We start from the raw sequence: 57015 nt of genomic DNA, 5'->3' as shown, positions 1-57015 counted from the left end.
CCCGCAGCAGGACGTGCTGGCCGCGCTGGCCCGGCTCGGCCCGGTCCGGGTGGAGCTGGACGGGCTCTCCCCCGAGGACACGGCCGCGCTGGTCCGCGCCACCTGCGTGCGGGACGTGGAGGACGAGGTGGTCGCCGCGATCGTGGAGCGGACCGGCGGCAACCCGTTCTTCGTGATCGAGACCGTCCGGCTGCTGGAGACCGAGCAGGACATCTCCGAGGTGCCGTCCGGGGTGCGCGACGTGCTGCGGCGGCGGATCGCCCGGCTGCCGGAGAAGGCCCAGCAGATCCTGCTCCAGGCCGCCGTCATCGGCCGGGACGTGGACGTGGACGTGCTGGTGGACATCTCCGGCGACGAGGACCTGGTGGTGGACGCGGTCGAGGCCGCGCTGCTGGCCGGCCTGGTCACCGAGCCTGGCCCGAGCCGGCTCAGGTTCGACCACGGCCTGGTCCGGGACACCCTCTACTCCGACGCCTCCCGGCTGCGCCGCTCCCGGCTGCACGCCGCGGTCGCCTCGGTGATCGAGAAGCGCAACCCGGGCGACGTGGCCGCGCTGGCCCACCACTACGACCTGGCCGGCACGGCGGAGACCGCCGCCAAGGCGGTCCGCTACGCGGGCCTCGCCGCCGAGCAGGCCGAACGCCGTTTCGCGCACCGCGAGGCGGCCTCCCAGTGGGAGCGCTCGATCGCCGCCTTCGACCGGGCCGGCGGCAGCCAGGGCAAGGACCGGCTGGAGCTACAGCTGCGGATGATCCGGGCGCTCGCGCTCTGCGGCGACATGGCCGCGGCCCGCTCGCACCGGCGGGACGCGATGGACGTGGCCCTGCCGCTGGGCGACCTGGAGCTGACCGCCCGGGTGGCCGCCGCGCTCGCGGTGCCGCACAAGGGCATCGCCCGCGACTTCACCAGGACCGCCTGGGAGATCGTCGACGTCACCGAGAAGGCGCTGCTGGAGCTCCCGCAGGGGGAGCAGTCGCTGCGGGCCAGCCTGCTGGCGACCCTGGCGCTGGAGCTGGAGGGCTCGGCCACGCCCCGGGGCGAGCAGGCTTCGCTGGAGGCCGAGGAACTGGCCAGGGCGAGCGGCGATCCCGGCCTGCTGGCGATGGCGTTGAGCGGGCGGCTGCGGCAGTCGTACACGATGGCGCAGGTCGACGAGCGTGAGGACATCGGCAGGGAGCTGCTCCGGGTGGGCGCGGAGTCCGGGCAGATCGCGGTGCAGACGCTGGCCCATCTGGTGCTGCTGGAGTGCGCGGCGGCCCGCGGCGACTTCGCCGAGGCGGACCGGCAGCTGGCCAGGGCGGAGCGGCTCGGCCAGCAGTACGACCTGTCCGCGCCGGCCGCCGTCGGGGCCTGGTACGCGGGGCAGCGGCTGATGATCTCCGGGGACTATCCGGGGGCCGAGCGCGCCTACCGGAACGCGGCCAGGCTGACCGCGCGGGCCGGCATGCTGGAGGGCCGCCAGGACCTGCCGCTGATCGCCACCTTCTGCCTGCACCTGGTGCGCGGCCAGGCCGCCGACATGGTGGACGCGCTGGAGGAGGCCCACCAGCGCGGCGCCAAGTGGACGCTGGACGCGTACGCGGTGACCCTGGCGTCCGCCGGGCACCTCAGGGACGCCAAGGTGATCGCGGCCACCAGGGAGCCCGTCCGCGGCGACTTCCTGTACGAGCTGGCGATGACCTGGCGGGCGCTGGCCGGGCTGCTGCTGGACGACGCCGACCGGATGCGCGAGGCGTACGCGGCGTTGAAGCCGTTCAACGACAGGATCGCGGGCGCGGGCACCGGCGTGGTGGCGCTCTGGCCGGTGGCCAAGACGCTCGGCGACCTGGCCGTGAAGCTGGGCTTACCTGAGGCGACCGGGCACTACGAGAAGGCGCTCGCGGTGGCCAGGCGGGTGGGCGTGCCCCGGTGGGTGACCGAGGCCGAGCAGTCTCTCAGCAGCTGACCTGGAACTTCTGGCTGCGGTAGGTCTCGCCGTCGACGGCGAGCACGGCCCGGTAGGTGCCGGGGTTGGCGACCACGCGCGGGTTCCAGCGCACGGTCCTGGCGTCGCCGTCGGCGAAGCCGCCGGAGGTGACCAGGTAGTTCTGCCAGGCGCGCTGGTTGTCGCTCCAGCGCTGCAGGGTCCAGTCGTACATGACGCCGTCGGGGGCGGCCGGCACCAGGGTCTGCACCTGGTAGGAGTTGTCGCAGCCCGGGTCGCCGGCCAGCGCGGCCACCGAGACGAGGCCGGCCGCCGGTGCGGGCAGGGCCTCCTCGACCGGCAGCGAGCGGGCCGACAGGGTGATGGTGCGGACCGGCTCGGCGGGCGCGACGTGGGCGATTCCCACGCCCACGTACGCGCCGATGGCCGCGAGCGTGGCCAGGAACAGCTTGGCGGCCGTGCCGGTGCCCCCGGCCAGGACCGGCATGATGTCGCCTCTTGAACTCATGATCTTTCCTCCCGCTACGCTCGTACTAAGAAGTACGCGCGAGCGGTTGATCAGAGCTTGCCGTTGGCTTGCAGTTGCGGAAAGGGCATGGATTAGGTAAGCCTGTCCTTAGGTATTGATGCGTTCCCGGGGAGGTCGCACCTTGGAGTCCCTCTTCGAGATCATCGACAGCGTGCCGTACTGGCTGCTGGTGCTGGTGGGCGGAATCGCCCTGTTCGGCGCGTTCCAGTTCTACTACTGGGGCGGCAAGAAGCTCGGCGGCAAGCTGTACGAGACGCGGATCGGGCGCCGGATCGGGAAAGAGCGCATCGCGAAGGTGGAGAACGTGGTCCGCCGGTGGGGCGCGCTCTCGGTCTTCGGGTGCTTCTGGGTGCCCGGCGGCCTGCGCCATACGCTGCCGTGGGTGGCGGGCGCGCTGCGGGTCGACTACCGCTGGTATCTGGTGGCCAGCGCGCTCGGCTGCCTGACCTGGGTCCCGCTCACCGCGTTCGGCCTGTACGCGGGCATCTGGGCGTGGCTGAAGCTGGCCGCGACCTCGCCCCTCTACGCGGGTCTCACCCTGGCCGTCCTGATCGCCGCCGTGGTGCTGTGGCGACGCCGCCGGCGCGCGAACGCCCCGGCGGCGGAAGACATCGAGAAGGTGGAGGTCTAGAGCCGCAGCGGCTCCAGCGCCGAATCGTCGATCTTCGCGTCCACGGCGTGCCGCCGGGTCGCCTCGACCCCGTTCACGCACGCCGCCTTGCTGGCGTACCCCTCGCTGACCGCGAGCGTCTGCCCGTTGCCCGCGACGAGCTTGAACCGGAAAACGCCGGTCTTGTCCTTACTGATGATGAAACGTCCTGCCATCTGATCCCCCCGAGACGAACCGGCTGTCGCAGCCATACCCCGACCGGCGGACATGCGATCATGACCACATGCGCCTCGGGGCCCTCATCGCACTGATTCTGATCTTCGCCTTTCCCGGTACGGCTGTCGCGGCACCCGCGCCTCCCGTCACGGCGCGTGTCGCCTTCCTGATGGACACCACCTCGGGAACGGTCCACTACGCCAAACACGCCACCCGCCGCGTCCCGGTGGCCAGCCTCACCAAGGTGATGACCGCCTACGTGATCCGCCGCGAGGCCCGCCTGGACGACGTGGTCAAGATCACCGCCGCCGACGTCAGGTACGCCGCCGCGAACGGCGCGACCGTGGGCGGCCTGCGCGCGGGCGAACGCCTCACCGTCCGCGCCCTGCTCTACGCCCTGCTGCTCAACTCCGGCGCCGACGCCTCACACGCGCTGGCCGAACGGTACGGCCCCGGCACCCACCGCTTCGTCGCCAAGATGAACGCCGCCGCCCGCGGCCTGGGCCTGGACGACACCAACTACGTCAACCCGGACGGCCTGCCGGCCCGCGGCGCGTACTCGACCGGCCGCGACCAGACCACGCTGGCCCGCGCCGCGATGCGGGACCCGGTGATCGCCACCATCGCCAGGACCAAGTCCCGCACGATCGCCCACCACACCTTCCGCAACACCAACGAACTGCTGGGCAAGGGCGTGATCGGCCTGAAGACCGGCTACACCAACGCGGCCGGCTACTGCCTCAGCTTCGTCGCCGTCAAATACGACCACACCTACATGGGCGTCGTCCTGGGCGAGACGACCGAGGCCCGCCGGTACGCCAGCGCCCGCACCCTGCTGGACTACGCGATCGACCAAAATCGCTAGCGGAGCAGGGCGTGGCAGGCGATCGCGGCGGCGGCGACCACGTTGAGCGAGTCGACGCCCAGGGCCATCGCGGCCGGGCTCATCGGGATGCTGACGCCCTGGTCGGCCTCGGCCAGCCAGTGCGAGGACAGGCCGTCGCCCTCGGAGCCGAGCAGCAGCGCGACCCGGTCGGCGAACTGGACCTTGTCGAGGGCGGGGGCGTGCTGGTCGGGGGTGAGCGCGAGGGTCTGGAAGCCGGCCAGGCGCAGGTCGGCGAGGCCGCCGTACCAGTCGGGCATTCGCGCGTACGGAATGGCGAAGACCGCGCCCATCGAGACTTTGACCGCGCGGCGGTAGAGCGGGTCGGCGCAGCGGGGGGCGAGCACGACCGCGTCCACGCCGAGCGCGGCGGCGCACCGGAAGATCGCGCCGACGTTGCCGTGGTCGACCAGGTCCTCCAGGACCAGGACCCGCCGGGCCCGGCCGAGGAGTTCGGGGACGGCAGGCAGCGGCAGCCGGTGCAGCGAGGCGAGCGCCCCCCGGTGCACCTGGAAGCCGGTGATGTTCTCCATCACCTCGTCGGAGGCCAGGTAGACGGGCGCGTCGGCGGGCAGGTCGGCGAAGGACGGCAGCCACTTGCGGGTGGTCAGCACCGAGCGGAGCGGGTGGCCGGTGGCCAGGGCGCGGCGGATGACCTTCTCGCCCTCGGCCAGGAACAGGCCCTGCTCGGGTTCCAGCGCCTTGCGCAGGTCGGTGTCGCGCAGGCGGGTGAAGTCCGCGATCCGCGGGTCGGCGGCGGAGTCCACCTCGATGACCATCAGGCCAGCGTACCGTTGCCGCCCCTTTGCGCTGCCATTCGCCGGTCACGCACAGTGCCCGATACAGTACTCACCGCTGCATGTGGCCGGGTGGGCGACGATCGGGGGTCAAGGTGCCTGACCAGCGAACGCTTGTGCGTCCGGCCGCGCAGGAAGCCGGCTGGCTGAGGGACGCGCGCCGGGCTCGCTTGCTGTCGGTGGCGACCCTCGGCTGGCTCGGCGTGGAGAGCGCCCTCGGGCTGTGGACCGGCTATCAGGCGCATTCGGTGGCCCTGCTCAGCTGGGGCCTGGCCGCACTGGTGGAGGCCCTGGCCAGCCTGATCGTGATCTGGCGGTTCACCGGCGCGCGGCTCTACTCCGCGCGGGCCGAGCGGACCGCGACCCGGGCGGTGGCGGTGAGCTTCTGGCTGCTGGCGCCCTATCTGGTCGCGCACGTGGCGCACGATCTCAGCCAGGGTTACCGGGCCGCGCCGAGCGCGCTGGGCATCGCGGTCACCACGATCAGCTTGGTGAGCATGCCCTTGCTGGGGGTCGCCAAGCGCAGGGTCGGGGCCCGGCTCAGGTCGGCGGCGACGGCGGGCGAGGGCACCCAGAACCTGCTCTGCGCGGTGACCGCGGCCGGGGTGCTGCTGGGCCTGGCGCTCAACACGATCGGCTGGTGGTGGGTGGATCCGGCGGTGGCACTGATGCTGGCGGCGGTGGCCGGGCACGAGGGCGTCAAGGCGTGGCGCGGCCAGTCCTGCTGCCACTGAAGGACCACCACGGCCAGGTCGACTCCGGCCGCGCGGAGTTCGCGGATGACGCAGCGGGCGCCGCCGGGGTCCGTCCAGGCGCGGCAGAGGCGTTCCTTCATCACGATTTCGCGTAGATTCGCCAGGCCGCGCAGGCCGCGCCGTACGGCCGGGGTGAGGCCCGGCGGCGCGAACTGGATCAGCAAGAGGTCTCCCGGACGGCGCCTGACCCCCACGCTTCCTGGCTCCCCCGGTGTCCCCTGCACAGCAACCCCTGCACCAAAACACGAAATATCGCCACTTTGGACATCACGATACATCGCGTCTTGCCGATGTCAAGATGTATCTCGACCTCCACCACAGACCAAATCCCGATATATACGGAAAGTAATCACTGCACTAGAAGTGTGGTTTTGCCGTTCTTGGGCTTGCCGCTATCGTTCCGTAAGCATTACGGAGAATCTCCCTATATGGCGTAGCGCAGGCGCGTACCGTCGGGAGTTCCATCGACACCAAAGAGGCCACCGTGGGCGGACGTCATCGCACCGATGAACTCGAAGGCGGCTATAACCCCGAGCCCCCGCCGCGCAGGCGCGGTGGCGCGGGCAAGGTGCTGGTGCCGCTGGCCGGCGCGGTCGCACTCGCGGTGCTGCTCGGCGTGGCCGCGTACGTGGTGGTCAACAAGGAGGGCCCCGGCTGCGGCCCGGACAAGGTGGCGCTCCGGGTCGTGACGGCCAAGGACGTCGAACCGGCCATCGCCAAGATCGCCGAGAAGTTCGGCAAGTCCGGCAAGACGGTGGACGGCAAGTGCATGGCGGTCACCGTCTCCGGCTCCGACTCCGCGGGCGTCGCGGCGGCGCTGTCCGGCACCGGCGACGCGCCGGAACCCGACATCTGGATCCCCGACTCCAGCCTCTGGCTGGCCGGGCTGCCGAAGGAGCGGGCGCCCAAGGTCAGCGGCAACGTGGCCCAGTCGCCGGTGGTGCTGACCGCGCCGAAGGCCGCCGCCCAGCAGCTGTCCTCCGCCTTCACCCCCAGCTGGACCGCCATGCTGGACGCCGCCAACGCCGCCAAGCCGGACGGCCTGGCCAAGAAGGTCCGGGTGCTGGTGCTGGACCCGGGCCTGAACGCGGCCGGGCTCGGCGCGCTGGCCGCCGCGGCCGGGGTGCTCAAGGCGAGCGGCGCGGCCAACACCGACGAGCTGCTGGTGGGCGTGCTCCGGCAGCTCTCCGAGTCGAAGGTGACCTCCCCGGACAGCCTGTTCGCCACCCTGGCCAAGACCGCCACCCGGGTGCCGATCGGCGTCACCTCCGAGCAGTCGGTCTGGGCGTTCAACGCCAAGAACGACGCGGCGGCGGTGGCGCTCTATCCGGCCGAGGGCACGGTCAACCTGGACTACCCGATCGTCACCGTGGTCAAGGACGGCCCCGAGGCCAAGGCCGCCAAGGAGTTCACCGCCGAACTCGTCAACGCCGCGTCCAAGAAGACCGTCCAGGAGTTCGGCTTCCGCACCCCCGACGGCGTCGGCAGCGCGCTCACCGCCGAGCAGGGCCTCAACCCGAAGGCGCCCACCGCCCTGCCGCTGCCGGACGCCAAGACCGTCGTCACGCTGGCCCAGTCCTGGAAGCGGGTCAGCCTCGGCACCCGGCTGCTCTCCCTCACCGACATCTCCGGCACGATGGCGCTCCCGGCCGACAGCAGCGGGGTGAGCCGGATGAAGGCGATCGCCGACGTCGGCATCGAGGGCCTCAAGCTGTTCCCGGACAAGACCGAGATCGGCACCTGGATCTTCTCCGACAACCTGAACGGCGACCGGGTGGACTGGAAGGAGACCATCCCGATCGGGCCGCTGGCCCAGCAGCTGAACGGGGTCACCCGGCGCGAACTGGTCGCCAAGAACCTGGCCGAGCTGAAGGCGATCCCGACCGGCAACACCGGCCTGAACGACAGCCTGTGGGCGGCCTACCAGAAGATGACCGACGAGTACGAGGCCGACAAGATCAACACGATCCTGCTGTTCACCGACGGCGTCGGCAATGACGACCCGTCCGGCGGGATCACCAACGCCGGCATCCTGAAGCGGCTGAAGGCGGCCTACGACCCGCAGCAGCCGGTCAGCATCCTGATCATCTCGTTCAACACGGCGGCCGACGAGAACCGCACCCAGATGACGCAGATCGCCCGGTCCACCGGCGGCACGGCCTACTTCCCGCAGACCGTGCTGGAGATCCGCAACATCTTCCTCAAGGGCATCGCCCGCCGCCTCTGCACGCCGAACTGCCCGTCCGCGCAGCAGTAGCCGCGTCCCACCCGCACCACCGGCACGCCGGGCCCCTCCAGGGGCCCGGCGTCGCTGTTTTCCCAGGTCATGCCACTTTGGCATGGATCAGTGTGTGGATCAGCGCGCCCGTAAACGCCAGTCTGGAAAGGAGCGTCTTCCTCGTGTGGGGCCTGGAGAGCACTCGAATTCCGTTACTGGTCCCGTTCTCGGGGAGGACACCGTTGCCCGGATGGCCGAACGTCGGCCGCGCCGACGACCACCGTTTGCTGGAGGCGCTGCGCCAGGCCGACGCGCACGCACCCGCGAGTCTCTACGACGCGTACGCCGATCGGCTGACCGACTACGCCTACACCGGCCTGCGTGACCTGGACGCGGCGGCGGACGCCGTACACGACGCCATGGTCACCGCGCAGAGCTCGGTGCACCGGCTGAAGGAGCCGGTCCGGCTGCGCGCCTGGCTGTACGCGCTGACCCGGTTCCAGTGCGCCGCCCGCGCGGCCGGGCGCACCCCCACCGGCCCGGCCCCGATGCTGGAGGACGCCGAGGATCCCGAGCTGGCGCTGGCCGTGCACGAGGCGCTGGGCGAGCTGAGCCGCCAGGAGCGCGAGGTGCTGGAGCTGACCATCCGGCACGGCCTGGCCCCGGCCGAGGTGGGCGCGGTGCTCGGGCTGACCGCGCGGCAGACGGCCGGGCGGCTGGCCAGGTCCCGCGACCATCTGGAGAACGTGGCCGCCGCCGTGGTGCTGGCCAGGATCGGCCGGGCGCACTGCCCGGAGCTGTCGGCGATGCTCGACTCCTGGGACGGGCCGCTCAGCGCGCTGCTGCGGCAGAAGCTGACCCGGCACATCCCGGGCTGCGAGCTGTGCCTGGAGGGCCGCCAGAAGCACATCGCGGCGGGGCGGCTGCTGGACCTGGTCCCGATCATGTACGCGCCGCTGTCGCTGCGCCGCCGGGTGGTGGACACCTGCGTGAACCCGGACCGGGACCAGACCCGGGTGCTGATCACCGAGCGGGCCGACCGGTTCGACCCGGAGGGCTTCCCTGTCACCACCGAGTTCAAGGCGAAGCGGGGCCGCCGGGGCAAGCCGGAGCGGCGGCGGGCGCGGGGGCGGCGGCGGGCCCTGCCGATCGTGCTGGCGCTGGCCTGCGCGGTGGCGGCGGCCGGTTCGCTGGCCTGGGTCAGCGGCCAGGAGGCGGCGGGCAGCATCCGGATCGAGGCGATGCCCCCGCCGAGCGCGGAGCCGCAGCTGGCGATCCCTTCCGATGGACCGATCCAGGAGCCCGAGCCGACTCCTGAGCCGACTCCGGTGGAGGAGGACCAGGAGCCGGCGGCGACGGCCGTGCCGGAATCGACGCCCGCCGCTCCCGCGACGGTGGCCCCCCGGCCGACTCCCAAGCCGACGCCGAAGCCGACCAGGACCCGGGGTTCCCGGCCCACGACTCCGGCGCTGAGCCTGAGCTGTCCCGGCGACATGGGCGACACCAACGCCGACGTGATCTGGGTGACCGCCCGCAACGCGCCGATCACCTGGACGGCGACGGTCTCCGGCGGGGCCACCATCTCGGCCAGGAGGGGCGCGCTGAAGGCGGGCGCGACCGGCCGGGTGACGCTGTCGGTGAACGACCCCGACGAGGCGGGCAGCGCCACGATCGCGTTCCGGTCCGCGGGCGGCAACCCGACCTGCAAGGTGTGGTGGCGCGGCGAGGACGCGCAGACCCCGCCGGACGGGGTTCCTGACCCCACCACGACCCCACGCGCCCCTAGCCCGTCACCCAGTCCCACCCCGACCGTGCCGGCCGCCGGTGAGCCCACTTGAGCCAGGTAAACCCCCCGAACCAGTCCAGAGATCATAAGTTTCGCGCCGAGATCACAAGGGGAGAAACAGGGCGACCTTAGGACATGAGGGGGCACAGTGGCCCAGGCATGGCTACCCGTTGCCAGTCGAATTCCCGCTCCCCAGGACGCCGGCCCCATGAACGGCGGGGCGCCCCGGGTGGTCTGGTTCATCTGGCCGACCGACCCACAAGGGATCTCGGCCAAATCCGTCGCCCAGCGGCTCGTCCAGCTGAACTGCCCCGCGCACCTGGTGTGGAACCCGGTGCTCGGGCAGATCGTCCAGCAGCTCCCGCCCAGCCGGGCGGCGTGCGGCCTGGGCGGCGACCTGAACCGGCATGGCCGGGCCAACATCCAGATCAGGGTGCTCGGCTCGGTACAGGAACCCTTCACCGACAGCAAGCTGGACGGGCTGGACGAGATCCTGGCCTGGCTCGACTCCTGGGAGGTGCCCCGCCGCTGGCCGGCCGGCCCACCGCTGCCCTTCCCGCACTCCCTCGCAGGCGGAGGCGATGGCCGCCTGTGGGCCCGGGGCGGGCACTTCGGACATTCCCAGGTGCCGGGCGTCCGCGACGGCGATCCGGGGGCGATCGACGTCCAGCGCATCCTGGGCACCCCCGCGCTGGAGGTGCCCCGGCCGCGCGAGGAGCTCCGGCTACTGGAACGGGTGATCTAGGCCCTCGATCAGTTCGGCGAGTACGGCGCAGCCGCGTTTCACCTCGTGCAGCGCGGCCGAGCCGTACCCGAGGACCAGGCCGTGCACCCGGTGCGGCCCGTGATGGTGGCGGGCCGTGGTGTCCAGCAGCACGCCGCGCTCGCGCGCCTTCCTGGCGATCTCGGGTACGGCGTCCGCCGGCAGTTCCACCAGCACGTGCAGCCCCGCCGTGTCCCCTTTGACGCGGTCGCCGAGCAGGGCCACCACGGCCGCCCGGCGGCGGGCGTACTCCAGGCGCTGCCGCCGCAGGTGCCGGTCCAGGTCGCCGTTGCGGAGCAGGGCGGCGACGGCGCGCTGGACCGGTCCCGAGGTGCGGTCGCCGAGCGTGGTGCGGCGCAGCGCGATCGCGTCCAGCAGCCGGGGCGGCGCGACCAGCCAGCCGAGGCCGAGGTCGGGGCTGAGTGACTTGGACAGGGTGCCGAGCAGGATCACCCGGTCGGGGTCCAGGCCGTACAGGGCGGGCAGCGGGGCCACGTCGTAGCGGAACTCGGCGTCGTAGTCGTCCTCGACGATGATCGCGCCGGTTCTGCGGGCCCAGGCCAGCAGGCGTTCCCGGCGCGGGATCGGCAGCCGCCCGCCGACCGGGTACTGGTGCGCGGGCGTGGTGTAGAGCACGCTCAGGTCGTCGGGCAGCGCCTCGACGACCACGCCGTGCTCGTCCACCGGGATCGGGACGACCTCCGCGCCGCGCGCCGCGAACACGGTTCTGGCCACCCGGTAGCCGGGCTCCTCGGTGCCGGCCCGGTCGCCCGGCGTCAGCAGCGTCGCGGCGATCAGGTCCAGGCCGTGCCCGGTGCCCCTGGTGACCAGGACGTTCTCCGCGCCGGCCGGGACGCCTCTGGCCCGGCGCAGGTGCTCGGCGAGCTGGGCGCGCAGGTCCGGCAGGCCGTAGGGGTCGGAGCGGTCCTGCGGCGGGAACTCGCCCACGCCGCGCCAGGCCCGCCGCCAGGCCGCCGCGTCGTAGCCGTGCACCCATGGGCGGCCCGGCCGCAGGTCGATCCGGCCAGGACCGGGTTCCGGCTCGTCGGCCAGGACGAACGCCGCCCGCTCGGGGGCGGGCGCGGCGCTGCCGGCCGGCAGGTCGGCCACGTAGGTGCCCGAGCCGTGCTTTCCGTCCAGCCAGCCCTCCGCGTACAGCTGCTGGTACGCCTCGGTGACCACGGTCCTGCTGACCGCCAGCGCGGCCGCCAGCCGCCGGCTCGACGGCAGCCGCTCCCCCGCCTTCAGCGCGCCGCCCCGGACCGCCGCCCGCAGCTGGTCCCCGACCTGTACGGCCAGCGGCACCCCCGCCTCCCGGTCCACCGACAGCGGCACGTCGACCTGAACCCGGGCCCGAGAAGTGGCCCTGTCCATAGTGGTCCCCCATTCCCACAAAAGCGGACATATCCCAAGAGTCCACCCGCCCTTCACCGTAACGTTGATCCGCTCACACGACGTCACATGCCATTTCCCACCAATCCGGTCAACCTGGCCGTGGGACGGCGCGTCTACTTCATGCACCACCCCACAGGAGGCCTCCATGGTTCCCCCCGGCGACTGGCGCGTACCCGGATATGCCGAGGTGCGCACGCTCGGCGTCGGCGGCGGAGGCCGAGTCGTGCTCGCGGTGCACGAGGCGTCCGGCGCCCACGTGGCCATCAAGTACCTCTCCGAGGACTTGCGTGGGCAGCCGGGCTTCCTCGACGGTTTCCGCGCCGAGGCCCGCCTGCTCGTCGAGGTCGACGACCCGCACGTGGTGAAACTGTACGAATACGTGCAGACACCCGAGGGCGCGGCCATCGTGATGGAGCTGATCAACGGCGCACCGCTGCGTGCGCTGTTGCGGGCCGAGGGCGGCACCGGGGCCGAGGCGGCGCTGGCCGTGCTCAAGGGCTCGCTCCTCGGCCTGGCCGCCGCGCACGAGCGTGGCGTGGTGCACCGCGACTACAAGCCCGAGAACGTGGTCGTGCGGGCCGACGGCGCCAGCAAGCTGGTCGACTTCGGCATCGCGCTGAAGGCGGGGGCCAGCGGCGTCCCGGCCGGCACGCCGGCGTACATGGCGCCGGAGCAGTGGGCCGGGCATCCGGCTTCGACCGCCACCGACGTGTACGCCGCCACGGCGGTGTTCTACGAGTGCCTGACCGGGCGGCGGCCGTACCAGGCGACCGAGCACGTGGTGCTCATGCACCTGCACCAGACCGCCGACATCCCGGCCGGGGACGTGCCGGTGCCGGTGCGCGGCCTGGTCGAGCGGGGCATGGCGAAGGACCCGCGGCGGCGGCCCGCCAGCGCGTCCATGTTCGTGGCGGAGCTGGAGGCGGTGGCCGTCGCCGCGTACGGGGCCGACTGGGAGGCGACCGGCCGCCGCAAGCTGGCCGCGCTGGCCGGGCTGGCCGCGGGGCTGTTCCCGATGGGCGGCGGCGGCCCGGTGCCGCAGGTCGGCACCACGCTGTTCAAGTCGACGCTCGGCGGATTCGGCCGCAGCCTGGTCGGCAAGATCGTCATCGGCGGCGCGGCCCTGGTGGTGGCGGGCAGCGCGATCACCGCGTACGTCCTGATCAACGAGGAACCGGTCAAGAACGTGACCCCGGTGGTCGCGGAGGAACTCCCGACCCCGGTCGAGGAGTTCACCGAGCCGCCCACGGAGGAGCCGACCGAGGAACCCACCGAGACGCCGAGCGAAACGCCCACGGAAGAACCCTCGGAGACGCCGACCGAGGAACCGACGGCGACCCCTGACCCCACGCCGAGCGCGACCCCCACCAAGACGCCCACCAAGGTGCTCGGCGTCTCCGTGGCCGGGCTCTCGCTCGCCGCGTCCACGCCGATGGCCAAGGGCACCGTCTCGGTGGTCACCGACGGCGTGGCCAAGACCACGCTCACCGTCAGGTTCACCGTCAACGGCAAGGTCGTCGGCACCCAGTCGATGCCGCTGAGCGGAGCCAAGAAGTACACCAAGGCGGTCAGCCGCGACCTGGGCACCAGGCCCTGCGCCGGCACCTGGGGCATCATCGCCAGCACCAGCCCGGCCGCCGCCGCCGGCGCGGTGACCGCCACCAGCAAGGTCGCCGCCTGCCCGACCCAGATCACCGACCTGGACGTGCAGTCGGTCACCCTCGACAAGACCGGCAAGACCGCCACCGCGACGGTGAAGGTGACAACCGACGGCACCGGCCGGATCGAGCTGAACGGCGACTTCGCCGGCGGCGGCCAGTCCTCCAACCTGCCCGCCCTGCGCCTGGCCGGCCAGCGCGCCTACACCAGGACCTTCACCCACACCTTCCCGAAGGCGGTCTGCACCGGCGCGGTGACCTTCACCGCGAGCAGCGATCCTGCCGGGCCGAACGGCGCCGTGAAGCGCGAGGTCAAGGCGAACTGCGGGGTGCCCACCGTGACCGCGATCGCGGTGAGCCTGGGCGGGCAGAGCGACGGCAACGGCCTGATCACCAGCACGGTACGGGTGACCACCGACGGCCCCGGCCCCCTCACCCTGACCACCACCTACGCCCGCGGCGAGGGCGGCACGAACCCGGTGAACACGCGGACCTTCCAGCTGTCCGGCCAGACCAGCTACTCGGTCACGGTGACCTTCGACTTCGGCATGCTGTGCGACACCTACTACAGCCTCGCGGCCGTGACCGACCCGGCCGGATCGCGCGGGCCGATCAGAGACCAGAAAGTCGCCCGCTGCGCCGTGATCGAGTGATATTTCGCCACGTAAGCCACGACAGTCTCTTTCTGACACGATCCACGACTATGTGGTGACTATTCGCTTCACGCCCTTGTGGATCACTAAGATACGTGTTCGTCGTGGCGGGGGGCCCGGGGATTGTAAGGAGACCGTTATGTACGGCAGACCGGCCGCCTGGCGCGTTCCCGGCTACACCGAGATACGCGAACTCGGCACCGGCGGCGCCGGACAGGTGATTCTCGCCAGACACGATGCCGACGGCACGTTGGTGGCGATCAAATACCTGTCCGAGGAGCTCCGCTCCGACCTCAACTTCGTGGCCAGATTCCGGCACGAGGCCCGCCTGCTCGCCCTGATGGAGCGCAACCCGCACGCCGCCCGCTTCTACGAGTACGTGGAGCATCCGGCGGGCGCCGCCATCGTGATGGAACTGGTGGACGGCGTCTCGCTGCGCGCGATGCTCCGCTCCGAGGGCCCGACCGGACCCGAGGCGGCGCTGGCCGTGCTGAAGGGTTCCCTGATCGGCCTGGGGATCGCCCACGAGATGGGCATCGTGCACCGGGACTTCAAACCCGAGAACGTCATGGTGGAGGCGGCCGGCCAGAGCAAACTGGTCGACTTCGGCATCGCCGCCCGAGCCGGCGAGGGCACCAACGTGTCCGGCACCCCGGCGTACATGGCGCCGGAGCAGTGGTCCGGCGCCGCCGCCGGGCCGACCACCGACGTCTACGCGGCCACCGTGGTGTTCTTCGAGTGCCTCACCGGCACCCGCCCGTTCCGGGCCACCAACCTGGCCGCGCTGGCCCGCCAGCACCAGGCCGCCGCGCCCCCGATCGAGGAGGTCCCGCACCAGCTGCAGGGCCTGATCGAGCGCGGCATGGCCAAGCACCCGGCCGACCGCCCGCCCTCGGCCGAGGCGTTCCTGCGCGAACTGCAGGCCGTCGCCGCCGACGCGTACGGCGACGCCTGGGAGGAGCGCGGCCGGCGCCGCCTGGCCGCCCTGGCCGGGCTGCTGCTGCCGTTCTTCCCGCTGACCGAGGAGGCCCCCGAGGTCTCCACCGCGCTCGGCGAGACCAAATTGGGCGGCGGCCTGTTCAGCCGGACCGTGATGAAGATCGGCCTCACCGTGGTCGGCATGGCCGTCATCGCCGGCGGCACCGCGGTCCTGGTCGGGTCGCTCAGCGGCACCCAGCTCCAGGCCGGGGAGACCACCCTGTCGCCGACCGCGTCCGCGGTGGGCGGGGAGATCCCGGTCGAGGAGATCGAGGACACCGAGGAGCCGGTGGTCCCGGCGGAGACGGCGGAGCCGGAGCCCACCGACACGGCCGCCCCGCCGCCGACCACACAGCCGCCCGCCACCCTGCCGCCGGCGCCGCTGCCGACCCCCACCGCGAAGCCGACGACCAAGAAGCCGACCCCCAAGCCCACCAAGAAGCCGACTCCCAAGCCGAGCGGCGACCCGGCCGACCCGACCACCTCGATCCCGGGCGAGCCCACCCCGACCACGCGGCCGACGACCCGCACCCCCACCCCGACGGCACGGCCGACGACCCCCACCCCGACCACGCCGACGCCGAGCGACCCGCCGAGCTCGGAGCCGCCGCCCAGCAGCGAGCCGCCGACCATCACGGTGGACGAGTCGCCCAGGGAGACACCCGCGGAGACCCCGCTGGCCGAGACCGCGGCCGGGGTTCTCGCGATCGGCCTGATGACGACCGGCCTGATTCCCGCCACACTTGCCGTGAGGCGATTCACGGGAAGGCATCGGAGGCGGCGGTAGATGCACGACGGGGGGAGCGTCGCCGGGCATCGACTGACCGGACGGGTCCGGATCAGCGAGCTCGGCACCTGGCATGACGCGGTGGCGCCGGACGGCACGCCGTCCGGTCTGCTGCGGTTCGAACAGCGTCTGCTGGCCGATCCTGCCGCCCGCGACCGGCTGGTGGCGGCGGTCGGCGCGGACCGGCGGCTACAACAGGGCGGGCACTCCGGCCTGCTCCCTGTCGCCGACCTGGTGACCGCGCGCGGGGACGTCTGGCTGATCAGCGGCCGCCGGGCGATGCCCACGGTGGCCGAACTGCTGACCGACGGCGGGCGCACGCCCGACTCGGGCAGCGCCGCGACCATCCTGGTGGAGACCGCGCAGGCCCTGCTCACCGTGCACGCCGCCGGGCTCACCCACGGCGCGCTGCACCCGGGCACGATCGTGATCGGCGAGGACGGCACGGCCATGCTCGCCGAGCGCGGGCTGCTGGAGGCGCTGCGCAGCGAGCCGACCTCGGTGGAGCGGGACGTGGCCGCCTGGTCGGGGCTGGCCCGCGGGCTGGCCGCGAGCTGGGCCGCCGGGCAGTCCGCGCAGCTGCTGGACCGGGCGGCGGCGATGGCGGCCACCCGGGGCCTGAGCGCGGCCAGGGACACCCTGCTGGGCGGTCGCGACCTGCTGCCGGCCGGGTTCACCACCCGGGAGCGGCTGGTCCAGACGCTGCACGTGTGGTCGGCCGCCGACGTGCCGACCGCGCCGCCCCCGCCGGCCGTGCCGGAGACGGGCGAGATGCGCACCCTGCTCGATCCCGGGGTGATCCGCGCCCAGGATCCGGCCGGGCCGGGCGCGCCCGCCGACGGGTCCGGGATGCGGTTCGGGCCCGGCGTGCCGGTGGACACCACCGCGGCGCAGATCTGGCGGCAGGGGCGCAACCAGTCCACCCAGCACACCCCCGACCTGCGCGGGCACGTGAGCGGCCCGGCCGCGGCCGGACGGCCGTCGAAGCGGCGGACCGCCTGGGCGGGCAGCATCCTGCTGGCCATCCTGATCGCCGCGGTGATCCTCTGGCTCCGGCAGGCGCCGGGGCTCGCGCTGGAGGTCGCCAAGGTGGACGTGCAGGCCCCGAAGAAGGTGCAGGGCTGCGACTCCACGGCCAAGATCGTCGCGGTGGTCAGCACCAACGGCGGCGCGGGCACCTTCTCCTATGTCTGGGAGCAGAGCGACGGCCGCAAGATCCACGAAACCCAGCGCGTGGAGTCTGATACGAAATCTCTGGATTTGCCATTGCTCTGGAAGGTGACCGGCACGGGTAGCCTCAAGGGCACCGCAACCCTGCGGATCCTGGACCATACCGCTACCGGGAAACCCATTCAGGACAAAGCGAGCTTCTCGTACAAATGTTGATTTCACTAGGCTTCCGGGCATGACGACGACCCCGGCCGGTTGGTACCCCGACCCATACGGCTCCCCCCAGCTTCGTTGGTGGGACGGTTCGCAGTGGACCGACGCCACCCATCCGCTTGAGCAGCAGGCCGCCCAGGCCGCTCAGCCGCCGGCTCCGGCGGCCCCCGACTCCACGACCGCGGCGGCGGCGCCGACGGCCGTGCAGTCGGCCCTGGGCCAGCCAGCGCCGGGTCCGTCGCCCAGCCCGTCGGCGCAGTGGACCCACCCCAGTGGCCAGCCGGGACCGCAGGGTCCGGCGCCCCAGTGGGGCCCGGGACCTGGGTCTGGACCTGGACCTGGGCCTGGGCCTGGGCCTGGCGCGCAGCCGCAGTGGGGTCAGCCGAACCCGACCGCGATGATGCCGCAGCCCCAGTTCGGCGGGCCCCCGCCGTACGGCCCGCCGCCGAAGGCGTCCTCGCCGGCCCCGTGGATCCTGGGCGGCATCGCGGCCGTGGTGGCCGTCGCCCTGGTCGTCGGCGCGGCCTTCGTGTTCATGAACCGTTCAAATCCGACGCCCGTCGCCGAGCCCTCGGTAAGCGTGCCGTCGCTGCCGCCCGAGACCCAGGACCCGGGCGAGGTGCCGACCCCGCCGCCCAGTCAGCAGCCGCTCACCGAGCTGCCGCAGCCGGCCGGGGACCGGATCGAGGACCCGCTGGCCGGGCTGTCGTACCTGTTCCCCGGTGACCCGTGGACGGTGCCGAAGGCGGAGTCGGTCAACGCGCCGAACAATCCGATGATGCCGGTGTTCACCAGCGGCTTCCAGGCGGTCTCGCAGGAGAACTTCGACGGCCAGGAGGGCAGCGTCTGGGTCGGCTCGGTCTACGCGGCCCGGTTGCCGGAGGTGTTCCCGTACAGCGGCCCGCAGGATCTGCGGAATGTCACCAGTGCGTTGCTTGTCGCTTACGAACCGATTTTTTACACTCCGGAGCACACCCGGAAGATCGTGAAGAACGAAGCGATCAAGGTCAGCGGGAAGGACGCCTGGGTCGTCTCGTACGTGATGGATTTCAGCGAGCAATCCGCGGCGAACAACTGGAAATGGAAGACCGAACCGGGCGCGTTCGTGCTGGTGGATCAGGGTCCCGGGGAGCGACCTTCGCTGTTCTACGCCTCGATTCCCGACAATCTCGACGTGTCCGTCCTTGACCAGGTGCTGGACTCGCTCCAAGCGGGCTGACCACGCGCACTACTCTTAGGTCATGAACGACCTGCTGGTCTGGATCGACTGTGAGATGACCGGGCTCGACCTCGGCCGCGACGCGCTTGTCGAGGTGGCCTGCGTGGTCACCGACGGCGAGCTGAACCAGGTGGACGCCGGGGTGGACGTCGTGATCAAACCGCCGCCGGAGGCGCTGGAGCAGATGTCGGAGGTCGTGCGCGCCATGCACACCGCCTCCGGTCTGCTGGAGGCGCTGGCCGGCGGGGTCACGCTGGCCGAGGCCGAGGCGATCGTGCTGGAGTACATCCGCGGCCACGTGGCCGAGCCGAAGAAGGTGCCGCTGTGCGGCAACTCGATCGCGACCGACCGCTCGTTCCTGGCCCGGGACATGCCGATCGTGGACGCCTTCCTGCACTACCGGATGATCGACGTCTCCTCGATCAAGGAGCTGGCCCGGCGCTGGTATCCCCGGGTCTACTTCGCCTCGCCCGAGAAGCAGGGCGGCCATCGGGCCCTGGCCGACATCACCGAGAGCATCCGGGAATTGCGCTACTACCGGGCCGCCGTGTTCGTGCCGCAACCCGGTCCCGACTCGGCCACGGCGCGCGACGTGGCCGAAGCGATTACAAGTTCGTAGTTGGCACCTGTAACCGCTACACTCATCCTTGTACGCAACGATCAAGCGGCGGACATGGTGGGTGTAGCTCAGCTGGCAGAGCGCCAGGTTGTGGTCCTGGATGTCGTGGGTTCAAGTCCCATCACTCACCCCAGCGAGAGAGGCCGGTCCCCAGGGACCGGCCTTCCGCTTTTCCCGGGTACGGCACCCGCCCGAGCGACCCGATTGCCACGCAATTGCGCGGAATGGGCGAGTAGTCCACCGACATCCGCCCCAAAGGTCCATATCGCAGGTTATGCTCGCCTTCAACCGCTACGCCGGAAGCGCGGGGGGCCTCGGCGCCTTGACTCTGCCCACGGAGGCCGGATGAGAGTCGATGACCGCACCGGAACGAGCCTCAGCAAGCGCGAAACCGAGGTCATGGACCTCATCGCCATCGGACACTCCAACGGCGAGATCGCCCAGCGGCTGTTCCTCAGCGAGAAGACCGTGAAGAACCACGTCAACCGGATCTACTCCAAACTCGGCGTGGACTCCCGGGGCACCGCGATCGACCTCTGGCGCGCCGCGAACACCGACTAGGCACCGATCAGCCCCCGGCCAGCGCGGCGCGCAGGCGGCCGATGCCGTAGTCCAGGTCCTCCGGAGCGACGTTGAGGGCGGGACGCAGCCGGACCGAGCGTTCGCCGCACGGCAGCATCAGGACGCCGCCTTCCTCGCGTAGCCGCCGGACCAGCTCGTCCCGATCACCGGGAACATCGAACGCGCACATCAGCCCGCGCCCGCGGGCGTGCCCGACCAGGCCGTCCGACTCCAGGCCGCGCAGCGCGCCGAGCAGTTTCTCGCCCAGGATCGCGGCGCCCGGGATCAGCCCGTCCCGCTCGATGATCTCCAGCAGCCGCCGGGCCCTGACCATGTCGGTGAGGTTGCCGCCCCAGGTGGAGTTGATCCGCCCGCTCACCCGGAACACGTTGTCCGGCACCAGGTCCACCCGCCGCCCGGCCATGATCCCGCCGACCTGCGTCTTCTTGGCGAACGCCACGATGTCCGGCGCCAGCCCCAGCTGCTGGTACGCCCAGGCCGTCCCGGTCAGCCCGGCCCCCGTCTGCACCTCGTCCAGCACGAACAGCGCCTCGTACCGGTGGCACAGCTCCTGCATGGCCAGCAGGAACTCGGGCCGCATGTGGTTGTCGCCGCCCTCGCCCTGGATCGGCTCGGCCAAAAAGCAGGCGATGTCGTGCGGGTGCCGCCGGAACGCCTCCTCGGCCTGCCCCAGCGCGTGCACCTCGGCCCGCTCGACGTCGCCGAAGTGGATGGCGGGGACGTCGACGCGCGGCCACCCGAATTTGGGGAACCGGTCGGTCTTGACGGGTTCTGTGTTGGTCAGCGAGAGGGTGTAGCCGCTGCGGCCGTGGAAGGCGCGGGTCAGGTGCAGGACCTGGGTGCCGAGCCCCGGATGACGGCCGTTCGCCTCGTTCCAGCGGCTCTTCCAGTCGAAGGCGCACTTCACGGCGTTCTCCACGGCGAGCGCGCCGCCTTCCACGAAGAACAGGTGCGGCAGTTCCTGATCGCCCAGCACCCGGCTGAAGGTCGCCACGAACCCGGCCAGTTCCTCGGTGTAGAGGTCGGAGTTGGCGGGCTTGTTGCCGGCCACCCGGCCCAGCCGGGCCAGGAACTCCGGTTCGCCGTCGAACGGGTTCAGCCCCAGCGGCGCGGAGGCGAACGACGTGTAGAAGTCCAGATATTTCCTGCCGTCGCGGGCATCGACCAGCCAGGAGCCCTTGCTCCGCTCCAGATCGAGGACCAGCCGATACCCGTCGACCAGCAGATGCCGGCCGAGCCGCGTGCGCAGATCGTCCATGTCGCCTCCACGTTGAGTCGAATGACAACATGATTGCCTCACACGCGGCCCGAATTGTGAATACCTTCCTCCTACACAGGAGGACTACCGGATGTTCTTCAGGCCGCCATCGGGTGCGCGTGGTGCCGGCTGGTGTGCGTCACGTTCCGCTCCCGGAAGGAGAGCACCACCATCGCGACGCCGAGCACGATCGCGAAGACGCCGATCAGCCAGACCAGCGAGAGCGCGCCCGCCCCCGGCCAGATCATCAGGACCAGGCCGAAGAGCGCGGAGAGCACGCCGGTGACGATCATCTTCCCCTCGCCCTCGATCTCCTTGCGCCGCATCACGGCGCCGACGATCTCGACCACGCCGGTGATCAGGAACCAGGCTCCGATCAGCAGCATCAGGGCCAGCGCGGTGATGGCCGGCCAGACCAGGACCGCGATCCCCGCCGCCAGGCTGATGATGCCGGAGAAGGCCAGCCAGCCACGTTCCTTCGTGGCTCCCTCCCGGAACGCGCCGTAGAGCGTGAAGATCCCGTTGACCAGCGCGTACACGCCGAAGACGACGACCAGGGCGACCAGCGTGATCGCGGGCCAGATCAGGGCGATGAGCCCGAAGATGATCGCCAGGGCACCCCGTACCGCCAGCGTCCACCATCGCCCGGGTTCCGTCCCCGTCTTCGAGGCCCCGGAGTACACGCCTGAATTCATGTTGGACATGACGCCACCTCCATCCCTAGTACGTGTCCACCAGAATGCCGTGGCCAAGCCCCCATATCCCCCAAATTGCCGTCAATCCTGACAAAACAAACGCCACGCGACTACAGGGCGTTGAGGAATCTCGCCGCGACCGGGACCGCGGCGCCCGCGCCGGTGCCGCCGTTCTCCACGAAGACGGCGAAGGCCAGGTCGTCCTGGTAGCCGACGAACCAGGCGTGGTCCGGGCGGCCCTGGCCGACCTCAGCGGTGCCGGTCTTGCCGGCCACGCCGGCGGGCAGGCCGCCGTTCATCGCGGTGCCCTCGGTCACCACGGCCGCCATCATGGTGCGCAGGCCGGCCGTGATGTCGGCGGGCAGTTCGCGCGGCATCGGCTGCGGCAGTTCGGCCGCGGGGAGCAGGTGCGGGGAGCGCCAGGTGCCGTTCTGGACGGCCGCCGCCATCGCCGCCATGCACAGCGGGCTCGCCTCGACCGTGCCCTGCCCGAACGAGTCCTCGGCCATCGCGTCGTCGTTCTGCGGCGGCGTGAGCGAGCCGCAGGTGCCGCCCGCGCCGGTGGCCAGGTCGGTGCCGAAGCCGAACCTGCCCGCCTCGGCGGTGAGCGTGTCGGCGGTCAGGCGTTCCACCGCGAGCTGGGCGAACGTGGTGTTGCAGGACTGGGCGAACGCCTGCCGGAGTGAGAGCGTGCCGTGGTCCCTGCTCTGGTAGTTGAGAATCGGGCGGCCGTTCGGGATCTGGTATCTGGCGGGGCAGGGCACCGTGGCGTCGGGCGACAGGCCCGAGCCGAGCACCGCCGCCGCGGTGACGATCTTGAAGGTCGAGCCGGGCGGGAACTTCTGCTGGAACGCGCCCTTGCCGCCGAGCCGGTCCGCGACCGCGAGCACCTCGCCGGTGGACGGCCGGACCGCCACCAGCGCGGCCGGGTTGGCCACGCCGTCCAGCGCCCGCGCGGCCGACATCTGGATGTATCTGTCGATCGTGGTGGTGACCCGGGGCGCGGGCCCGTCGCCGTCCTCGCGCAGCAGCTCCAGGGCCGTCTCGCCGGGGTTCTTGATCTCCGCGATCCAGCCCGCCTCCCCCGGATGCGCCCCCGCCACCAGATCCGCCACGTACGGCTCCGCCCCGCTGTCCAGCGGCAGCGGCTCGCCCTCCCTGGTGGCCAGCCGGGGGGCCTGGCCGGGGACCGTTCTGCGGGTCACGTGGCCGCCGAACTGGAGGTCGGGGTAGATGGCGTCGGGCAGCCAGTCCACCCGCCACTTCGGGCCGTTCTTCAGCAGCCGGAGCACCGAGACGTAGGTGAGCTTCTTGCCGCCGGCCAGCTGCCAGGTCCCGGTGAAGGGGAGTTCGACGGTGTTCTCGCCGGTCGGGTAGATGCGGCTGGGCGCGAGCCGTACCGACTCGGAGCCGACGGCGGTCTGGAATTCGCGGTGCAGGCTGGCGAAGTCGCGCGGGACCTCGATCAGCAGGTCGGCCATGGCGTCCAGGTCGCCGCGCGCCCAGGCGGTCAGGTAGGCGTCGCCGACCTCCGCGGGGGTCTCCTCGTCCTCGACCAGGGCGTCGTCGACGCTGGGGCTCGGCGGAGCGCTGGGCGTGGCGGTGGTCTCGACGGCGCCCGGCTCACCGCGGGCGCTCATGATCAGACCGGTGACGCCGAAGATGAATATCGCGAGCGACACCGAGATCAGGACGAGCAGCGGCCGCCTGCGCATACGGTTTCTCCTGGACGTTGGAGAGTGCACTCCTGGATATATCACGCATAGGAGACAAAATGGCGAAGGTTAAGGAGCCCCGGCAGGGACGGTACCCGGTGACCTTCGGCGAGGTCGAGCTCCTGCGTGACCTCGACCGGCCGTACGGGTGGGTGCTCACCTCCGGCGGGGTGCCGCAGTCGTACGTGGATCTGGCCGACCCCACCCACCTGGACTTCGAGTACGTCCAGCTCATGGGCACGGTCATCGACGTGCTGCCGCAGGGGCCGCTGGACGTCGTGCACGTCGGCGGCGGCGCGTGCACGCTGCCCCGGTATGTGGCGGCGACCCGGCCGGGGTCGCGGCAGATCGTTATCGAACCGGACGAAGGGCTGGTCCAGCTGGTCCGCGACCAGCTCAGCCTCAAGTCCGTACCGCGCCTGAAAGTGAAGATCACCGACGGGCGGCGGGGGGTGGCCGAGATCGAGGACGGCTACGCCGACCTGGTCGTGCTGGACGCGTTCAGCGGCGCGACCATGCCGGTGGAGCTGGCCACCGCCGAATACCTGGCCGATCTCGCGCGCGTCCTGCGCCCGGGCGGGACGCTGCTGATCAACGTCGCCGACGGCCGGGGCCTGCGGTTCGTCCGGCGGCTGGCGGCCACCGTGCGCCGCGCGTTCCGGCACGTGCTGCTGCTGGCCGAGCCAGGCGTGCTGCGCGGGCGCAGGTTCGGCAACCTGATCCTGGTCGGCTCGGCCCGCGAACTGCCGGAGGACCGGCTGGTCCGGGGCGCGGCCGGCGGCCTCACCCAGGCCCGCTGCGTGTACGGCGAGGACCTGGTCAACTTCGTGGCCGGCGCGGCGCCCATCCGGGACGGCGAACCGGTGCTGGCCCCGGTGCCCCCGCCGGAGGTGTTCGGCTAGGAGCCTTTAGGAGCCGCCGTGCTCGGCCACGATCCGGTCGATGTGCCCGGCCAGCTCGTAGTCCAGGTCGGTCAGCCCCCCGGTGGAGTGCGTGGTGAGCGCGAAGAAGACGGTTCGCCACCGGATGTCGATGTCCGGATGGTGGTTCATCCGTTCCGCCTCGTCCGCGACGGCGGTGACGATGCTGATCGCGGCCGGGAAGTCGGGCGCGTTGACCGTGCGGCGGAGCGTGTTGCCGTCTCTGGTCCAAGAGGCCGGCTCGGGCGCGTTGTCCATGGCCCGAGCCTAACCATCTCGGCTCAGAACATCGGAGCGCCACTCCCCGGCGCGGGCGAGGTCTTCGCCCGGGACCTGCGGGCCATCGACATCACCCCGCGCACCATGTGGGTGGCGTGCGTCTGCTGGCGGGTCGCGATCGACTCGGCCAGGATCGGCTCCAGCTCCGGCATCAGCCGGGGCAGCTGGGTGACGCTCCACTCGTGCCAGCGGGAGAACTCGGTGCCGCCGCTGTCGCTGTCCTCGCCCCGGTAGGCCATCATGACCGGACAGTGATCGTTGGCGTAGCCGAGCCAGGACTCGATGGCCGAATTGAATCGTTCCACCCGCGAGATCGCCGCGTAGAACCAGCCGTCCTCCCCCAGGTAGTCCTCGTCGCCGGCCTTGGCCGGGTAGGCCCTGGCCAGCGCACCGTGCAGAAACAGCCCACTGGCCACCACCAGCTGGCGGCCCTCGGACCAGTCGATCGTGTCCTGGAGCGGTCCAGGACAGCTCGACTCGATGGCCGTGCGCTGGTAACTCGTGGGTTCCCGCTCGAAACGCACGTGGACCTCGGCCCACATGTAGTACTTGGCTTCGCCTGCCCCGAAGAAGGGGAAGGGGAATTCATTCATCTGTTCTCCCGGGGAGCCTTGCCATCCCGATCTACCTGAGATCGGTGAAATCAAGGTGTCAGCTGCCCTGAACTCCTAGCATCCGTAGTATTACGGGACTTTACTGGGACCCGTGTTCGTCGGACGTGTGTCGGAGTTGTCAGCGCTGGCTGAGGCGGCTGAGCGTGGCGGGCTCGCCGAGGTGGTCGGGGAGCCAGGGATCGGCAAGACCAGGCTGCTCACCGAGTTCGCCGGCCGGGCGGAGAAGAACGGCCTGACCGTGCTCCGCGGCCGGGCGACCGAGTACGAGCGGGAGATGCCGTACCGGGCCTTCGAGGAGGCGTTCGATCCGTTCCCGACCGGGGACCGGCTGGTGCTCGCCCGGGAGGTGCGGGCCCGGCTGGCCGCGGTCTCCCCGGCCGTGCTGATCCTGGACGACCTGCACTGGGCCGACCCCGGCTCGATCGAGCTGCTCGCCTACCTGCTGCGCCGCCCGCTCCCCGCCGAGCGGGTGCTGCTGGTCTGCGCGTACCGGGACAGGCAGGCCGGGGTACGGCTGCCCGCCGCGCTGGCCGAGGCCGGACCGGCCGCCGTGCCGCACACCCGGCTCGCGGTCCCGCCGCTGGCCCTGGCCGACGCGGAGTCGCTCATCGGCCACCGGCCCGGCCTGCGCGCCCTGCACGCCGAGAGCGGCGGCAACCCGCTCTACCTGGAGGCGCTGGCCGCCCAAGCGGACCGGGGCGCCGGCGGCCGGCACGACCTGACCGGCCTGCTGCTCGGCGAGATCGCCCAGCTGCCGGCCCCCGAACTGCTGGCCGCCCAGTCGGCGGCCGTGCTCGGCGACGAGTTCACCCCCGACGACGTGGCCATGGTGCTGGACTCCCCGCACACCGAGGCCCTCGGCCGGCTGGCCGGGCGGGACCTGATCCGCCCGGCGGGCAGCGGCCGGTTCCGGTTCCGGCACCCGCTGCTGCGCCGCCTGGTCTACGAGCGGGCCGACCCGGCCTGGCGGATGAGCGCGCACCGGCTGGCCGCCCGCGAGCTGACCCTGCTGAACGCGCCGGTCCGCGAGGTCGCCCACCACGTCTCCAGGACCGCCAGCAGGCACGACCCGAACGATCTGAAGACGCTGATGACCGCCGCCAGGGAGGCCGTCATGACGGCCCCTGCCGCCGCCATCGAGTGGCTGACCGCGGCGCTGCCCCTGGTCGGCGACCTGGCCGACCCGGCCTCGGTGGAGCTGCGGGTGCTGCTGGCGCGGGCGTACACCTTCGACGGGCAGTTGGAGGCGGCCCGCGCGGCCATGCACGAGCTGCTGCCGCACCTGCCGATCGGCTCCCGGGGCGAGGTGGTGGCCGCCTGCGCCGTGGTGGAGCGGCTGCTGGGCCGCTACCAGGAGTCCGCGTCGCTGCTCAGCGCCGAGGTCGGCAAGGGCGGCCAGGGCGCCTGGCTGCACCGCGAGCTGGCCACCCTGCGGCTCCAGATGGGCGACGTGGGCGGCGCGCTGTCCCAAATCTCCGAGGCGATCGCGGCGGCGACCACCCCGGAGGACGAGGCGGCCGCGCACTCCCTGCTGGCCTTCACCGCCGCCTACGAGGGCAACCCGCAGCCGGCCGAGGAGGCGATCAGCCACGCCCGCGGGCTCGCCGACGGCCTCAGCGACGCCGCGGCCATGCGCGAGCTCACCTGCCTGTCCCGGCTGTCCTGGGCCGAGCTCTTCCTGGAGCAGCACGCCGACGCGGAGCGGCACGTGCGCCGCGCGCTCGCGCTGGCCCGCCCGCTCGGCCGCAGCGGCATCCTGGCCGACGTGCTGACCGCCGCCGCCCAGATCTGCGGCCGGACCGGCCGGCTGGCCGAGGCGATCGCGTTCGGCCAGGAGGCCGAGGACGTCGCGCACCAGTCCGGCAGCCCCACCCTGCTCGCCCTGGTCCAGGCCATCCACGCCGAGTCGCTCGCCTACGTGGACCTGCCCAGGGCCGTGCACCTGGCCACCCGGGCCGGCGAGTCGGTGGCCGGGGTGGAGGGCTGGTGGTCGGCCACCACGGTCTGCCTGTCCGCCCAGGTCATGCTGGTGGCGGGCGAACCGGACCGGGCCCGCTGGATGCTGCTGGGCATCGGCGGCGGCGTCGGCATGCCGCAGTGCCAGCCCGGCTACCGCCCGATGTGGCTGGAGTCCCTCGCCCAGGCCGCGCTGGGCTGCGACGAGGTCGCCTGGGCCAGCGCCGCCGCGAACGCCGCGCTGGCCGCCGCCGACGCGCTCACCCTGCCCGCCCAGCGGGCGTTCGCGCTGCGCGCCCAGGCCTGCGTACGCGCCGCGGAGGGCGACCAGCACACCGCGGCGGCGCTGGCCGAGCAGGCCGTCGGCCTGTTCACCGACGTCGCGATGCGCCCGCAGATGGCGCGCACCCTGCTGATGACGGCGGGCTGCCGTACCGACCCGCACCACGCCCTGGCCAGCGCCAAGAGCATCGCCGTGGACATCGGCGCGACCGTGATGGCCGAGGACGCCGAGCGGGAGCAGCGCCGGCTGGCCGCCCGCGCGCCGCGCCGGGGCGAGCTGCTGACCCGGCGCGAACGCCAGATCGCGGAGCTGGCCAAGACCGGCATGACCAGCAAGGAGATCGCCACCAAGCTGATGCTCAGCAGCCGCACGGTGGACGACCACCTGGCTCACGCCTACCGCAAGCTGGGGGTGTCCTCCCGCGCGGCGCTGGCCGGTGTGCTGACCTGAGCTACTTGCCGACTCCCGCGGTCAGGCCGGACTGGATCTGCCGCTGGAAGATGACGTAGACGATCAGGATCGGGATGATCGCCATGCTCAGCGCGGCGAACAGCGCCGCCCAGTCGGCCTCGTAGCCGGCGCTGGTGGAGATGTTGGCGATGCCCTGGGTGATCAGCCAGAGGTCCTGCTTGTCGCCGGGGAGCAGCACGATCGGCAGCAGGTACTGGTTCCACTGGCCGATCACGTTGAAGATCGTGATGCTGATCAGGCCCGGCCTGGCCATCGGCATCATGATCTGGAAGAACGTCCTGGTGTGCGACGCGCCGTCCATCATCGCGGCCTCGGCGACCGTGTCCGGCAGCGACCGGAAGAAGGACGCCAGGAAGAAGACCGTGAACGGCATCGAGAAGGCCACGTACACCAGCACCACGCCGGCGTGGGTGCCGAGCAGGCCCAGGTTGTCGACGACCTTGTAGAGCGAGGAGAGGGCCAGGAACGGCGGGATGGACAGGCCGGAGACGAACAGGATGTAGATCAGGCGGTTGCCGAAGAACCGGTACCGGGCCAGCACGTAGGCGGCCATCGAGCCGAACAGCATGGTGAAGAAGGTGGAGATGGCCACCACGATCACCGTGTTGACCATGTACTGGCCGATGTGGGAGGTCTCCCAGGCCCGCCCCCAGGCGTCCCAGTGGAAGTTCTCCGGCAGCGCCAGCGACCGGCCGCCGAACAGCTCGGTGTTGGTCTTGAACGAGCTCAGGAAGGTGTAGATGATCGGGGCGACGGTCAGGATCGTCCAGATGAACAGCGCGAGATGGGACAGGCCGCCGAAGACGCCCGGCCCGGAGCGCTTGGTCGCGGAGGAATTGGCCATGATCTAGAACTCGATCCTCTCGCGCCGGGTCACCCTGAGGGTCAGCGCCGCGAAGGTCAGCACCAGGAAGACCAGGGCGACGCCCATCGCGGACGAGTAGCCGAAGCGGTAGTAGCTGAACGCCTGCCGCCAGATCTCCAGCGGGAGCACGGTGGTGGCGTTGTCGGGGCCGCCGCGGTCCACCGAGAGCACCTGGACCAGGGCGAAGCAGTCGAACGCGGCGATGCCCAGGTAGACCCAGCCGACCTGGACGGTGTTCCAGATCAGCGGGATGGTGATCCGGAAGAACAGGGTGAACCGGTTCGCGCCGTCCAGCGCCGCGGCCTCGAAGATCTCCTTCGGCACCGAGGCCATGCCGGCCGAGAACAGCACCACGTAGAAGCCGACGGCCTGCCAGACCGCCACCCCGATGATGGTCCACAGCGCCAGGTCGGGGTCGATCAGCCAGCCGACCGGGTCGACGCCGATCAGGGCGAGCGCGCTGTTGAGGATGCCGTCCTTGTCCGGGCGCAGGATCGCCTGGAACAGCACGCCGACGATGGCGACCGCCAGCACCTGCGGGAAGAAGAAGACGACCTTGTAGAAACCGGAGCCCCAGACCCCCGCCATCCGCCCGTTCCGCTGCCCGCCGCCCAGATTCAGGAGGAAGGAGAAGAACAGCGCGATCAGCAGGGAGAGGAGCGGCATGGCAAGCAGGATGACGCCGTGGTGCCGGACCGCCGCCCAGAACACATCGTCGTCGAACAGCCGGGTGAAGTTATCGAACCCGACGTACGCGAACGTCGGCGAGATGCCCCGCGAGTTCGTGAACGCCAGCTGGATGGCCTGCAGGTTCGGGCTGACGAAGAAGACGATGTAGAGCGCCAGGGGCAGCAGCAGGAACGAGACGATGAAGCCGTACCTGCGGAGCGCCGAAGGCGTCAGCTTGCCATGCCGCATCGGATCACACGTTCCGGGTCTGCTTGGTGATCGAGGAGTCGTTCTTGGTCTTGTCCGCGGCCTCCTGCATCTTGGTCGCGAACTCCTCGGCCGAGATGCGGCCGAACATCAGCGCGTTGGTCTGCTTGCGCAGCTCGGTCTCCAGCTCCTTGTACCAGCCCTCGAACGTGGAGAAGGTGACCACGTTCTGGCCGGCCGCGGTCTGCATGTCGGCGACGCTCTGCAGGCCCGGCGAGAGGGTCAGGCCCTCGGTCGCGCCGATGACCACGGTGAGGCTCTTGGTGCGCTCGGTGAAGTCCTTGGCGCCCTGCTTGGACAGCATCTGGCGGAGGTACTCCAGGCCGCCCTGCGCGTTCTTGCCCTTGGCCGGGACGACGAAGCCCTCGGCCGCGGCGGCGCGGACCGCCTCGTACGGCATCTTGTCGGCCGCGCTGACGCTGGGGGTCGGCGCGACCGCGTACTTGAACTCGGCCGGGGTGTCCTTGGCCTGCTCGGCCTCCAGCCACGAACCCGACGGGTACATGGCGATCTTGCCCTGGTTCTGCTGGGTCTGCACCTCGGTGTGGATCAAGCCCTCGTAGGACTTGTCCATGAACTTGCCGATCTCGGCCCAGGCCGCCGCGGACTGCTTGATCGCATCGTTGTTCCACGCGTTGTCCGCGAGGTTGTCGATGTTCAGCAGGATCTCGTTGCCGCCGATCTTGGCGGCCGAGATGAGGATCATCCAGTACGCGTAGTACGAGGCGTTCTTGCCCGCGTACGCGAACGGGACGACGTCCTTGGCCTTGGCCGCCTCGGCGAAGGTCTTGAACTCGTCGAAGGTCTTCGGCGGGGTCCAGCCCTCCTTGGCGAACAGGGCCGAGTCGTACCAGAGGCCGTAGGCGGTGTAGACGTAGTTCAGCGTGTACGGCTTGGCGGGGTCGCCGCCCAGACCGGACTCGATGGTGCCGGGGACGATGATGTCCTTGACCTTCTTGGCCGGGTCGTCGACCGAGGGGGCCTCGAACAGCGGCGTCAGGTCCAGCAGCTGGCCGGCGCCGATCAGGGCGCCGCCGTCCAGGGCGTCGGTGCCGGAGTTGTTGACCACGTCGGGCACGTCGCCGGAGGCGAAGCGCGGGGTCAGGGTCTGACCGATGGTCTGGATGCCCTGGTGTTTGATGGTGGCGCCGGGGAACGCCTTCTTGTACAGCGGTTCGTGCGACTGGGTGGCGTACTCGTCGCTGTACCCACCCTTGAAGATCACGACCTCAAGCGGAGCGTCGGCCTTGACCCCGAACGGGTTGCTGGCGGACGTGGCGGCGGCGGTGGACGCGGCGGCTGTGGGGGCCGCCTCCGAGCCACCGGAGGTGGCGCACGAGCTCAGGAAGCCGGCGGCGGGGCCGGCCACGAGGGCGGTGAGGCCGACGCGGCGCAGCATCTGGCGACGCGTGATCTCGCGGGGCGTGTTGGTCATGCAACTCTCCTGGCGGGGATCAATTAGGAAAGTTTCCTAAACGTTTGAGGAACGTACGGCTAGCTCACGAAGGCGTCAAGAGCTCGAGATCGGTCTAGACCAACCCGTGACCCGACTGCGATGAATCCGCGCGATCGTCGCACTCTATCCCGCCGTTTTGCCTGGTTATGTCCACTTATAAACGTAGGATGACCGGCTGATGGTTTGCCGTCTTGAAGGTGTGTTGTGTACACCATAACGGTAACTGGTATAGACCGGCTGGAGTTATTTTGGACGATTGCCTAGATTGGCGGTCATGCTGGAATTGCGCCGCGAACTGTGCGCGTACGGCCGCCGCGCCGCCGAACTGGGTCTGGTCATCGGGACCTCGGGAAACCTGAGCGCCCGGGACGGCGGCCTGGTCGCGGTGACCCCCAGCGGAGTCGCCCTGGACGTGCTCGAACCTGCGGACTGCCCGATCGTCTCTCTTGACGGCCACTTGGTCGAGGGCGATCGCCAGCCTTCTTCGGAGACCCCGATGCACCTGGCGGTCTATGCCGCCACCGGCGCCGGCGCGATCGTGCACACCCATTCGATGTTCGGCACCGTCGTAGCCAGCACGATGACCGAACTCCCCCCGATCCACTACAACGCCATGCTCCTCGGCGGCACGATCCGCGTAGCCGACTACGCCACCTACGGCACCCCCGAACTCGCCGCGAACGTCCGCATCGCCCTGGAAGGCCGCACAGCCGCCCTGATGGCCAACCACGGCGGCGTGACCGTCGGCGCGACCCTGGGGGACGCTTTCGAGGCGACCCGCCTTCTGGAATGGCTCTGCGAGCTCTACGTCCGCTCCCTCACCATCGGCGAACCCACCATCCTCACCGACGCCCAACTCGCCGACGTGGTCGACCGCGCCCTCAACCCACCGACTTTCCCCAGAAAAGAATGAGGCTCATTTCCCGAGCGCCGCCATCCGCGCCAGGCCGAGCGGCAATCCCCCGCTCCCCGCGATCACATCGTGAAATGTCCGTAGGTCGCCGTCGAATTCGGCGCGGATGTTCTCGATCTCGATCGCGCCCGTCAGGTAGGACGGCGCCTGGGTCGGCCAGGCGCAGTACCGGCTGACCTCGCCCTTGGCCGTCCCCGGCGACAGCGACGCCTTCGTCGACATGAACGTCTCGGCTTCTTCGATGGTCATGTCGCCGCAGTGCAGCGCGGTGTCCACCACGATCCTGGCGGCCCTGAAGATCCGGCAGTCCAGATGAGCGAGCTCGGTCTGCGGGGTCGCGAAGTAGCCCTGCTCGTGCATCATCCGCTCCACGTACAGCGCCCAGCCCTCCGCGAAGTACGGCGTCCGGAAGATCTTCCGTACCCGCCGGGGGTTGCCCGCCATCCAGGCCAGATGCCAGTGATGCCCCGGATAGGTCTCGTGCACCGCGATCGACGGCATCTGCGCCCGCGAGTTCGTGCGCAGGCGCTGCCGTACCTGCTCCTCGGTGAAGCCGTCCGGGGTGTAGGGGACGAAGAACACCCCCGTGCGGGAGGGGGTGAGCGGTGGCGGGGCCAGGTAGTTGGCGACGGCCAGGATCGGGCGCTGGAACTCCGGTGAGGGCAGCACGAAGCACTCCTCGCCGTCCGGGAAGGTGACCAGCTGGTGGTCGCGGACGAAGTCGCGGGCCCGGAAGGTCTCGGCCTCGTACTCCTCGCGCATGGCCGCCAGCGTCGGCGGGTGGTCGTCCATCAGCGACTCCATCGCGGACCGCCAGTCGTCCGCGCCCAGCCGCCCGGCGACCTCGCCCATCCGCAGGTCCAGCGCGGCCCACTCGGCCTGGCCCTTCTCGTGCAGCTCGGCGGCGCCGTAGCCGAGCAGTTCGCGCTCGCGCAGCAGGGCCGAGTAGAGCTCCTCGCCCATCCGCCAGGTGCCGCCCGCCCTGAACTCCGCCAGGAAGCCGGCCAGCTCGTCGAAGGCGTCCGCCGCCGGTTCCGCCGCCGCGGCGAGCCTGGCCCGCAGCGCCGGATCCTCGACCACGCCGGGGATCGTCTCGGTGAGGAACCGCCGGGCCGTGAGCGCCTGGTCCAGACCCCGGCGGACGAGCAGGTCGGCGGCGAGATCGGGATCGAGGTTGTCCCGGCACGCGGCGAGCACGCCTGGCACCTCGGCCAGCCGGGCCAGCGCCGCCTCCACCAGCTCGGCCTCCGGCCGCAGCCGCTGCTGGAACGGCGTGAACAGCGACCCGAACACCGCCCCCAGGTACGGCGCGGGATCGCGCCGCCAGTCCGGCCAGCGCGCGCTCGCGACCGCCCCGCGCAGGTACGACAGCGCCAGCTCGTGATCGATCCGATCGTCCAGATCGGCCGGCACCACCAGGGCCAGGCGCTCCAGCCAGAGCTCGGCGGCGCGTTCCCTGCGCGCGAACCCGGCTTCGGTGAAGTCTCCCAGCGTCCGGTCGTACCCGTCCGCGCCGAGCAGGTCGGCCCGGACCGGATACTGGTCGAGATACCAGTCCACGAACTCATCCAGCAGCGTCATGTCGCGACCCTACATTTCCCCAACCGCACCGACATCGGTCACACTGTTCCCGTTAGTCCCCTAAATAGGAGCAATTCGGTGCCCCTGCAGATGACTGGCGCCCCCAGCGATCCCGACCTGATCCGGCTGCCCTGGGACATCCCGCTGGAAGAGTGGCCGGAGCACTATCTGGTCGCGCTCCCCCGCGGCATCTCCCGGCACGTGGTCCGGTTCGCCCGCCTGGGCGGCCGGGTCTACGCGATCAAGGAGATCTGCGAGCGTTACGCCAAACGCGAATACAAGCTGCTCTGGGATCTGACCCGGCTCGACACCCCCGCCGTCGAACCCGTCGCGGTCGTCACCGGCCGCACCGGCCTGGACGGCGAGCCGCTCGACTCGGCCCTGGTCACCAGGCACCTCCAGTTCTCCCTCCCCTACCGCGCGGTCCTGTGCGGCAAACTCCGCCCGGAGACGCTGACCCGCCTGCTCGACGCCCTGGCCGTCCTGCTGGTCCGGCTGCATCTGACCGGCCTCTACTGGGGCGACTGCTCGCTGTCCAACACCCTGTTCCGCCGCGACGCGGGCGCCTTCGCCGCCTACCTGGTCGACGCGGAGACCGGCGAACTCCACCCGATGATCAGCGAGGGCCAGCGCCACCACGACATCGAGGTCGCGCACATCAACATCTACGGCGAACTCCTCGACCTGGAGGCCGGCGGCCTGCTGCACTCCTCCATCGACCCGATGGTCTTCGCCGAGCAGATCGTCGAGCGCTACCACCGGCTGTGGAACGAGCTCAACTCCGACGAGATCATCGAAGAGGTCGACTGGCACATCGTCGACCAGCGCATCCGCCGCCTGAACACGCTCGGCTTCGACGTCGCCGAGATGATGGTCCGCCGCAAGGCCGGCACCGGCCGCCTCATCGTCCGCCCCAAGGTCGTCGACGCCGGCCACCACCAGCGCCGCCTGCTCCGCCTGACCGGCCTGGACGCCGAGGAGAACCAGGCCCGCCGCCTCCTCAACGACCTGGACTCCTTCCGCATCTCCAACGACCTCACCCACGAGGACGAGGCGATAGTCGCCCACCGCTGGCTGGCCGAGGTCTTCCGCCCGGTCGTCACGGCCATCCCGGCGGCCCTGCGCGGCAAGCTCGAACAGGCCGAGCTCTTCCACGAGGTCCTCGACCACCGCTGGTACATGTCCGAGTCGGCCAAGAAGGACGTCGGCCTGACCACCGCCGTCGCCTCCTACATCAAGAACGTCCTGGTCCACAAACCCGACGAGAAGGCCCTCATCAGCGACCTGGAGGAGACGCTCTACTGAATCGGCTCTTCCTCGAAGGGCAGGTAGACGCGGAACCGGGTGTCGCCGGGGCTGGACTCGACGCGGATGTCGCCGTGGTGTTTTTTCACGACGATGCGGTAGGAGATGTCCAGGCCGAGGCCGGTGCCCTCGCCGACGGCCTTGGTGGTGAAGAAGGGTTCGAAGATCCGGGGGCGGATGTCCGCGGGGATGCCGGGGCCGGTGTCGGCGATCTCGACGATGAAGTTCCCGGGGTCGCGGCTGGTGCGGACGCTGAGCGTGCCGGACTCGCCCATCGCGCTGATGGCGTTGTCGATCAGGTTGGTCCAGACCTGGTTGAGCTCGGCGGCGTAGGCGGGGACCCGCGGCAGGCCGCGGTCGTACTCCTTGACGATGCGGATGCCGGGCGGGATCTTCGCCTGGAGCATGGTGCAGGTCGCGTCCAGCAGCTCGTGCACGTCCACGATCTGGTGCGGGGCCCGGTCCAGCTGGGAGTACTGCTTGGCGGCGGCGACCAGGCCGGAGATCCGGGTGACCGCGTCGTCGATCTCCCCCATCAGAAGTTCGGTGTCGATCGTGTACGTCAGCCAGCGCACCGCGGGCTCCAGGTTCTCCGGGCCGATCGCGGTGGCGACCTGGTCCAGCCAGCCAGGCGAGACGCCCCCGGCGACCAGGGTGGGCGCGATGTCCCAGCCGGCGGTCACGCCGTGGTCGTCCAGCCAGTCGGCGACCTCCTCCTCGGCGTCGTTGGTGGCCAGCGCGGACAGCTGCGGGGCGTTGGCGGCGCACTTCACCGCCGACTCCTGAAGTTCCACCAGGTCGTGCAGGCGGCTGCCGTCCAGGCGGCCGTCAGCGATCATCGCGAGCTTGTGCCGCATCCCGGTGACCCGCTCGCGCAGCACCGCGGTGGCCCGGACGGCCGCCGCCGCCGGGTTGTTCAGCTCGTGGGTGAGCCCGGCCGACAGCGAGCCGAGCGCGATCAGGCGTTCCCGCTCTCCCACGATGGTCTGGCTGGCGCGCATGCCGAAGAACAGGCCCTCCAGCAGGTGCATGGCCATCGGGAACCACTCGCGGGTCCAGCGGCCGAACAGGTCGGCGGGCACCTCGAAGACCGTGACGTCGCTGACCGCGTGCATGGTGTTCATGTAGACCTGGTCGACCTGGTCGCCGAGGTAGGTCTGGGTGGCGCCGCCGTACACGCCGCGCTGCTCGGTTCTGGCGACCTCCACCTCGTCGCCGTGGATCCGCCGGGTGAGCGTGATCACCCCGCCGAGCAGGACGACGAAGCAGGTGGCGGGTTCGCCCTCGCCGTAGACCGGATCGCCGGCCGGATACCGCACCACCCGGCCGTGCTCGGCCAGCACGGCCAGCTTGCCGTCGTCGAGCGACTCGAACAGGAACAGCGTCCGCAGTTCCGCCGGGGTCAGCAACTCGCTCATTGGGTCTCCAGATAGCGGTGGATCAACGACACGGCCATCGCCCCCTCGCCGACCGCGGAGGCGACCCGCTTGACCGAGTCCGCCCGCACGTCCCCGGCCGCGAACACGCCCGGCATGCTGCACTCCAGATGGTACGGATCGCGCGGCAGCGTCCACCCCGGCGGCCGCTTGCCCTCGCTCAGCAGGTCGGGCCCGGTCAGCACGAACCCGAGCCGGTCCCGCACCACCGCGTCGTCCAGCCAGGCCGTCCGCGGCTCCGCCCCGATGAAGATGAACAGCCACGAGGTCTCCACCACCCGGCTCTGCCGGGACCGGGGATCACACAGGGTCAGCCGCTCCAGATGATCGCCCCCGTCCGCCGCGATCACCTCGGTGTACGGCGAGACCACGATGTTCTCGATCGCCTCGATCTGCTGGATCAGGTAGCTGGACATGGAGTTGCGGAGGTCAGCTCCCCTGATCAGCAGGTGCACCCGGGACGCGTACCTGGCGAAGTGCACCGCCGCCTGCCCCGCCGAGTTGGCCCCGCCGACGATGTAGACGTCCTGCTCGAAGCAGCTCGGCGCCTCGGTCGAGGCCGAGCCGTAGAAGACGCCGCGCCCGGTCAGCTCCGCCAGGCCCGGCGCGTCCAGCATGCGGTAGGAGACGCCGGTGGCCAGCACCACCGCGTGCGCGGCGATCGAGGTGCCGTCGCCGAAGTGCAGCAGCCGGGTGTTGCCGCCGGACTCCAGGCCGACGGCCTCCCGGGTGGTCAGCAGCTCGGCCCCGAACCTGAGCGCCTGCCGGCGGGCCCGTTCGGTCAGCTGCGCGCCGGAGACGCCGTCGGGGAAGCCGAGATAGTTCTCGATCCTGCTGCTCTGCCCGGCCTGCCCGCCGGTGGCGCGCTGCTCGACCAGGACGGTGCGCAGGCCCTCGGACGCGCCGTACACGGCCGCGCCCAGACCGGCCGGGCCGGCGCCGACCACGACCAGGTCGTAGAAGTCCAGCATCGGGTTGGTGGTCAGCCCGACGTGCACCGCCAGGTCGGCCTCGGTGGGCGTGGCCAGCGACTTGCCGTCCGCGGTCAGCACCAGCGGCACGTCCTCGGCGGTGAGCCCGGCCGCGGCCAGCAGCCGCCCGCCCTCCGGCTCGTCGGCCAGCAGCCACCGGTACGGCACCAGGTTCCTGGCCAGGAAGTCCCGCACCGCGAACGACGGCGCCGACCAGCGATGCCCGACCACCCGGACCTCCGAGGCGCGCGGCTCGGGGCTGGCCCGCCAGGCGTCCAGCAGCGAGTCCACCACCGGGTAGAGCTTCTCCTCCGGCGGGTTCCACGGTTTCAGCAGGTAGTGGTCGACGTCCACCACGTTGATCGCATCGATGGCGGCGTCGGTGTCGGCGTACGCGGTCAGCAGCACCCGGCGGGCCAGCGGGAACAGGTCCATCGCCGATTCCAGGAACTGGATACCGTTCATGTGCGGCATGCGGTAGTCGGCGAGCAGGATCGCCACCTGCTCGCCGCGGAGCTTGAGTTCCCTGAGGGCCTCCAGCGCCGTGTCGCCCGAGTCGGCCCGGACCACGCGGTAGCGCTCGCCGTAGCGGCGGCGCAGGTCACGGGAGACCGCGCGGGAGACCGCCGGATCATCGTCGACCGTGAGAATCGCGGGATTCGCCATGCGATCCATACAACCACGGTATGGCTAACCGCCGGAAAGTGGACCTTCAAGGGACATCAGCCGCTCCAGCGAGTCCCTGGTGCTCCGGCAGGCGTCGGCCGCGCCCGGCTTGTCCACCTCGATGCGGAAGGCCAGCTCGGTCAGCGTGTGCACCAGGGTCTCCAGGTCGGACCTGACGGCCTCGGCTCCGCTCGGCGGCAGCGCCGCGAGCAGTCTGCCGATGTGGGCGTCCAGCGATTCGACTGGCAGGGGGCCCGGGAATGCGGGCACGACCTCGTCGCTTGTCAACGCGATCCTCCTCGATGGCGAACTTCCGTGAGGGTAGCCAGCGGGCCGGGGCCCAGACTCCATCAACCGATGGATTCCGGGGCCTCCTGGGCGGCGTCGGTGAGCCCGGCGCTGTCCACGATCATGATGTGCCGGTAGCCGGTGACCACGATGCCGCGCTGCCGCAGCTCGCTCAGGGCCCGGTGCACGCTCGGCTCGGCCGCGCCCACCAGGGCGGCCAGCTCGACCTGGCTGAGCGGCACCTCGATCCGGATCCCGCCCTCGGTCCTGCGGCCGTGCGAGGCGGCCAGCCGGTCCAGCACCCGGGCCAGCCGGACCAGCACGGACGCGCCGCCCACGTCGATCCGGTGCCGGGTGGCCAGCCGGAGCTTGCGGGTGACGTAGCGCTGGACGGCCTGGGCGGTGGTCTGGTGGGCGTCCAGGAAGGCGCGGAAGGTGTCGCTGGCGAACATCCGCGTCTCGGTCTTGGTGGCGGCGGTGACGGTGGCAGAACGCGGCTCGCCGTCCAGCGCGGCCAGTTCGCCGATGAGGTCGCCGGTGGTCCGGATGGAGAGCAGCACCTGGCGGCCGTCGTAGGTGTTGCCGAAGATCTTCACGAAGCCGCTGACCAGGAGATAGACCTCATCTCGCCGGTCGCCTTCGTGAATGAGGGTCTCCCCGGCGGGAAACCTGCGTATGACGCCCTTGGACAGCAGCGCGTTCTGGTCGGCGCCGCCGAGCATGCCCATCAGGCTCGTGGCAGGCCACCGATCGTGCTCGGATAAGTGGCTCATAACGGTCGAATCGAACCACACGCGTACCGTACAACGCACGGGCTGTTATCGGACTGCTACCGGGAACGTTCCCATAAATCATCTTGCCCGACGTTTGTCCAGGTCACCGGCCTGGGCATCGAACCGATCATGGGGGAACTTAGAAGCGTTGGAACGAATCGAACTGTCCGCTTTCCGGATGACTGCCTGCCCGGAGTCATCCGGTATCTGGTCCTCGACGACCTGCCCGCCGACCAGCTCACGGGTGAGTTCCACCCGGTCGGCACGGTGGAGGTGCCGGGGCACATCGAGATCACCTACGTGGCCGACGGCCCGTCCCGGCTGGCCGAGCTGCCGCCGGTCGACGGCCTGGACCTGGACAACGTCCGCGATGAGGACCTGCCGGTCGTGGCCCGGCAGAGCGGCCTGCGCGACCTCAGCCTGAGCGGGGATTTCACCGACCACGGACTGGCCGTGCTGCGCTCGATGCGCGCCCTGGAGACGCTCAACCTGCGCTCGGACCGGATGCTCGGCGATTTCGCCTTCCCCGACTCGCCACTACTCACCGTACGGCTGCGCGGCCAGGCCCTCACCGACCAGGTGTTCGCCCGGGTCGCCGAACTGCCGCTGGCGGTGCTGGCCGTCTCAGGGGACACCATCACCGGCTCCGGCCTGGGCGCCCTGACCACGCCGCCCGACCTGGGCTACCTGCGGCTCGGCGGGCTCAGGTTCGAGCCGGGCCAGCTCAGGCGGCTGGGCCGGACCCGCAGCCTGCGGGTGCTGTCGCTGGCCGGCGCCGTGGACGCGGACGCGGTGCTGAGCCTGGCGCCGCCGCTGCGCGAGATCGACCTGGACCGGGTGCCGAGGGCGGCCTGCGCCCGGTTCCTGTTCGCGGGGCTCGCCGTCAACGGCCTGTCCGCCCCGCCGGAGCACGCCGACGCCTACGCCCGGATGCTGGCCGACCACGACCTCGGCCCGGCGCCCCGGCCGCAGCGCCCGCGGATCACCCGCCCGCAGGAGCTGCACGAGCTGCTGCGCGGCCCGGTGCCGGTGCTGCTCGACTTCAGCGAGCCGGAATCGCCGGTCTGCGAGCGCCTGGGCCCGATGTTCGACCGGATTCTCGCCGAGTATCACGGCGAGCTGGCCGGGGCCGCCATCGACGTCACGGTCGCGGCGGGCGCGGCCGAGCACTTCGGGATCAAGGCCGTGCCCAGCGTGCTGCTGCTGCACGGGGGGCGCGAGCTGCTGCGGGTGGGCGGGTCGCGGGCGCCGGCCGATCTGATCCGCGAGATCACCGGCGTGCTGCAGAAGGAATCCGTTTCGGTATGACTTGCCCGGCGGGCAAACAGAATGGAATTCTGTTCGCATGCGAACCACCGTGCACGGGATCGACATCGAGTACGAGGTCTTCGGGACCGGCCGCCCGCTCCTGCTGATCATGGGGCTGGGCATGCAGATGGTGGCCTGGGATGAGGAGTTCATCGGCCTGCTGGTGGCCGAGGGACACCAGGTCGTGCGCTTCGACAACCGGGACATGGGGCTGTCCACGCACGTCGACGAGCCGGCCGATCTGCTGGCGGCGCTGGGCGGGGACGCGGCGGCGGTGCCGTACACGCTGGAGGACATGGCCGCGGACACGGCCGGGCTGATGGACACGCTGGGGTGGGCGAGCGCGCACGTGGTCGGCGCCTCGATGGGCGGGATGGTCGCGCAGACGCTCGCCCTCGCGGCTCCGGCGCGGGTGCGCAGCCTCACCTCGATCATGTCCACCCCCAGCCTGGCCGTCTCGCCCGCCACCGAGGCGGCGATGGGCGCGCTGATGAGCCCGCCCGCCCGGAACCGGGACGAGGCCGTGCAGCGCGCGTTCGAGGTGTTCCGGGTGATCGGCTCGCCCGGCTACCCGATCGAGCCCGACCGGGTCGCGGCCGTGGCGGGCACCAGCTACGACCGCTGCTACGACCCGGCGGGCGCGACCAGGCAGCTCATCGCGATCATGTCCGCGCCCGACCGGACCGAACGGCTGCGTGAACTGAGCGTGCCGGCGCTGGTCATCCACGGCGACGACGATCCGCTGATCACGCCGCCGGGGGGCGTGGCCACCGCCGACGCCATCCCCGGCGCCAAACTGCTCACCTTCCCCGGCATGGGACACGACCTGCCCCGGCTGCTCTGGCCGGAGTTCGTGGCCGCGATCACCGAGCTGACCTCGCGGGCCGGCTAGATGTCGAGCTTGTCCTCGATGGCCCGGAGGTTGTGCCGGGCCATCGCCAGGTTGGCCCTGGTCCGGTCGAGGGCCAGATAGAGGAACAGGCCCTTGCCGCCGCGGCCGGCGATGGGGCGGATGACGTGGTACTGCGAGCCCAGCGAGATGAGAATGTCCTCGATGGTGTCCTTGAGGCCGAGCGAGTCCATGGTGCGCAGCTTGGCCTTGACCACCTCGGTGTTCCCGGCCGCCGCGACCTGGAGGTCCAGGTCCTTGGAGCCGCCGAGGACGCCGAGCGCCATCCCGCTGCTGTAGTCGACCACGGCCGCGCCGACGGCACCGTCGATGCCCATCATTTCCTTGAGTGATATGTCCATGTTCGGCATGGCATTGCTCCTTGTCGGTTCTATTCGTGCTCGACGATGGCGGCGATCTTCGCCGCCGTCTTTCTGCCCTCGATCCGCAGCAGCCCGAGATTGGCTCCCTGGGCCGCCAGCACGGTGAGGACGAGCTTGGGGCCCGCGGCGTAGCAGGCCGTGTAGCCGCGGGTGCCGGAGATCAGCGTCTCCACCAGCTCCCCGACCTGGGTCAGGTCGGTCATCCGGCGGCTCATCGAGAGCACCGCCGAGGTCAGCGCCGCCGTCTGGTCCACGCCGCCGGCGATGTCGGCCGACACGAGCATCCCGTCGGCCGTGCAGACCAGCAGGCCGGTGATCTCCGGCGTACGGCCGCGCAGGAGCATCATCTCCTCGTGTATTTCCCGCCGCAGATCCATGGAGAAGCCCTTTCCGGCCCGCTTGAGCCACGGGCGCGTGATCACTGGAGGGCCTCCAGCGCGTCGCGCAGCCTGATGAGCAGATTCACGTCCGTCGGGTCTCCACTGGTCTCCGGCATGATCGTGTTCGCTTTCCGGCCGTCCGGTCCCAGCCCCGGCCGCAAACCCGACCGGTCGGTACGGCGCGGCAACACCTGCTCCGGCTCGGGCTCGGGTTCCGCTTCGGATGGCGGCGGTTCCGGCTTGATCAGAAGATCCGCCGCGGCCAGCTCGCGGACGGCCACCAGCGTCGCGTACGCGGACAGGCCGATCTTCTTGGCCAGTTCGGCGGGGGCGCTCTCCCCATCCGCGGCCAGCAGGATCTCCCACTGCGGCCCGGACAGCGCCACGTGCCGCGACCCGATCCGCCGGACCGGCCGTACCGGCCGGGTGTCCAGCTCGGCCGACGGCCAGGCCCGATCCAGCCGGGCCCGCCGCCGGCGGCACTCCTGGAACAGCGCCGGCACGTCGAAGTACCAGTGCGTGCCCAGCCAGTGCCGGTCCCCGTCCTTGAATCTGAGCTTCGGCCCCGCCACCCCGAACAGGAAGAACGACGCGTCCAGGGTCGCGCCCAGCACGCACAGCTGCAGCTCCCCCCGGGTCAGCACGCCGCGCCTGACCAGCACGTCGCCGCCGTCCCCGACCGCCGCCTGCCGGGTGGTCCTGACCCCGTTGGCGCTGATCCGCCCCGAAGCGGTCAGCAGCTCCTCCACGCTCGGCGTCCCGGCGCACTCGACATGAGACACCCGGCCCTCGTGCAGATAGATCGTGCCCGCCCGCCCCGCCCGCAGCGCGCCCGTCGCGCCGTCGTCGGCCAGGCCGGTCAGGGTCGTCTCGATGCTCGGTTCCGCCATGGTTCACGAGGCGATCAGCTGGCGCGAGATGGTCTGCAGGCGGTGCCGGGCCAGACCCAGGTTGGCGCGGCTCAGATCGAGCCGCACGCAGATCAGCAGCGGCCCGTCGAAGGGCGTCTCCATCGGTTTGATCAGCTGGTAGCCCTGGTCGGTGGTGATGATCATGTCATCGATCCGGACCGTTCCATCCGGGGAGGACAGCGCCAGGCCGATCTGGGTGGCGCGGAAGGCCTCGCTCAGCCCGCCCGCCGAGCGCTCCGGGTCGGGGAGCCCGCGGGTCGCGACCGCCGTCCCGGTGGCGTGGTCCACGAGGATCGCGCCGAGCGCCCCAGGGATGGACATCGCCTCGAAGAGGCAGTCCTCGATTCCGATCACTCGTTACTCCCTAGCCGGTCGCCCACCAGAACAACCTGGCCAAGAGTAGAGAAAGCACGGAATATCAACTACGGGAATCTATGAGGCGGTTGGGGCCGGACGGAAGGATTAATCATCATGAGTAAGGATTGCCCTCCTGGTTGGTACTAATCGCATATTCAACGGAATTTTGTGAGGGTTGCTCATCTCGTTGGGGAGGCTGCGAGAATGGGACGATGGATCGGATACTGGTCAGCGCGTGCCTGCTGGGGAGGCGGGTGCGCTACGACGGCAGGGCCAAGACCAGCGACGACGCCCTGCTGACGGCGTGGCGGTCGGAGGGAAGGCTGGTTTCGTTCTGTCCGGAAGTCGCGGGCGGACTTCCGGTGCCACGCCCACCCGCCGAGATCGAAGCCGGCGCGGGCGGCGAAGCTGTCCTCAACGGAACAGCCCGGGTACTCCGCCCCGACGGCGGCGACGTGACCGACATGTTCCTCATAGGAGCAAATGCCGCACTTACCACAGCTCGTTCTTTTGGGGTACGGATGGCAATCCTCAAAGAAGGAAGTCCGTCTTGCGGCATATTTCGCATTTACGACGGAAGCTTCGAGGGGCGCAGCGTGGCCGGAGAGGGCGTGACGGCGGCATTGCTCACCGCCAACGGCATCCAGGTCTTCGGAGAAGACGATCTCGGCGCGGCGGCGGCGCATCTGGCCCATCTGGAGGGCACGGGTGAGCATCGAGCAGACACTCACCCGTGAGAGTCAGCGCTTCGTTTCGTTGATGGCCTCGCCGGGAGGTCAGTCCCTGGTTCCGCCGATGGTGAGGACGTCGCGGGCTTCCGTGGGAGCTTGATCTTGTTCTGATGGGTCTTCGTGGTCTGATGCTTCGGGGCGGCGGCGGATTCGCTGGAGCAGGAGGGTTCCGGCGATGGAGGCCACGGCGACCACGGCCAGGAGGTAGGCGGGGATTGTCGTGGTGGATTCCGGATTCGGTTGGGTGGCCGCCGCGGGGGCCGGTTGCGTGGTCGGCTGGGTGGACGGCTGGGTCGGTGCTGGGATTGCCGCCTGGGTTGTCGGCGGGACTTGGCCGGATATATCGCCCTTCCAGGGGAAGCCGGGGGGTTTGATCTCGCCCCAGTAGTCCTTGACCTCCATGCCGCCGGTCAGGTCAAACTGCGGTGGGGCGAGAGTCAAGGTCCCGGGGACGGTGAGCGTGCCGATCTCGTGGTCCATGAAGACGCCCTGGATGCCCTGGACTCGCCAGGTGCCTTTGGGGATCTTGACGGCTACCGCGTAGTGGGCGGGTTCAGGAAGGCGGGAGCCGATGAACTTGAGGACGGCGCCCTTTCCGTCGGTCAGGCGCAGGCCGGTCTCGCCCAGTTCCTTCTCCGTGCCGCCGAACGGGTGGGTGCCGTGCTGGAGCATCCAGTAGCCGACCGTGTACGCCTGGTCTGCCTCGATGCGATCGGGTAACGGATCCAGTTCGGTGACCGCCCAGTTGCCCGCGTACGCGGGGGCCGCCATCGCGGCCACGATCACCAAGGACCCAAGAATCACGAAAAGTCGTCTCATCTGCGCACCTCCGAGTGTTGTACACCGCCCGCACCCGCAGAGTTCCCGCCGCTTCGCCACTCCCGGCGGGTTATATAAATCAACCGTGATATGACGAAGTCGAACATCTGTTTGTACAGTCGAGGGATGGAGACACTGTTCCAAGGCTCCCTGCTCGACTGGGGCGACGACATCCGCCCAGGTCCGCTGGGTGCCACCGTTCACAGAACCCCGCTCGCCCACGGCGCCTGGATCGACATCCGCCCGGCCTGGATGGGCGGTGCCGACGCCCTGTTCCACCGGCTGGCCGACAGCGTGCCCTGGCACGCAGAACGCCGCCAGATGTACGACCACATGGTCGACGTCCCCCGCCTCCTGAGCTTCTACGCCGAAGAGGACACCCTGCCCGACCCGGCGCTCGACGCCGCGAAATCCCTGCTCAACACCCACTACGCCGCCGAACTCGGCGAACCCTTCCGGACCGCGGGCCTGTGCCTCTACCGCGACGGCCGCGACAGCGTCGCCTGGCACGGCGACCGCATCGGCCGGGGCCGTACCGAGGACACCATGGTCGCGATCATCTCCATCGGCGCTCCCCGGAGCCTGCTCCTGCGCCCGCGCGGCGGAGGCGGCCCCACACTCCGCCACGACCTCGGCCACGGCGACCTGCTGGTGATGGGCGGCAGCTGCCAGCGCACCTGGGAACACGCCGTCCCCAAAACCACCCGCGCGATGGGCCCGCGCATCAGCATCCAGTTCCGCCCACGAGGCGTACGCTGACCTCCGGCCCATGCCCGCGAAGCGTGCAACGCCAAACGGCGATCGACCCCCGGGCGTGATCGACTCTTTCTACGCGTTACCCATTCATCACATTGCGTGATCTCGTGGGATGTCCGATGATGACCGCCATGAGCAATCGCCTACCGGCATGGGGCGGCGACGCCCTCACCCTGGCCGCCCTCACGGGTCTGGGCCGCTATCCCAGGATCGTCTTCACCAGGGACGGCGCGATCAGCATTCCGCCTCGATGAAGCACCCATGGTGGCACCGCTGGTGGGACAGACATCCCCCATCGGCCGCACCCCCAGCTGTCGCCGATCAGGGGAGGCAGACTGGCGCAGCACACACGGTGATCGTGGGCCGCGATAATTCTGGCATCATCTCCACCGGCGACCACGCCATCAACACCCAGACCAACGTGCAGCTGCCCGTTCAGGCTCTGCGGCCGGTGAGCGACGTCGAGGCCCCGCCCGGTGTAGTGAACCCGCCCGCCCACGGCCACCCGTTCATCGGCCGCCAGGGGGAACTGAGCGACCTGCACGCCGCGCTGGCCTCCGGCGGTCAGGTGGTGGTCGCCGCAGTACACGGGCTGGGCGGGGTGGGCAAATCCACTCTGGCCGCCCGCTACGCCGCTACCCACGCCCAGGTCTGGAACCCGACCTGGTGGATCACCGCCGACACCGAGGCCGCGGTCGAGAGCGGGCTGGCCGCTCTGATGACGCAGCTGCAACCCGAACTGGCCATGCTTCCCCCCGAGGTGCTGGCGACGCGGGCGCTGGCCTGGCTGGCCGCCCACCGACAATGGCTCCTGATCCTCGACAACGTCACCGACCCCGCTCACGTGGCGCCGCTGCTGGGACGAACCCTGACCACCCGGCCCCAGGCAGGACGCGTCCTGGTGACCAGCAGGCTGAGCCAGGGCTGGCACCGGCTCGGTGCGCAAGTTCTGCGGCTGGACGTCCTGACCGAACAGGAAGCCCTCCAACTCCTGGCCCAGATCGCCGGCCATCACCACCCACCCAACCCCGCCGACAGGCAGGACGACAACAGCACCGGCAACGCCACGGCCGAGGCGGGGACCGAGGCGGGGACCGAGGAGCTGCGGGTGTGGGCCGGGGCCGCCGACCTGGTACGCGAGTTGGGCTACCTGCCGCTGGCGGTGGAGCAGGCCGCCGCCTACCTGCACCAGACCCGGCTCACCCCGCGCGCCTACCTGGCCTTGCTGGCCGAGCATCCAGCGGTCATGTACGACCAGGCCGCCGAAGGCGGCGACGCGGAACGCACCATCGCCCGCATCTGGCGCATCACCCTGGATCGGCTCACCGACACCCCGCTGGCCGGGCACCTGCTGCGAGTGCTGGCCTGGCATGCCCCTCAGCAGATCCCCCGCACTCTGCTCGACGACCTGGCGGACGGCCCTGTCCTGCAGCAGGCGCTGGGACGCCTGGCCGCCTACAACATGATCACTCTGGACCCGGACGGCATCACCGTGCACCGCCTGGTCCAAGCTGTCGCCCGCACCCCCGATCCCGGCGACCCCCACCGCCGGCCCGACGACATCACCAGCGCCCGCCACGAGGCCACCGACCTGCTCATCGACGCCTTACCCGAGACGGGCGACCCGACGGGATGGCCGGCTTGGCGGGTCCTGCTGGACCACATCGCCGCCCTGACCGACCACGCCCCCGCGAGCCTGGACACCACCGCCACCAGTTATCTCCTCGATCAGGCGGGGCAGTTCCTCCGTGAGCAAGGTTCCCTGACCCGGGCGATCGGCTACGTCGAACGGGCCGACGCCGCGAACGAGCGCATCCTTGGCCGCGACCACCACGACGCCCTGGCCGTCCGCAACAACCTGGCCAGCGCCTACCAGGCCGCTGGAGATCTGGGCCGGGCCATCCCCCTGCACCGGCAAGGCCTGGCTGACGCGGAGCGAGTGCTGGGCGACAAGCACCCCGACACCCTGGCCGCCCGCAACAACCTCGCCCACGCCTACCGGGCGGCGGGGGACCTAGGCCAGGCCATCCCCCTGTTCGAACGGGCCTTGAGCGGCTTGGAACAGGTGCTGGGCAGCGACCACCCCGACACCCTGGTCTCGCGTGACAACCTCGCCGGCGCGTACCAGATGGCGGGGGATCTGGGCCGGGCCATCCCCCTGTACCAGCAGACGCTCGCCGATCGGGAACGGGTGCTGGGCGACGACCACCCCGACATCCTGGTCTCGCGCAACAACCTCGCCCTCGCCTACCAGGTGGCAGGCGACCTGGGCCGCGCCATCCCCCTGTTCGAGCAGACGCTGGCCGACCGGGAACAGGTCCTGGGCAGCGACCACCCCGACACCCTGGCCGCCCGCAGCAACCTCGCCGGCGCCTACCGTGAGGCGGGGGACCTGGACCGGGCCATCCCCCTGAACGAGCAGGCCCTCACCGACTCCGAGCGCGTCCTGGGCGGCGACCACCCCACCACCTTGACCGCCCGCATCAACCTCGCCTACGCCTACCAGCTCGCAGGGGATCCGAGCCGAGCCGTCCTCCTGTTCGAGCAGGTCCTCACCGACTGCCGGCGGGTGCTGGGCGACGACCACCCCCACACCCTCACCGCCCGCAACAACCTCGCCTCCGCCTACCAGGATGCGGGCGACCTGGACCGGGCCACCCTCCTGCACGAGCAGGTCCTCGCCGACAGCCGGCGAGTGCTGGGCGACGACCACCCCCACACCCTCACCGCCCGCAACAACCTCGCCTCCGCCTACCTGAATGCGGGCGACCTGGACCGGGCCACCCTCCTGCACGAGCAGGTCCTCGCCGGCTCCGAGCGCGTCTTGGGCGGCGACCACCCCACCACCTTGACCGCCCGCGTCAACCTTGCCTACGCCTACCAGCATGCGGGGGGCCTGGACAGGTCCATCCGCCTGTTCGAGCAGAGCCTCCTCGACTTCGAGCGGGTGCTGGGCGGCGGCCACCCCCGCACCCTGACCGTCCGCAACAACCTCGCTTCGGTCTACCGGGAGGCGGGGGACCTGGACCGGGCCATCCCCCTGTACCAACAGATCCTCACCGACTGCCGGCGGGTGCTGGGCAGTGACGACCCCTCCACCCTGGCCGCCCGCATCAACCTCGCGTCTGCCTACCAGGCGGCGGGGGATCCGGGCCGGGCCATTCCTCTGCACGAACAGGCCCTCATCGACTGCCGGCGAACCCTAGGTCATGATCATCCCACCACGAAGATGGTGCAGGCCAACCTGTCGGCGGCGCGGCAGGAGCAGATTTGATCTTCACTTGAGATTCCGCCACGGACGCCCTGCTGCCAAACCTGCAAACGCATCCAGACCAGGAGCGCCGATGGTCCGCACCGAACGGTGGCGAGGATGCCGTGATCGTCACTCCGATTCCCGCTGCCCCCAGCCGATGCCCGCGAGACGTGCGAGGCGTGCGCTGACCCCCAGCCGATTCCGGCCAGGCGTGCGCTGACCCCCAGCCGATCTCCAGCCGATTCTCAGCCGGGAAACCGGATGAACGACGGCGGCACGTGATCGGTGAGCCAGACCCCGTTGACGCTGCGGAAGAAGATCTGCCCGGCCTCGTGCATGGCACCCGCGTCGACGGACAGCACGACCGGACGTCCCCGCCGCGCCCCGACCTTGGTCGCGGTCTCCCGATCCGGCGACAGATGCACATGTTGACGGCGCATCTTCAGCAACCCGTCCACCTGGATCCCCGGCACACTCGCCGCGACCGTCCCATGAAACAGAAACGCGGGCGGCTCAACCTCCGGCAAGCCGAGATCGACTTCCACCGTATGTCCCTGATTCGCGCGAATCCGATCGCCCTCGATCACGAACCGCTGCTTGTCATTCCCCGCCACCGCATCGGCCAACTCACCCTCCGAGATCGGAAAACCGTGCGCCCCGGCCGCCGCCAGCAACTCCGGCACCCCCACCCACCCATTGGCGTCCAGCGTGATCCCGATCCGCTCAGGCTGATGCCGCAGGTGCTTGGACAGGTATTTGGATACCTTCACCAACCGCCGCTCGTCAGTCACCAACGTCACATCCATTCCCATCCCGGCGACATCACCCACCGAATCGTGGCCGAATCCACCCCCCAAACGCCATCGGGTTTCGACAACGCCCTCCACAATTCCGACCAGCCACCCGGGTGACGTGTGGCGGAATGCCGCAGGAGATTCCAACCAGGCGACAATCCTCCGGTAGCCCCGCAACCACTGGCGCTGCGGACACGCGCACAAATGCGCAGCAGATTCCAACCAGACGACGCTCCCCCGATAGCCCCGCAACCACCGGCGCTGCGGACACGCGCACAAATGCGCAGCAGATTCCAACCAGACGACGCTCCCCCGATAGCCCCGCAACCACCGGCGCTGCGGGCGCGCGCACAAATGGGTAGGAGAGTCCAGTCAGGCGACGGTTCTTCGGTAGCGTAAGTTGCGGCGGGCCAGGCCGTGGTCGTTGAGGGTGTGGGTGATGAGGCGGGTCGCGCGGCGTAGTGTCATGTCGTCCAGGTGGCCGTACCCGAGGACGACGCCGTTGCGGTGGTGGCCGTTCGGGTGGCAGTAGGCGGTCAGGTCGGTGGCGATCAGTTCGGCGTGGCGGAGGCTGCGGACGATTTCCGCGGCCCGGACGTCGGCGGGGAGCAGCAGTGTCGCTGACGAGCCTGAATCCGTGCCGACCAGGCCGACTTCGGCGAAGCCGCCGAGCGCGGCCCGGACCAGGAGGCGTTTGGGCTGGTAGAGGCTGGGCAGCCGGGCCAGCCGCCGGGCCACGGAACCTGAGCTGAGCAGTTCGGCGATGGCCCGCTGGCAGACGGCCGACGGCTGTTCGCGCCCGCTGGACACCCGGTCGGCCAGCACCTCGGCCAGGCGGCGGGGGACGACCAGGTAGGCGAGCTGCGCCGCCGGGGTGAGCACCTCGGTGAAGGTGCCGATCATCACGGTCGAGCCGGCGTCGCCGATCGCCATCAGGCTGGGCAGCGGGCTGCCGCCGACGTTGAACACCCCGTCAGCGGCCGGTTCGACCACTAACCGCCCCCGCTGCGCCGCCCAGTCGGCGATCCGCTGCCGCCGCTCGGACGACATCCGCACCCCCAGCGGATCGTTGCGCTCCGGCATCAGCACCACGATGTCGCAATCGCCCGGGATCGGCTCGGGCCGCGCGCCCTCCTCGTGCACAGCCAGCGGGACCACGATCCCGTGCGCGGCCAGCACGGCCCGCATTCTCGGCGGCGCGGGATCCTCCAAGCCGATCACCACCCGCTTCCCGGCCACTCGCTTCCCGGCCACCTGCACCCCGGCCGCCTGCACCCCGGCCGCCTGCTTCCCGACAGCCTGCTTCTCGGCCGCCTGCACCCGGCCGCCTGCTTCTCGGCCGCCTGCACGGTCGCAGTAGTACAGGTAGATGGCGCCGCCGGTGCACTTGCAGTAGCCCTCCCAACCGCAGGCCTGGGCCTCGACGTGCGGGACCACCTTGTCGACCATCCTGTCGGCGATCCGTCGTACCAGCTCTTTCATGACCACTCCCTTCACCGGACGTGATTGCTTCGGATCGTAGGGAGCGGGTGTTCAGCCGGGATACAGGCCCGATACAGGCGCGCTACCCGTGGGCGGCCTCGCGGATGAGGTCCACGGCGGCGGCCGGCTCCGGGATGGCGACCGTGTGCGACCCGCCGGCCAGTTCCACGGTGCGCCGGGAGCCGGCGCGTTCCGCCATGAAGCGGTGGGCGGCCGCGGGGATGTTCTTGTCCTCGCCGCCGAACAGGAACCAGGACGGGATCGACTTCCAGGCGGGCTCGCCCGACGGCTCGGTGAGCGCCGACTCCGTGATCGGGCGCTGCGTCGCGGCCATGATCGCGGCTTCGCCGGGCGGGGAGTCGCCCGCGAACTGCGCGTGGTAGCGGTCCTGCCGGATGTAGAGGTCGGTGCCGCCGTCGGGCAGTTTGACCGCGGCGAGGGTCTCGCCGAGTGTCCCGCCCTCGTAGCGGCCGGCGAGGTCGGCGGCGCTCTCGCCCGCGTCGGGGGCGAAGCCGCCGATGTAGACGAGGGCCTTGACGTTGGGGTTTCCGGTTCCGCCGTTGGTGATCACCATGCCGCCGTACGAGTGGCCGACGAGGACCACGTCGCCCTCGATGTCGGTGAGGACGCTGCGGAGGTAGTCGGCGTCGCCGGCCACACCGCGCAGCGGGTTCGCGAGCGCGAGCACCGGGTAGCCGTCGGCGAGCAGGGCCGCGATGACGCCGTTCCAGCTGGACGACTCGGCGAACGCGCCGTGCACGAGCACGATCGTGGGTCTGCCCTCGGCCGTCATGGTGACGCTCATGTGCTTGCTCCTTCGGTCGAGCGGCGCATCCTGGCGGATGGCCGTTCTCCGATGGTCGCCGTACGGGGTCGTCGCTCGTATCCGTGGGTGCCTAGCGGCGATGCCTGGACTTCAGCTTGCCCGGTCGTCGGCCAGGACGCGGTGGAGCTGGCTGCGCGAGGTGATGTCCAGCTTGGCGAAGATCTTGCGCAGGTGGTACTCGACGGTACGCGGGCTCACGAAGAGCCGGCTGCCGATCTCCGAGTTGGTGAGGCCCTTGGTGGCGAGCTGGGCGATCTGCCCTTCCCGGGGGGTGAGGTCGCCGCCGGTCGGGACGTTGCGCCGCTGGGCGGTCTCGCCGGTGGCCCGCAGTTCCCGTGCCGCCCGTTCGGCGAAGGCCGCCATCCCGATCGTGGTGAACAGCCGGTGCGCGGTACGGAGCTGCTGGCGCGCCTCGATCCTGCGCCGTTCCCGGCGGAGCCATTCGCCGTAGAGGAGATGCGCCCGGGCCAGGTCGGGGCGTAGCCGGGTGCGGCCGAGCCGGTCGATCGCCTCCCGGTAGAGGTTCTCGGCCGTGGCCGGTTCGCTGACCAGCGCGCGCGTACGGGCCTCGATCCCGAGGGCCCATTCGGTCGGGCTGACCCGAGCGGTTTCCGCGAGCTGCCTCGCGGCCCGCAGGGCCAGCGCGCGGTCGCCGCTGCGGGTGGCTGCCTCGACCAGTTCGGCTGGCGCCCACTGCGCCGCGGCACCCGGCGTGGGCGGGTCCGCGCTGGCGCGCTGGGCCGCGGCGCGGGCCTGGTCATACCGGCCCAGACCGTTGTAGAGCACGGCTCTCGCCCAGTCGGTGACGGTCATCCCGGCCCCCTCCCCACGGGATGCCGCCTCGCTGGAACTGATCCGCATCAACTCTTCGGCCTCGGCTTCGCGACCGCGCCACGCGGCGAGCGCCAGAGCGCCATGGTTGATGATCCGCAGCCCGGTCGCCGTGGTGATCGCCTGAACCTCCGCGCTCAGCGACGCCGCCTCGGCCAGCTCGCCCTCGAACAGGTGCACCATGACCCGCGAACTGAGCGCCAGCGGCATCTCGGCGAGCGCGCCGGTGTCCCGCGCGAGTGCGACATGACGGTCGGCCAGCGTGCGCCAGGCATCGCCGTCCCACAGCGCCACAGCGGCGTTGGACACCAGCCAGAATTGCCGGAGTTCGGCCCCATGGCCGAGAAAGGCCGCCACGGCACGGCGCAGCACCGGTGCCGCCGCGCCCGGGTCAGCGGTGAAAAGCGACACCAGTCCGTCAAGCAGGAGATCCTGGGTCGCGCGGACGGCGGCATCGCGCAGGCCAACCGCACGACCAGGCTCCAGTGCCGCGCGGACGGCGACGTCACGCAGGCCAACGGCACGCGCGCGGACGGCCGCGTCACGCAGGCCAACCGCACGGGCCGCGCAGGCGGCGATGTCGCTCAGGCCACCGCCGCCGACCGCCAGGCGGCCGGCGAACATCGCGGCCGACATCGCCTCCAGGTAGGTGTCACGGGACAGGTCCGGATCCAGCGCCCGGAGCTGCCTGGCGGCGTCGAGCAGTAGCGGCGGAGCGGCGTTCCCGCGATTGGCGGTGAACGCGATCTCAGCGTGCAGCAGCGCCGCATAGGCTCGCTGCCGCTCGTCGAGCGGCCCCGCCAGCGCCACTCCGAGAAGCCCCGACGCCGCTTCCGGCGCGCCGGCCTCCTTCTTGGCCCTGGCCGCCGCCAGCGCACGTCCCGCGCGGCGGCCCGGCTCCGGGGTCAGCTCGGTCGCCCGCTGAAGGATCGCGGCCACCGCCGCCAGGCCGCCGCGTGCCAGCGCACGCCCAGCCGAGCGTTCCAGCTCGGCGGCGACCTCCTCGTCCGCCCCGGCCGTCGCGTGCGCCCGATGCCAGGCACGCCGATCCGGATCGGCCGCGTCGGTGGCCTCCGCCAGCGCGTGGTGCGCGCGCCTGCGCTCCTCCGGTACGGCGGCCAGGTACGCCGCCGAACGCGCGAGCGGATGACAGAACCGCACCCGAGCCCCGAACTCACACAGCTCGCCTGCCGCCGCCGGAGCCGCCGCGCCGACCCCGAGCCCCGCCGCCGCCCGCCACACCAGAACCGGATCCCCGAGCGGCTCGGCTGCCGCCACCAGCAACAGCCATCGCGCGTCCGGCGGCAACGACTCCAACCGCCGCCGGAAACTGTCCTCGGTCCCCCCGGGCGGCGGCTGAGCGGCCGGCAGGCCGAACCCGCCGGCGAGCGCGGCCGGGGTCATCCCGTCCGCGAACTCCAGCAGCGCCAGCGGATTGCCGTGCGCCTCGGCGACGATCCGGTCCCGCACCTGCCGATCCAGCGGACCCGGGACCACCGAGCGCAGCAGCGCCCGCGCGTCCTCGTCCCGCAGTCCGCCGACCACCAGCTCCGGCAAACCGGACAGGTCGTGCGTGGCATCGCTGCGGGCCGCGAACACACACGCCACCGACTCGGTGGAAAGCCGCCGCGTGACGAACGCGAGCACCTGCGCCGACGTGCTGTCCAGCCACTGCGCGTCCTCGATCACGCACACCAGCGGCCGGTCGTCGGCCACCTCCGCGAGCAGGGTCAACACGGCCAGCCCGACCAGGAACCGGTCCGGCGGCGGCCCCGCCCGCAGGCCGAACGCGGCGCGCAGCGCGTCATGCTGCGGTTCCGGCAGCCGGTCCAGCCGCTCCAGCATCGGCGCGCAGAGCTGATGCACCGCCGCGTACGGGAGCCCCATCTCGGACCGCACGCCCGCGGCCCGCGCCACCCGGCATCCGGCGGCCTGCTCGACCAGGTACTCCAGCAGGGCCGACTTGCCCACGCCCGGCTCGCCGCGCAGCACCAGGCACTGGCTCTGGCCGGCACGGACCGCCGCCATCAGCCGGTCGAGCCTGTCGCGCTCGGCATGGCGGTGATCCAGCAGAGGGGCGGCCCGGCGACGCGGAACGTGGAGCCATCGTCCCTGGGAGAGGTTCGCCTCACGTAAGAGGGTCATAGCGGTTCCCTTTCGGACATGGGATCGGCGGCGATGAGCGCTTCGAGGGGCAGCAGCGCCGAACCGGTGGCCACGGCGTCGCCGCCGAACTTGGCCACCAGCAGCTGGAACTGGCCGCCCGGTCTGGACAGGCTGTGCTTCTTGATCGCGGCGGTGATGCGGTCGCCGAGTGACTCCATCAGCCGCAGGCCGACCCAGCCGCCGATGACGATCCGTTCCGGGCCGGTCAGGTTGACCATGCCGCCCAGCGCGGCCCCCAGGCAGTCGATGACGTCCTCGATGATCGCGCTCGCGGCCGGGTCGCCCCGGTGCGCGGCGGCGATGAGCTCGCCGACGGCCCGCCAGCCGGTGCCCTCGAAGACCGCTCCGGTGTCCCGCCAGGCCGCGAGGATCGCGTCGGAGCCGATGGTGGCCTCGACGCAGCCCCGGTTGCCGCACCGGCACAGCCGGCCGCCGCGCTCGATCACCATGTGGCCCCACTCCCCCGCGCTGGAGTGGGCGCCGTACGCGACCTGCCCGCCGGTGATGACGCCGAGCCCGACGCCGCGGCCGAGCAGCGCGACCAGGGCGTGGTCCGCGCCGCGGGCGCCGCCGAACCACAGTTCGGCCCTGGCCTGCATCTTCGCGCCGTTCTCTGCGAGGACGGGGATGCTGCCGGCGTCGCACAGGGTACGGACCGGGATGGGCGGCCAGCCGAGGCTCTGGGCGTACAGCATCTGCCAGCCGTCCCGGCTGGTCTCGACCAGGCCCGGCAGGCCGAGACCGATGCCGAGCAGGGTCGGCCACCGGTCGGCGTTGCGGTCGTGCAGCGCCATCAGCGCCTCGTGCAGCCCTGCGCCGATCCGCTCGGGCCGCTCCTCCTCGGCGCCGCCGCGGAACTCGCGGTCGATCCGGTTCATCGCCAGGTCGAACATCTCCACCGCGACGCCGCGTTCGCCGATGTCGGCGCCTATCGTGATCGCGCTCTCGGCCCGGGGGCCGATCAGCGTGATGGGCCGGCCGCCGCGCGAGGACACCGAGCCGCGTTCCTCGACCAGGCCCGCGGCGATCAGTTCGGCGACGAGGTTGCCCGCCGAGGCCGTGGACAGGCCGCTCTCCCGCGCGATGGCGGCCCTGGTCGTCTCCTGCGCGAGTATCACCTGCTTGAGGACCAGCGCCCGGTTCCGCTGCCGGAGCGTGGTGACGGTGGACACTTCGGGCAGGGTGAGAACGGGCCGGCCGCCTCCGGGTTCGACACTCATGGTTCCTCGCCTCAGTTGCCGATGGTCACGTTGAGGGCCCGCAGCCGCGCGGTCCTGGTCGCGTGGGCGACCAGCCGGCCCTCCCGCCAGGAGATCTCGAACGCGTCCGGCTCGTCGGAGTCGGCCTGCCAGCCGAACGGATGGCTTTCGAGCGGAAAGTGCAGTTCCTCCCCGGCGTGTACGGTCACGGGCATCATTTCCGCGTCCGCGTACGGCCGGCCCGAGGCGCGGTCCCACACTCCATCATGGTCGTACCTGGCGAAACGGTCGCGGAAGGTCGGCGACTCGTCGATGAATCCCCACCCGGGGATCCGCAGCGGCGCCCGGCCGAACATGGCGTTGACGATCTCCGGACGCTCCCGGCAGGCCCGCACCGCGACGGAGTCGAGGAAGTCCTCCAGAATGGCCCAGGCCAGGCCGGGCTCCACCGCCGCCTGCGGATCGGCGATCAGCGCCCACCCGTCGGGAAGGTCCGCCGAGAAGGGAGAGGTGAGGGTGTCGAGTTTCTTCCACGGCCAGAAGTTCCAGCCGATCCCGTGCTGCTCGTACAGCCGGTGCGCGGTGTAGATCCACTCCGGGGTGTTCTCCCCGCCTTCCCCCATGTAGATGGGCAGGCCAAGGCGGTCCCGGGCGTCCAGGTACTCCTGGATGCTGGACCGGTCGGGCGGACACCAGTATCGGTGGAACTGCAACGCGGAGTTGGCGTCGAGGACGTCGGTGAAGATGGACCAGTTCGTCGCCCAGTGCGAGCCCTCGTAGACGATCAGGTGGGA

At 70.9% G+C, this 57015-nt stretch carries 51 protein-coding genes and 1 tRNA gene (2 of these 52 only partly in view); 24 read left to right on the top strand and 28 right to left on the bottom strand.

From position 1 onward, the window contains the following. Positions 1–1945, top strand: the 3' portion of a protein-coding gene (locus tag Acor_RS09010; protein ID WP_155336108.1) for an ATP-binding protein. 1391 nt of this gene lie to the left of the window's left edge; 1945 of the gene's 3336 nt are visible here — the last part of the coding sequence; the start codon falls outside the window, past its left edge; the stop codon is at positions 1943–1945. On the opposite strand, the gene Acor_RS09005 is transcribed toward Acor_RS09010, so the two are convergent. Further along, entirely contained in the window at positions 1935–2432 is a 498-nt protein-coding gene (locus Acor_RS09005; protein WP_155336107.1) for a hypothetical protein, read from the bottom strand. The two genes, Acor_RS09010 and Acor_RS09005, sit on opposite strands and share 11 nt — an antisense overlap. A 142-nt stretch (positions 2433–2574) precedes the next feature. Between Acor_RS09005 and Acor_RS09000 the strand changes: the two genes are divergently transcribed. Next, on the top strand, positions 2575–3084 hold the full coding sequence (locus tag Acor_RS09000; protein ID WP_246238516.1) for a DedA family protein: 510 nt from the start codon (positions 2575–2577) through the stop codon (positions 3082–3084). On the opposite strand, the gene Acor_RS08995 is transcribed toward Acor_RS09000, so the two are convergent. Further along, positions 3081–3278, bottom strand: a complete 198-nt coding sequence (locus Acor_RS08995) for a YegP family protein (protein ID WP_155336105.1) — start codon at positions 3276–3278, stop codon at positions 3081–3083. The genes Acor_RS09000 and Acor_RS08995 overlap by 4 nt on opposite strands. Before the next feature lie 68 nt (positions 3279–3346). Between Acor_RS08995 and Acor_RS08990 the strand changes: the two genes are divergently transcribed. After that, positions 3347–4144, top strand: coding sequence for a D-alanyl-D-alanine carboxypeptidase family protein (locus Acor_RS08990; RefSeq protein WP_155336104.1), 798 nt, complete (start codon positions 3347–3349; stop codon positions 4142–4144). Here the strand turns inward: Acor_RS08990 and Acor_RS08985 are convergent. Beyond that, positions 4141–4941: a TrmH family RNA methyltransferase gene (locus Acor_RS08985; RefSeq protein ID WP_174876122.1), complete on the bottom strand. Its 801-nt coding sequence runs from the start codon at positions 4939–4941 to the stop codon at positions 4141–4143. The genes Acor_RS08990 and Acor_RS08985 overlap by 4 nt on opposite strands. A gap of 113 nt (positions 4942–5054) precedes the next feature. On the opposite strand from Acor_RS08985, the gene Acor_RS08980 reads away from it, so the two are divergent. The 4 genes from Acor_RS08980 (at position 5055) to Acor_RS08965 (ending at position 10463) form a co-directional block, all read left to right on the top strand. Continuing rightward, complete coding sequence (locus tag Acor_RS08980) at positions 5055–5693, top strand: cation diffusion facilitator family transporter (protein ID WP_246238515.1); 639 nt, start codon at positions 5055–5057, stop codon at positions 5691–5693. A 505-nt stretch (positions 5694–6198) separates the two neighbouring features. After that, positions 6199–7971, top strand: coding sequence for a substrate-binding domain-containing protein (locus Acor_RS08975; RefSeq protein WP_155336101.1), 1773 nt, complete (start codon positions 6199–6201; stop codon positions 7969–7971). Positions 7972–8174: 203 nt separating this feature from the next. After that, entirely contained in the window at positions 8175–9770 is a 1596-nt protein-coding gene (locus Acor_RS45385) for an RNA polymerase sigma factor (protein ID WP_155336100.1), read from the top strand. A gap of 156 nt (positions 9771–9926) precedes the next feature. Continuing rightward, entirely contained in the window at positions 9927–10463 is a 537-nt protein-coding gene (locus Acor_RS08965; RefSeq protein ID WP_155336099.1) for a hypothetical protein, read from the top strand. Here the strand turns inward: Acor_RS08965 and pdxR are convergent. Continuing rightward, positions 10443–11855, bottom strand: coding sequence for a MocR-like pyridoxine biosynthesis transcription factor PdxR (gene pdxR / locus Acor_RS08960; protein ID WP_155336098.1), 1413 nt, complete (start codon positions 11853–11855; stop codon positions 10443–10445). The genes Acor_RS08965 and pdxR overlap by 21 nt on opposite strands. Before the next feature lie 166 nt (positions 11856–12021). On the opposite strand from pdxR, the gene Acor_RS08955 reads away from it, so the two are divergent. The 7 genes from Acor_RS08955 to Acor_RS08925 all read left to right on the top strand — a co-directional run bounded on the left by Acor_RS08955 (position 12022) and on the right by Acor_RS08925 (position 19734). Further along, complete coding sequence (locus tag Acor_RS08955) at positions 12022–14187, top strand: serine/threonine-protein kinase (RefSeq protein ID WP_155336097.1); 2166 nt, start codon at positions 12022–12024, stop codon at positions 14185–14187. A gap of 139 nt (positions 14188–14326) precedes the next feature. Continuing rightward, on the top strand, positions 14327–15952 hold the full coding sequence (locus tag Acor_RS08950; RefSeq protein WP_155336096.1) for a serine/threonine-protein kinase: 1626 nt from the start codon (positions 14327–14329) through the stop codon (positions 15950–15952). Further along, on the top strand, positions 15953–17338 hold the full coding sequence (locus Acor_RS08945) for a protein kinase family protein (RefSeq protein WP_155336095.1): 1386 nt from the start codon (positions 15953–15955) through the stop codon (positions 17336–17338). It begins immediately after the preceding gene. Positions 17339–17357: 19 nt separating this feature from the next. After that, positions 17358–18554, top strand: a complete 1197-nt coding sequence (locus tag Acor_RS08940; protein WP_155336094.1) for a DUF2510 domain-containing protein — start codon at positions 17358–17360, stop codon at positions 18552–18554. Positions 18555–18576: 22 nt separating this feature from the next. Further along, the gene (orn, locus tag Acor_RS08935; protein ID WP_155336093.1) at positions 18577–19173 is read left to right on the top strand and encodes an oligoribonuclease; all 597 of its coding nucleotides are present in this window, start codon (positions 18577–18579) and stop codon (positions 19171–19173) included. A 57-nt stretch (positions 19174–19230) separates the two neighbouring features. After that, positions 19231–19306 (top strand) — tRNA-His (locus Acor_RS08930). 212 nt (positions 19307–19518) lie between these two features. Further along, on the top strand, positions 19519–19734 hold the full coding sequence (locus Acor_RS08925) for a helix-turn-helix domain-containing protein (RefSeq protein WP_155336092.1): 216 nt from the start codon (positions 19519–19521) through the stop codon (positions 19732–19734). A gap of 7 nt (positions 19735–19741) precedes the next feature. On the opposite strand, the gene lat is transcribed toward Acor_RS08925, so the two are convergent. The 3 genes from lat to Acor_RS08910 all read right to left on the bottom strand — a co-directional run bounded on the left by lat (position 19742) and on the right by Acor_RS08910 (position 23423). Then, positions 19742–21013, bottom strand: coding sequence for an L-lysine 6-transaminase (lat, locus tag Acor_RS08920; protein ID WP_155336091.1), 1272 nt, complete (start codon positions 21011–21013; stop codon positions 19742–19744). 98 nt (positions 21014–21111) lie between these two features. Continuing rightward, positions 21112–21717 carry an HdeD family acid-resistance protein gene (locus Acor_RS08915; RefSeq protein ID WP_246238514.1) on the bottom strand — a complete coding sequence of 202 codons (606 nt, stop codon included), beginning with the start codon at positions 21715–21717 and terminating at the stop codon, positions 21112–21114. A 101-nt stretch (positions 21718–21818) separates the two neighbouring features. Beyond that, on the bottom strand, positions 21819–23423 hold the full coding sequence (locus Acor_RS08910) for a penicillin-binding transpeptidase domain-containing protein (RefSeq protein WP_155336090.1): 1605 nt from the start codon (positions 23421–23423) through the stop codon (positions 21819–21821). A 59-nt stretch (positions 23424–23482) separates the two neighbouring features. On the opposite strand from Acor_RS08910, the gene Acor_RS08905 reads away from it, so the two are divergent. After that, entirely contained in the window at positions 23483–24325 is an 843-nt protein-coding gene (locus Acor_RS08905; RefSeq protein ID WP_155336089.1) for a spermidine synthase, read from the top strand. A gap of 6 nt (positions 24326–24331) precedes the next feature. On the opposite strand, the gene Acor_RS08900 is transcribed toward Acor_RS08905, so the two are convergent. Together Acor_RS08900 and Acor_RS08895 are read right to left on the bottom strand one after the other, a co-directional pair. Then, entirely contained in the window at positions 24332–24601 is a 270-nt protein-coding gene (locus Acor_RS08900; RefSeq protein ID WP_155336088.1) for a 4a-hydroxytetrahydrobiopterin dehydratase, read from the bottom strand. Positions 24602–24624: 23 nt separating this feature from the next. Next, positions 24625–25215: a hypothetical protein gene (locus Acor_RS08895; protein ID WP_155336087.1), complete on the bottom strand. Its 591-nt coding sequence runs from the start codon at positions 25213–25215 to the stop codon at positions 24625–24627. A gap of 112 nt (positions 25216–25327) precedes the next feature. Here Acor_RS08895 and Acor_RS08890 point away from each other — a divergent pair, with 112 nt between their 5' ends. Next, on the top strand, positions 25328–27925 hold the full coding sequence (locus Acor_RS08890; RefSeq protein ID WP_155336086.1) for an ATP-binding protein: 2598 nt from the start codon (positions 25328–25330) through the stop codon (positions 27923–27925). Between the two features lies 1 nt (position 27926). Here the strand turns inward: Acor_RS08890 and Acor_RS08885 are convergent, their stop codons facing one another. From Acor_RS08885 to ngcE, 3 genes are read right to left on the bottom strand one after another with little or no spacing between them, the layout of a single operon-like run. After that, positions 27927–28790, bottom strand: coding sequence for a carbohydrate ABC transporter permease (locus Acor_RS08885; RefSeq protein ID WP_155336085.1), 864 nt, complete (start codon positions 28788–28790; stop codon positions 27927–27929). Between the two features lie 3 nt (positions 28791–28793). Beyond that, on the bottom strand, positions 28794–29729 hold the full coding sequence (locus Acor_RS08880) for a carbohydrate ABC transporter permease (protein WP_155336084.1): 936 nt from the start codon (positions 29727–29729) through the stop codon (positions 28794–28796). 4 nt (positions 29730–29733) lie between these two features. Continuing rightward, entirely contained in the window at positions 29734–31182 is a 1449-nt protein-coding gene (ngcE, locus tag Acor_RS08875; protein WP_155336083.1) for an N-acetylglucosamine/diacetylchitobiose ABC transporter substrate-binding protein, read from the bottom strand. A 295-nt stretch (positions 31183–31477) separates the two neighbouring features. Here ngcE and Acor_RS08870 point away from each other — a divergent pair, with 295 nt between their 5' ends. Further along, positions 31478–32116 carry a class II aldolase/adducin family protein gene (locus Acor_RS08870; protein ID WP_155336082.1) on the top strand — a complete coding sequence of 213 codons (639 nt, stop codon included), beginning with the start codon at positions 31478–31480 and terminating at the stop codon, positions 32114–32116. A gap of 3 nt (positions 32117–32119) precedes the next feature. Here the strand turns inward: Acor_RS08870 and Acor_RS08865 are convergent, their stop codons facing one another. Further along, positions 32120–33697, bottom strand: a complete 1578-nt coding sequence (locus tag Acor_RS08865; RefSeq protein WP_155336081.1) for a DUF885 domain-containing protein — start codon at positions 33695–33697, stop codon at positions 32120–32122. A 78-nt stretch (positions 33698–33775) separates the two neighbouring features. On the opposite strand from Acor_RS08865, the gene Acor_RS08860 reads away from it, so the two are divergent. Beyond that, entirely contained in the window at positions 33776–35002 is a 1227-nt protein-coding gene (locus Acor_RS08860; RefSeq protein WP_218034195.1) for a DUF4032 domain-containing protein, read from the top strand. Here the strand turns inward: Acor_RS08860 and Acor_RS08855 are convergent. The 4 genes from Acor_RS08855 to Acor_RS08840 form a co-directional block, all read right to left on the bottom strand. Then, the gene (locus tag Acor_RS08855) at positions 34996–36420 is read right to left on the bottom strand and encodes an ATP-binding protein (RefSeq protein ID WP_155336080.1); all 1425 of its coding nucleotides are present in this window, start codon (positions 36418–36420) and stop codon (positions 34996–34998) included. The two genes, Acor_RS08860 and Acor_RS08855, sit on opposite strands and share 7 nt — an antisense overlap. Continuing rightward, complete coding sequence (locus Acor_RS08850) at positions 36417–38084, bottom strand: NAD(P)/FAD-dependent oxidoreductase (protein WP_246238513.1); 1668 nt, start codon at positions 38082–38084, stop codon at positions 36417–36419. Before Acor_RS08850 ends, Acor_RS08855 begins: the two co-directional genes overlap by 4 nt. A 15-nt stretch (positions 38085–38099) precedes the next feature. Continuing rightward, positions 38100–38363, bottom strand: a complete 264-nt coding sequence (locus Acor_RS08845) for a hypothetical protein (RefSeq protein ID WP_155336079.1) — start codon at positions 38361–38363, stop codon at positions 38100–38102. Between the two features lie 62 nt (positions 38364–38425). Beyond that, complete coding sequence (locus tag Acor_RS08840; RefSeq protein ID WP_155336078.1) at positions 38426–39136, bottom strand: Crp/Fnr family transcriptional regulator; 711 nt, start codon at positions 39134–39136, stop codon at positions 38426–38428. 129 nt (positions 39137–39265) lie between these two features. On the opposite strand from Acor_RS08840, the gene Acor_RS08835 reads away from it, so the two are divergent. Together Acor_RS08835 and Acor_RS08830 are read left to right on the top strand one after the other, a co-directional pair. After that, positions 39266–40444: a thioredoxin family protein gene (locus Acor_RS08835; RefSeq protein ID WP_155336077.1), complete on the top strand. Its 1179-nt coding sequence runs from the start codon at positions 39266–39268 to the stop codon at positions 40442–40444. A gap of 37 nt (positions 40445–40481) precedes the next feature. Then, positions 40482–41336 carry an alpha/beta fold hydrolase gene (locus Acor_RS08830; protein WP_155336076.1) on the top strand — a complete coding sequence of 285 codons (855 nt, stop codon included), beginning with the start codon at positions 40482–40484 and terminating at the stop codon, positions 41334–41336. Here Acor_RS08830 and Acor_RS08825 read toward each other — a convergent pair. The 4 genes from Acor_RS08825 to Acor_RS08810 are packed head-to-tail and all read right to left on the bottom strand — an operon-like array spanning position 41333 to position 43361. Beyond that, the gene (locus Acor_RS08825; RefSeq protein WP_155336075.1) at positions 41333–41704 is read right to left on the bottom strand and encodes a hypothetical protein; all 372 of its coding nucleotides are present in this window, start codon (positions 41702–41704) and stop codon (positions 41333–41335) included. The two genes, Acor_RS08830 and Acor_RS08825, sit on opposite strands and share 4 nt — an antisense overlap. Before the next feature lie 20 nt (positions 41705–41724). Further along, positions 41725–42138, bottom strand: coding sequence for a roadblock/LC7 domain-containing protein (locus Acor_RS08820; protein WP_246238512.1), 414 nt, complete (start codon positions 42136–42138; stop codon positions 41725–41727). Continuing rightward, on the bottom strand, positions 42135–42986 hold the full coding sequence (locus Acor_RS08815; RefSeq protein WP_155336074.1) for a condensation domain-containing protein: 852 nt from the start codon (positions 42984–42986) through the stop codon (positions 42135–42137). Before Acor_RS08815 ends, Acor_RS08820 begins: the two co-directional genes overlap by 4 nt. A 3-nt stretch (positions 42987–42989) precedes the next feature. After that, a complete protein-coding gene (locus tag Acor_RS08810) occupies positions 42990–43361 on the bottom strand; it encodes a roadblock/LC7 domain-containing protein (RefSeq protein WP_155336073.1) in 372 nt (123 codons plus the stop codon). Positions 43362–43576: 215 nt separating this feature from the next. On the opposite strand from Acor_RS08810, the gene Acor_RS08805 reads away from it, so the two are divergent. After that, positions 43577–44101 carry a 2-thiouracil desulfurase family protein gene (locus tag Acor_RS08805; protein WP_155336072.1) on the top strand — a complete coding sequence of 175 codons (525 nt, stop codon included), beginning with the start codon at positions 43577–43579 and terminating at the stop codon, positions 44099–44101. A gap of 39 nt (positions 44102–44140) precedes the next feature. Here Acor_RS08805 and Acor_RS08800 read toward each other — a convergent pair whose 3' ends face one another. Further along, positions 44141–44914 (bottom strand): hypothetical protein, encoded by a 774-nt coding sequence (locus tag Acor_RS08800; RefSeq protein ID WP_155336071.1) that lies wholly within the window; start codon positions 44912–44914, stop codon positions 44141–44143. 126 nt (positions 44915–45040) lie between these two features. On the opposite strand from Acor_RS08800, the gene Acor_RS08795 reads away from it, so the two are divergent. The 3 genes from Acor_RS08795 to fxsT all read left to right on the top strand — a co-directional run bounded on the left by Acor_RS08795 (position 45041) and on the right by fxsT (position 48944). Then, positions 45041–45673: an alpha-ketoglutarate-dependent dioxygenase AlkB gene (locus tag Acor_RS08795; RefSeq protein WP_155336070.1), complete on the top strand. Its 633-nt coding sequence runs from the start codon at positions 45041–45043 to the stop codon at positions 45671–45673. Positions 45674–45801: 128 nt separating this feature from the next. Continuing rightward, the gene (locus tag Acor_RS45380) at positions 45802–45924 is read left to right on the top strand and encodes a hypothetical protein (protein WP_281353184.1); all 123 of its coding nucleotides are present in this window, start codon (positions 45802–45804) and stop codon (positions 45922–45924) included. A 104-nt stretch (positions 45925–46028) separates the two neighbouring features. Beyond that, positions 46029–48944, top strand: a complete 2916-nt coding sequence (gene fxsT, locus Acor_RS08790) for an FxSxx-COOH system tetratricopeptide repeat protein (RefSeq protein ID WP_170316854.1) — start codon at positions 46029–46031, stop codon at positions 48942–48944. A gap of 224 nt (positions 48945–49168) precedes the next feature. On the opposite strand, the gene Acor_RS08785 is transcribed toward fxsT, so the two are convergent. From Acor_RS08785 to Acor_RS08760, 6 genes are all read right to left on the bottom strand, one after another. Further along, on the bottom strand, positions 49169–49753 hold the full coding sequence (locus Acor_RS08785; protein WP_246238511.1) for an RNA 2'-phosphotransferase: 585 nt from the start codon (positions 49751–49753) through the stop codon (positions 49169–49171). A 336-nt stretch (positions 49754–50089) separates the two neighbouring features. Next, a complete protein-coding gene (locus tag Acor_RS08780; RefSeq protein ID WP_155336068.1) occupies positions 50090–51199 on the bottom strand; it encodes an aminotransferase-like domain-containing protein in 1110 nt (369 codons plus the stop codon). 82 nt (positions 51200–51281) lie between these two features. Beyond that, positions 51282–52004 carry an alpha/beta fold hydrolase gene (locus Acor_RS08775; protein ID WP_155336067.1) on the bottom strand — a complete coding sequence of 241 codons (723 nt, stop codon included), beginning with the start codon at positions 52002–52004 and terminating at the stop codon, positions 51282–51284. A 111-nt stretch (positions 52005–52115) separates the two neighbouring features. After that, positions 52116–55001 (bottom strand): helix-turn-helix transcriptional regulator, encoded by a 2886-nt coding sequence (locus tag Acor_RS08770; protein ID WP_155336066.1) that lies wholly within the window; start codon positions 54999–55001, stop codon positions 52116–52118. Beyond that, positions 54998–56242: an ROK family protein gene (locus Acor_RS08765; protein ID WP_155336065.1), complete on the bottom strand. Its 1245-nt coding sequence runs from the start codon at positions 56240–56242 to the stop codon at positions 54998–55000. Before Acor_RS08765 ends, Acor_RS08770 begins: the two co-directional genes overlap by 4 nt. Before the next feature lie 11 nt (positions 56243–56253). Beyond that, on the bottom strand, positions 56254–57015 hold the 3' portion of the coding sequence (locus tag Acor_RS08760) for a glycoside hydrolase family 5 protein (protein WP_155336064.1). It continues 669 nt past the right edge of the window; the window shows 762 of its 1431 coding nt (coding positions 670–1431); its start codon lies beyond the right edge, outside the window; it ends in the stop codon at positions 56254–56256.

The sequence above is a fragment of the Acrocarpospora corrugata genome, from assembly GCF_009687845.1.
GTDB classification, from domain to species: domain Bacteria; phylum Actinomycetota; class Actinomycetes; order Streptosporangiales; family Streptosporangiaceae; genus Acrocarpospora; species Acrocarpospora corrugata.
This window is presented reverse-complemented; position numbering and strand designations above follow the sequence as displayed.

Bases quoted from the DNA above. Each gene is read 5' to 3' on its own strand.
- Acor_RS09005 (WP_155336107.1), bottom strand. From the start codon at position 2,432: ATGAGTTCAAGAGGCGACATCATGCCGGTCCTGGCCGGGGGCACCGGC.
- Acor_RS08995 (WP_155336105.1), bottom strand. From the start codon at position 3,278: ATGGCAGGACGTTTCATCATCAGTAAGGACAAGACCGGCGTTTTCCGG.
- Acor_RS08990 (WP_155336104.1), top strand. From the start codon at position 3,347: ATGCGCCTCGGGGCCCTCATCGCACTGATTCTGATCTTCGCCTTTCCC.
- Acor_RS08985 (WP_174876122.1), bottom strand. From the start codon at position 4,941: ATGGTCATCGAGGTGGACTCCGCCGCCGACCCGCGGATCGCGGACTTC.
- Acor_RS08965 (WP_155336099.1), top strand. From the start codon at position 9,927: ATGAACGGCGGGGCGCCCCGGGTGGTCTGGTTCATCTGGCCGACCGAC.
- pdxR (WP_155336098.1), bottom strand. From the start codon at position 11,855: ATGGACAGGGCCACTTCTCGGGCCCGGGTTCAGGTCGACGTGCCGCTG.
- Acor_RS08955 (WP_155336097.1), top strand. From the start codon at position 12,022: ATGGTTCCCCCCGGCGACTGGCGCGTACCCGGATATGCCGAGGTGCGC.
- Acor_RS08950 (WP_155336096.1), top strand. From the start codon at position 14,327: ATGTACGGCAGACCGGCCGCCTGGCGCGTTCCCGGCTACACCGAGATA.
- Acor_RS08945 (WP_155336095.1), top strand. From the start codon at position 15,953: ATGCACGACGGGGGGAGCGTCGCCGGGCATCGACTGACCGGACGGGTC.
- Acor_RS08940 (WP_155336094.1), top strand. From the start codon at position 17,358: ATGACGACGACCCCGGCCGGTTGGTACCCCGACCCATACGGCTCCCCC.
- orn (WP_155336093.1), top strand. From the start codon at position 18,577: ATGAACGACCTGCTGGTCTGGATCGACTGTGAGATGACCGGGCTCGAC.
- Acor_RS08925 (WP_155336092.1), top strand. From the start codon at position 19,519: ATGAGAGTCGATGACCGCACCGGAACGAGCCTCAGCAAGCGCGAAACC.
- lat (WP_155336091.1), bottom strand. From the start codon at position 21,013: ATGGACGATCTGCGCACGCGGCTCGGCCGGCATCTGCTGGTCGACGGG.
- Acor_RS08915 (WP_246238514.1), bottom strand. From the start codon at position 21,717: ATGTCCAACATGAATTCAGGCGTGTACTCCGGGGCCTCGAAGACGGGG.
- Acor_RS08910 (WP_155336090.1), bottom strand. From the start codon at position 23,423: ATGCGCAGGCGGCCGCTGCTCGTCCTGATCTCGGTGTCGCTCGCGATA.
- Acor_RS08905 (WP_155336089.1), top strand. From the start codon at position 23,483: ATGGCGAAGGTTAAGGAGCCCCGGCAGGGACGGTACCCGGTGACCTTC.
- Acor_RS08900 (WP_155336088.1), bottom strand. From the start codon at position 24,601: ATGGACAACGCGCCCGAGCCGGCCTCTTGGACCAGAGACGGCAACACG.
- Acor_RS08895 (WP_155336087.1), bottom strand. From the start codon at position 25,215: ATGAATGAATTCCCCTTCCCCTTCTTCGGGGCAGGCGAAGCCAAGTAC.
- Acor_RS08885 (WP_155336085.1), bottom strand. From the start codon at position 28,790: ATGGCCAATTCCTCCGCGACCAAGCGCTCCGGGCCGGGCGTCTTCGGC.
- Acor_RS08880 (WP_155336084.1), bottom strand. From the start codon at position 29,729: ATGCGGCATGGCAAGCTGACGCCTTCGGCGCTCCGCAGGTACGGCTTC.
- ngcE (WP_155336083.1), bottom strand. From the start codon at position 31,182: ATGACCAACACGCCCCGCGAGATCACGCGTCGCCAGATGCTGCGCCGC.
- Acor_RS08870 (WP_155336082.1), top strand. From the start codon at position 31,478: ATGCTGGAATTGCGCCGCGAACTGTGCGCGTACGGCCGCCGCGCCGCC.
- Acor_RS08865 (WP_155336081.1), bottom strand. From the start codon at position 33,697: ATGACGCTGCTGGATGAGTTCGTGGACTGGTATCTCGACCAGTATCCG.
- Acor_RS08855 (WP_155336080.1), bottom strand. From the start codon at position 36,420: ATGAGCGAGTTGCTGACCCCGGCGGAACTGCGGACGCTGTTCCTGTTC.
- Acor_RS08850 (WP_246238513.1), bottom strand. From the start codon at position 38,084: ATGGATCGCATGGCGAATCCCGCGATTCTCACGGTCGACGATGATCCG.
- Acor_RS08840 (WP_155336078.1), bottom strand. From the start codon at position 39,136: ATGAGCCACTTATCCGAGCACGATCGGTGGCCTGCCACGAGCCTGATG.
- Acor_RS08835 (WP_155336077.1), top strand. From the start codon at position 39,266: ATGGGGGAACTTAGAAGCGTTGGAACGAATCGAACTGTCCGCTTTCCG.
- Acor_RS08830 (WP_155336076.1), top strand. From the start codon at position 40,482: ATGCGAACCACCGTGCACGGGATCGACATCGAGTACGAGGTCTTCGGG.
- Acor_RS08825 (WP_155336075.1), bottom strand. From the start codon at position 41,704: ATGCCGAACATGGACATATCACTCAAGGAAATGATGGGCATCGACGGT.
- Acor_RS08815 (WP_155336074.1), bottom strand. From the start codon at position 42,986: ATGGCGGAACCGAGCATCGAGACGACCCTGACCGGCCTGGCCGACGAC.
- Acor_RS08805 (WP_155336072.1), top strand. From the start codon at position 43,577: ATGGATCGGATACTGGTCAGCGCGTGCCTGCTGGGGAGGCGGGTGCGC.
- Acor_RS08800 (WP_155336071.1), bottom strand. From the start codon at position 44,914: ATGAGACGACTTTTCGTGATTCTTGGGTCCTTGGTGATCGTGGCCGCG.
- Acor_RS08795 (WP_155336070.1), top strand. From the start codon at position 45,041: ATGGAGACACTGTTCCAAGGCTCCCTGCTCGACTGGGGCGACGACATC.
- Acor_RS45380 (WP_281353184.1), top strand. From the start codon at position 45,802: ATGAGCAATCGCCTACCGGCATGGGGCGGCGACGCCCTCACCCTGGCC.
- Acor_RS08780 (WP_155336068.1), bottom strand. From the start codon at position 51,199: ATGAAAGAGCTGGTACGACGGATCGCCGACAGGATGGTCGACAAGGTG.
- Acor_RS08775 (WP_155336067.1), bottom strand. From the start codon at position 52,004: ATGAGCGTCACCATGACGGCCGAGGGCAGACCCACGATCGTGCTCGTG.
- Acor_RS08770 (WP_155336066.1), bottom strand. From the start codon at position 55,001: ATGACCCTCTTACGTGAGGCGAACCTCTCCCAGGGACGATGGCTCCAC.
- Acor_RS08765 (WP_155336065.1), bottom strand. From the start codon at position 56,242: ATGAGTGTCGAACCCGGAGGCGGCCGGCCCGTTCTCACCCTGCCCGAA.